Source organism: Microcoleus sp. EPA2 (genome assembly GCA_020882975.1).
Lineage (GTDB): Bacteria > Cyanobacteriota > Cyanobacteriia > Cyanobacteriales > Microcoleaceae > Microcoleus.
In genome coordinates, this window is the sequence record JAHRFD010000025.1 from 32,764 (window position 1) to 90,434 (window position 57,671).

At 44.0% G+C, this 57,671-nt stretch carries 53 protein-coding genes and 1 tRNA gene (1 of these 54 running past the window's edge); 18 read left to right on the top strand and 36 right to left on the bottom strand.

The window, feature by feature from the left end; translation table 11 throughout:
* Both AAFP14_RS19885 and AAFP14_RS19890 read left to right on the top strand, forming a co-directional pair.
* A partial coding sequence (locus AAFP14_RS19885; protein WP_341733939.1) for a hypothetical protein occupies nt 1-284 on the top strand: 284 nt, incomplete at its 5' end.
* Between the two features lie 73 nt (nt 285-357).
* Complete coding sequence (locus AAFP14_RS19890; protein WP_341733940.1) at nt 358-540, top strand: hypothetical protein; 183 nt, start codon at nt 358-360, stop codon at nt 538-540.
* 110 nt (nt 541-650) lie between these two features.
* Here AAFP14_RS19890 and AAFP14_RS19895 read toward each other — a convergent pair whose 3' ends face one another.
* The 3 genes from AAFP14_RS19895 to AAFP14_RS19905 form a co-directional block, all read right to left on the bottom strand.
* Nucleotides 651-1,436 carry a photosystem II S4 domain protein gene (locus tag AAFP14_RS19895; RefSeq protein WP_341733941.1) on the bottom strand — a complete coding sequence of 262 codons (786 nt, stop codon included), beginning with the start codon at nt 1,434-1,436 and terminating at the stop codon, nt 651-653.
* A 13-nt stretch (nt 1,437-1,449) separates the two neighbouring features.
* The gene (locus tag AAFP14_RS19900; RefSeq protein ID WP_341733942.1) at nt 1,450-2,040 is read right to left on the bottom strand and encodes a Uma2 family endonuclease; all 591 of its coding nucleotides are present in this window, start codon (nt 2,038-2,040) and stop codon (nt 1,450-1,452) included.
* 242 nt (nt 2,041-2,282) lie between these two features.
* Nucleotides 2,283-2,789: a hypothetical protein gene (locus tag AAFP14_RS19905; RefSeq protein ID WP_341733943.1), complete on the bottom strand. Its 507-nt coding sequence runs from the start codon at nt 2,787-2,789 to the stop codon at nt 2,283-2,285.
* Nucleotides 2,790-3,071: 282 nt separating this feature from the next.
* Between AAFP14_RS19905 and serA the strand changes: the two genes are divergently transcribed.
* The 3 genes from serA (at nt 3,072) to AAFP14_RS19920 (ending at nt 6,733) form a co-directional block, all read left to right on the top strand.
* Nucleotides 3,072-4,655: a phosphoglycerate dehydrogenase gene (gene serA / locus AAFP14_RS19910; RefSeq protein ID WP_341733944.1), complete on the top strand. Its 1,584-nt coding sequence runs from the start codon at nt 3,072-3,074 to the stop codon at nt 4,653-4,655.
* 337 nt (nt 4,656-4,992) lie between these two features.
* On the top strand, nt 4,993-5,883 hold the full coding sequence (gene prmA, locus AAFP14_RS19915) for a 50S ribosomal protein L11 methyltransferase (RefSeq protein WP_341733945.1): 891 nt from the start codon (nt 4,993-4,995) through the stop codon (nt 5,881-5,883).
* 169 nt (nt 5,884-6,052) lie between these two features.
* Entirely contained in the window at nt 6,053-6,733 is a 681-nt protein-coding gene (locus AAFP14_RS19920; RefSeq protein ID WP_341733946.1) for a pentapeptide repeat-containing protein, read from the top strand.
* Between the two features lie 265 nt (nt 6,734-6,998).
* On the opposite strand, the gene AAFP14_RS19925 is transcribed toward AAFP14_RS19920, so the two are convergent.
* The gene (locus AAFP14_RS19925) at nt 6,999-7,505 is read right to left on the bottom strand and encodes a hypothetical protein (protein WP_341733947.1); all 507 of its coding nucleotides are present in this window, start codon (nt 7,503-7,505) and stop codon (nt 6,999-7,001) included.
* 76 nt (nt 7,506-7,581) lie between these two features.
* Here AAFP14_RS19925 and AAFP14_RS19930 point away from each other — a divergent pair, with 76 nt between their 5' ends.
* Nucleotides 7,582-8,238 (top strand): pentapeptide repeat-containing protein, encoded by a 657-nt coding sequence (locus tag AAFP14_RS19930; protein WP_341733948.1) that lies wholly within the window; start codon nt 7,582-7,584, stop codon nt 8,236-8,238.
* Nucleotides 8,239-8,340: 102 nt separating this feature from the next.
* Here the strand turns inward: AAFP14_RS19930 and AAFP14_RS19935 are convergent, their stop codons facing one another.
* The 4 genes from AAFP14_RS19935 to trxA all read right to left on the bottom strand — a co-directional run bounded on the left by AAFP14_RS19935 (nt 8,341) and on the right by trxA (nt 16,014).
* Nucleotides 8,341-8,907 (bottom strand): pentapeptide repeat-containing protein, encoded by a 567-nt coding sequence (locus tag AAFP14_RS19935; RefSeq protein WP_341733949.1) that lies wholly within the window; start codon nt 8,905-8,907, stop codon nt 8,341-8,343.
* A 109-nt stretch (nt 8,908-9,016) separates the two neighbouring features.
* Nucleotides 9,017-14,221 carry a DNA/RNA non-specific endonuclease gene (locus AAFP14_RS19940; protein WP_341733950.1) on the bottom strand — a complete coding sequence of 1,735 codons (5,205 nt, stop codon included), beginning with the start codon at nt 14,219-14,221 and terminating at the stop codon, nt 9,017-9,019.
* Nucleotides 14,222-14,885: 664 nt separating this feature from the next.
* Nucleotides 14,886-15,470 (bottom strand): hypothetical protein, encoded by a 585-nt coding sequence (locus AAFP14_RS19945; RefSeq protein ID WP_341733951.1) that lies wholly within the window; start codon nt 15,468-15,470, stop codon nt 14,886-14,888.
* 226 nt (nt 15,471-15,696) lie between these two features.
* Entirely contained in the window at nt 15,697-16,014 is a 318-nt protein-coding gene (trxA, locus tag AAFP14_RS19950) for a thioredoxin (protein WP_341733952.1), read from the bottom strand.
* Nucleotides 16,015-16,087: 73 nt separating this feature from the next.
* On the opposite strand from trxA, the gene fabG reads away from it, so the two are divergent.
* On the top strand, nt 16,088-16,852 hold the full coding sequence (gene fabG, locus AAFP14_RS19955) for a 3-oxoacyl-[acyl-carrier-protein] reductase (protein WP_341733953.1): 765 nt from the start codon (nt 16,088-16,090) through the stop codon (nt 16,850-16,852).
* Between the two features lie 99 nt (nt 16,853-16,951).
* Here fabG and AAFP14_RS19960 read toward each other — a convergent pair whose 3' ends face one another.
* Nucleotides 16,952-17,407, bottom strand: coding sequence for a GTP pyrophosphokinase (locus tag AAFP14_RS19960; RefSeq protein WP_341733954.1), 456 nt, complete (start codon nt 17,405-17,407; stop codon nt 16,952-16,954).
* 303 nt (nt 17,408-17,710) lie between these two features.
* A complete protein-coding gene (locus tag AAFP14_RS19965; protein ID WP_341733955.1) occupies nt 17,711-18,010 on the bottom strand; it encodes an RNA recognition motif domain-containing protein in 300 nt (99 codons plus the stop codon).
* Between the two features lie 820 nt (nt 18,011-18,830).
* Between AAFP14_RS19965 and AAFP14_RS19970 the strand changes: the two genes are divergently transcribed.
* Nucleotides 18,831-19,964, top strand: a complete 1,134-nt coding sequence (locus AAFP14_RS19970) for an SAM-dependent methyltransferase (protein WP_341733956.1) — start codon at nt 18,831-18,833, stop codon at nt 19,962-19,964.
* A 340-nt stretch (nt 19,965-20,304) separates the two neighbouring features.
* Here AAFP14_RS19970 and AAFP14_RS19975 read toward each other — a convergent pair whose 3' ends face one another.
* From AAFP14_RS19975 to AAFP14_RS19990, 4 genes are all read right to left on the bottom strand, one after another.
* Nucleotides 20,305-21,444, bottom strand: a complete 1,140-nt coding sequence (locus AAFP14_RS19975; protein ID WP_341733957.1) for a fatty acid desaturase family protein — start codon at nt 21,442-21,444, stop codon at nt 20,305-20,307.
* A 473-nt stretch (nt 21,445-21,917) separates the two neighbouring features.
* Entirely contained in the window at nt 21,918-23,183 is a 1,266-nt protein-coding gene (locus tag AAFP14_RS19980) for a glutamate-5-semialdehyde dehydrogenase (protein WP_341733958.1), read from the bottom strand.
* Nucleotides 23,184-23,187: 4 nt separating this feature from the next.
* Nucleotides 23,188-23,592, bottom strand: coding sequence for a hypothetical protein (locus AAFP14_RS19985; RefSeq protein ID WP_341733959.1), 405 nt, complete (start codon nt 23,590-23,592; stop codon nt 23,188-23,190).
* A gap of 334 nt (nt 23,593-23,926) precedes the next feature.
* A tRNA-Gly gene (locus tag AAFP14_RS19990) sits at nt 23,927-23,998 on the bottom strand.
* Nucleotides 23,999-24,232: 234 nt separating this feature from the next.
* Here AAFP14_RS19990 and AAFP14_RS19995 point away from each other — a divergent pair.
* Nucleotides 24,233-24,373: a hypothetical protein gene (locus AAFP14_RS19995; RefSeq protein ID WP_340519337.1), complete on the top strand. Its 141-nt coding sequence runs from the start codon at nt 24,233-24,235 to the stop codon at nt 24,371-24,373.
* A gap of 265 nt (nt 24,374-24,638) precedes the next feature.
* On the top strand, nt 24,639-25,283 hold the full coding sequence (locus tag AAFP14_RS20000; protein WP_341733960.1) for a Uma2 family endonuclease: 645 nt from the start codon (nt 24,639-24,641) through the stop codon (nt 25,281-25,283).
* 76 nt (nt 25,284-25,359) lie between these two features.
* Here AAFP14_RS20000 and AAFP14_RS20005 read toward each other — a convergent pair whose 3' ends face one another.
* The 4 genes from AAFP14_RS20005 to AAFP14_RS20020 all read right to left on the bottom strand — a co-directional run bounded on the left by AAFP14_RS20005 (nt 25,360) and on the right by AAFP14_RS20020 (nt 28,772).
* Nucleotides 25,360-26,307 (bottom strand): hypothetical protein, encoded by a 948-nt coding sequence (locus tag AAFP14_RS20005; protein ID WP_341733961.1) that lies wholly within the window; start codon nt 26,305-26,307, stop codon nt 25,360-25,362.
* A gap of 4 nt (nt 26,308-26,311) precedes the next feature.
* Nucleotides 26,312-27,133 (bottom strand): hypothetical protein, encoded by an 822-nt coding sequence (locus tag AAFP14_RS20010; protein ID WP_341733962.1) that lies wholly within the window; start codon nt 27,131-27,133, stop codon nt 26,312-26,314.
* Nucleotides 27,134-27,229: 96 nt separating this feature from the next.
* Nucleotides 27,230-27,949, bottom strand: a complete 720-nt coding sequence (rph, locus tag AAFP14_RS20015; protein WP_341733963.1) for a ribonuclease PH — start codon at nt 27,947-27,949, stop codon at nt 27,230-27,232.
* 268 nt (nt 27,950-28,217) lie between these two features.
* Nucleotides 28,218-28,772, bottom strand: coding sequence for an adenylate kinase family protein (locus AAFP14_RS20020; protein ID WP_341733964.1), 555 nt, complete (start codon nt 28,770-28,772; stop codon nt 28,218-28,220).
* Nucleotides 28,773-28,997: 225 nt separating this feature from the next.
* Between AAFP14_RS20020 and AAFP14_RS20025 the strand changes: the two genes are divergently transcribed.
* The 5 genes from AAFP14_RS20025 to AAFP14_RS20045 all read left to right on the top strand — a co-directional run bounded on the left by AAFP14_RS20025 (nt 28,998) and on the right by AAFP14_RS20045 (nt 32,367).
* Nucleotides 28,998-29,534 carry a P-loop NTPase family protein gene (locus AAFP14_RS20025; RefSeq protein WP_341733965.1) on the top strand — a complete coding sequence of 179 codons (537 nt, stop codon included), beginning with the start codon at nt 28,998-29,000 and terminating at the stop codon, nt 29,532-29,534.
* Between the two features lie 207 nt (nt 29,535-29,741).
* On the top strand, nt 29,742-30,650 hold the full coding sequence (locus tag AAFP14_RS20030; RefSeq protein WP_341733966.1) for a DMT family transporter: 909 nt from the start codon (nt 29,742-29,744) through the stop codon (nt 30,648-30,650).
* 302 nt (nt 30,651-30,952) lie between these two features.
* Nucleotides 30,953-31,159: a hypothetical protein gene (locus AAFP14_RS20035; RefSeq protein WP_341733967.1), complete on the top strand. Its 207-nt coding sequence runs from the start codon at nt 30,953-30,955 to the stop codon at nt 31,157-31,159.
* A gap of 2 nt (nt 31,160-31,161) precedes the next feature.
* Nucleotides 31,162-31,428: a type II toxin-antitoxin system RelE/ParE family toxin gene (locus tag AAFP14_RS20040; RefSeq protein ID WP_340519328.1), complete on the top strand. Its 267-nt coding sequence runs from the start codon at nt 31,162-31,164 to the stop codon at nt 31,426-31,428.
* 45 nt (nt 31,429-31,473) lie between these two features.
* Nucleotides 31,474-32,367 (top strand): DNA cytosine methyltransferase, encoded by an 894-nt coding sequence (locus tag AAFP14_RS20045; RefSeq protein ID WP_341733968.1) that lies wholly within the window; start codon nt 31,474-31,476, stop codon nt 32,365-32,367.
* A gap of 51 nt (nt 32,368-32,418) precedes the next feature.
* On the opposite strand, the gene AAFP14_RS20050 is transcribed toward AAFP14_RS20045, so the two are convergent.
* The 9 genes from AAFP14_RS20050 to AAFP14_RS20090 all read right to left on the bottom strand — a co-directional run bounded on the left by AAFP14_RS20050 (nt 32,419) and on the right by AAFP14_RS20090 (nt 40,902).
* Nucleotides 32,419-32,772, bottom strand: a complete 354-nt coding sequence (locus AAFP14_RS20050) for a XisI protein (protein ID WP_341733969.1) — start codon at nt 32,770-32,772, stop codon at nt 32,419-32,421.
* Entirely contained in the window at nt 32,760-33,176 is a 417-nt protein-coding gene (locus AAFP14_RS20055; protein WP_341733970.1) for a XisH family protein, read from the bottom strand. The genes AAFP14_RS20050 and AAFP14_RS20055 overlap by 13 nt, the downstream gene beginning before the upstream one ends.
* A 103-nt stretch (nt 33,177-33,279) precedes the next feature.
* Complete coding sequence (locus tag AAFP14_RS20060) at nt 33,280-34,548, bottom strand: WcaI family glycosyltransferase (RefSeq protein ID WP_341733971.1); 1,269 nt, start codon at nt 34,546-34,548, stop codon at nt 33,280-33,282.
* A gap of 160 nt (nt 34,549-34,708) precedes the next feature.
* Nucleotides 34,709-35,146, bottom strand: a complete 438-nt coding sequence (locus AAFP14_RS20065) for an ATP-binding protein (RefSeq protein ID WP_341733972.1) — start codon at nt 35,144-35,146, stop codon at nt 34,709-34,711.
* Between the two features lie 496 nt (nt 35,147-35,642).
* Nucleotides 35,643-36,641 carry a sugar transferase gene (locus tag AAFP14_RS20070; RefSeq protein WP_341733973.1) on the bottom strand — a complete coding sequence of 333 codons (999 nt, stop codon included), beginning with the start codon at nt 36,639-36,641 and terminating at the stop codon, nt 35,643-35,645.
* Between the two features lie 196 nt (nt 36,642-36,837).
* Nucleotides 36,838-37,506: a DUF3318 domain-containing protein gene (locus AAFP14_RS20075; protein WP_340519320.1), complete on the bottom strand. Its 669-nt coding sequence runs from the start codon at nt 37,504-37,506 to the stop codon at nt 36,838-36,840.
* A gap of 200 nt (nt 37,507-37,706) precedes the next feature.
* Nucleotides 37,707-39,377: a DUF2079 domain-containing protein gene (locus tag AAFP14_RS20080; protein ID WP_341733974.1), complete on the bottom strand. Its 1,671-nt coding sequence runs from the start codon at nt 39,375-39,377 to the stop codon at nt 37,707-37,709.
* Between the two features lie 18 nt (nt 39,378-39,395).
* Nucleotides 39,396-40,181 carry a polysaccharide deacetylase family protein gene (locus AAFP14_RS20085; protein ID WP_341733975.1) on the bottom strand — a complete coding sequence of 262 codons (786 nt, stop codon included), beginning with the start codon at nt 40,179-40,181 and terminating at the stop codon, nt 39,396-39,398.
* Nucleotides 40,174-40,902 carry a glycosyltransferase gene (locus AAFP14_RS20090; protein ID WP_341733976.1) on the bottom strand — a complete coding sequence of 243 codons (729 nt, stop codon included), beginning with the start codon at nt 40,900-40,902 and terminating at the stop codon, nt 40,174-40,176. The genes AAFP14_RS20085 and AAFP14_RS20090 overlap by 8 nt, the downstream gene beginning before the upstream one ends.
* Before the next feature lie 492 nt (nt 40,903-41,394).
* On the opposite strand from AAFP14_RS20090, the gene AAFP14_RS20095 reads away from it, so the two are divergent.
* Nucleotides 41,395-42,318, top strand: a complete 924-nt coding sequence (locus AAFP14_RS20095; RefSeq protein ID WP_341733977.1) for a polysaccharide deacetylase family protein — start codon at nt 41,395-41,397, stop codon at nt 42,316-42,318.
* 45 nt (nt 42,319-42,363) lie between these two features.
* Entirely contained in the window at nt 42,364-43,842 is a 1,479-nt protein-coding gene (locus tag AAFP14_RS20100; RefSeq protein WP_341733978.1) for a DUF5009 domain-containing protein, read from the top strand.
* A 131-nt stretch (nt 43,843-43,973) separates the two neighbouring features.
* Here AAFP14_RS20100 and AAFP14_RS20105 read toward each other — a convergent pair whose 3' ends face one another.
* The 9 genes from AAFP14_RS20105 to AAFP14_RS20145 form a co-directional block, all read right to left on the bottom strand.
* Nucleotides 43,974-45,032 (bottom strand): hypothetical protein, encoded by a 1,059-nt coding sequence (locus AAFP14_RS20105; RefSeq protein WP_341733979.1) that lies wholly within the window; start codon nt 45,030-45,032, stop codon nt 43,974-43,976.
* A gap of 217 nt (nt 45,033-45,249) precedes the next feature.
* On the bottom strand, nt 45,250-45,798 hold the full coding sequence (locus AAFP14_RS20110; RefSeq protein WP_341733980.1) for a hypothetical protein: 549 nt from the start codon (nt 45,796-45,798) through the stop codon (nt 45,250-45,252).
* Between the two features lie 16 nt (nt 45,799-45,814).
* The gene (locus AAFP14_RS20115; RefSeq protein ID WP_341733981.1) at nt 45,815-47,014 is read right to left on the bottom strand and encodes an XRE family transcriptional regulator; all 1,200 of its coding nucleotides are present in this window, start codon (nt 47,012-47,014) and stop codon (nt 45,815-45,817) included.
* 16 nt (nt 47,015-47,030) lie between these two features.
* Nucleotides 47,031-48,485: a 7-cyano-7-deazaguanine synthase gene (locus tag AAFP14_RS20120; RefSeq protein ID WP_341733982.1), complete on the bottom strand. Its 1,455-nt coding sequence runs from the start codon at nt 48,483-48,485 to the stop codon at nt 47,031-47,033.
* Entirely contained in the window at nt 48,482-49,111 is a 630-nt protein-coding gene (locus AAFP14_RS20125) for a hypothetical protein (RefSeq protein ID WP_293183225.1), read from the bottom strand. The genes AAFP14_RS20120 and AAFP14_RS20125 overlap by 4 nt, the downstream gene beginning before the upstream one ends.
* Before the next feature lie 370 nt (nt 49,112-49,481).
* Nucleotides 49,482-50,888 (bottom strand): ferredoxin:protochlorophyllide reductase (ATP-dependent) subunit N, encoded by a 1,407-nt coding sequence (locus AAFP14_RS20130; RefSeq protein WP_341733983.1) that lies wholly within the window; start codon nt 50,886-50,888, stop codon nt 49,482-49,484.
* Between the two features lie 274 nt (nt 50,889-51,162).
* On the bottom strand, nt 51,163-52,629 hold the full coding sequence (locus AAFP14_RS20135) for a DUF5331 domain-containing protein (RefSeq protein WP_341733984.1): 1,467 nt from the start codon (nt 52,627-52,629) through the stop codon (nt 51,163-51,165).
* A gap of 34 nt (nt 52,630-52,663) precedes the next feature.
* Nucleotides 52,664-53,530, bottom strand: a complete 867-nt coding sequence (gene bchL, locus AAFP14_RS20140) for a ferredoxin:protochlorophyllide reductase (ATP-dependent) iron-sulfur ATP-binding protein (RefSeq protein WP_341733985.1) — start codon at nt 53,528-53,530, stop codon at nt 52,664-52,666.
* Between the two features lie 955 nt (nt 53,531-54,485).
* Nucleotides 54,486-56,675 (bottom strand): CBS domain-containing protein, encoded by a 2,190-nt coding sequence (locus tag AAFP14_RS20145; RefSeq protein ID WP_341733986.1) that lies wholly within the window; start codon nt 56,673-56,675, stop codon nt 54,486-54,488.
* A gap of 258 nt (nt 56,676-56,933) precedes the next feature.
* Here AAFP14_RS20145 and AAFP14_RS20150 point away from each other — a divergent pair, with 258 nt between their 5' ends.
* On the top strand, nt 56,934-57,671 hold the beginning of the coding sequence (locus AAFP14_RS20150; RefSeq protein WP_341733987.1) for an alkaline phosphatase D family protein. 1,887 nt of this gene lie beyond the right edge of the window; the window shows 738 of its 2,625 coding nt (coding positions 1-738); its start codon is at nt 56,934-56,936; its stop codon lies off the right edge, out of view.

The following is a 57,671-nucleotide window of genomic DNA, read 5'->3' on the forward strand; positions in this document are numbered from 1 at the left end:
AAATCTCAGAAACCGGGTTTTTGCCCAAATCACCGACTGTAATCAACGATTCTGGAAAAAACCCGGTTTCTCGCCACCCCGCACATCCAAGACTAGGACATAAACCAAAGAAACCGGGTTTTTCGCAGTTTTTCGGCTGTATCAATATCCTCGAAAAAAACCCGGTTTCTCGCCCAACCCCAAATCTCAGAAACCGGGTTTTTGCCCAAATCACCGACTGTAATCAACGATTCTGGAAAAAACCCGGTTTCTCGCCACCCCGCACATCCAAGACTAGGACATAAACCAAAGAAACCGGGTTTTTCGCATGATAATCCAACATAAATCCCGTAGGGGCGGGTTCACCAACAATCTTTAATGAGTACCGACAATCTCAATAAACCCGCCCTCGCCCCACCAATAACCCACATCAATGAAATTTGCATTAATTCCCAAATGCACATTGGGATTGTTGGTTGGGTTAGGGCGGGTTTTCGAGATGGTTTATTTCAGGCGATTATGGTTGGTGAACCCGCCCCTACAGGAATTCGGTTTATTTGACCGGATATAATATTAGTCTATCGTAAATTCATCTAAAGAAACCGGGTTTTTCGGAGTTTTTGGGTGGTGTAACAATACTCTCGGAAAAAACCCGGTTTCTGGCCTATAAATTACAAATACCGAGTTAATTGCACTCGATAGCGTTCCTTCTTGGTAACAGCAACTTCTCCAATTTCCAATCTTCCCTTGCCGCTAACAGCGATTAAATCTCCAGACTTGACATTATAACTAGCTTGAGTGATGTCTTTCCAATTAACTCGCACGTCGCCGCTGTCAATTAAATCCACCATTTTGCTGCGAGACATGGCGAATCCCGCCGAAGCCACAGCATCCAATCTCATGGAGGCTTCAACTGTGGTCATTTCTTTCTTTTTCGGTTCCCTAATTTTGAGTTCACTCAATTCAATGCGCCGAGTTTTGACCGGAACCGATCGCACTTGTTGCAAACTCATCTCCAAATACTCTACCATCTCTGGCATCACGATCGCCTGGGCGCCACGTTCCCCCAACACAATCACATCGCCGGTTTTCTCCCGCACAATTCCCGTACCCAACATCGCCCCCAAAAAGTCGCGGTGAGAAGCTGTATCGAACAGGAAATTGCCAGCGATTTCTACCGCAGCAATGTTAACACTACCAGAGTCGATCGCAATTTCCGATCGCGCGATCGCTATTCTTTGTCTTTCCGCCTGGGGATAGCCGCCCCAAGCCACCAACTCCACATCACTCAAACGATTAAATACAATCTTAGCTTCCGCCAATTCTGGAGGCGACATAAAATCAGTCTGAGTAACCTCCCAAGTTTTAATAGCTTGTTCCGCGCAGTCAATGACTCGCGCCACCGATTCGCGATTTTCAATCCCTTTTAACAGTTCTTCTCTTTGCAAACTTGCCATAATTTACATCACCCTACAAAATATCGCTTAAATCTAAAACTAAACCGGGCAATACATCCTCACCTGACAAAGTTGCAGGGGAACATATAATTTCCACATCTCTATCTGGACGGGAGATTTCAACTTGTCTATTTTGGCGATCGAGCAACCATCCCAACCTCGCTCCATTTTTGATGTACACTTTCATTTTAGCCCGCAATTTTTCTAATGAATCGCTAGCCGAGCGCAATTCCACTACAAAATCAGGACAAATCGGCGCAAATTTCTTTTTCTCTTCAGCAGTTAAAGCCTCCCACCTGTCGCGCCGCACCCAAGCAGCATCGGGAGAAATATCTGTACCGTCGGGCAGTTTAAATCCTGTTGAAGAGTCAAAAGCAATTCCCAAATGCTTATTTTGACGGCTCCAAGATTGAAGTTGATAAGATAAGTCAATGTTGCAATTACCAGTTTCGCTACCGGTAGGAGACATAATAATCAATCCTCCACTAGCAGTACGTTCAAATCTGAAATCGCGGTTTTCTTGACACAACATAAAAAACTGCTCGTCAGTTAATTCGAGCGTTAGTTCTAGTGGAGAATTCAGGGGGATAGTTGATGATTCCATAACTCTCTCCAAAGATTACACGATTCGGGCAAAATATCCTGGGGATGGTGAAGTAAGTCTGTCTAAAATTAAAGGCTTTTAACATTAATTGTCGCCGACTTGCTTCACCCCTACATTTCTGAAAAAGCTTGAGATTCTTTGTTATAGATGTCTAATGACTGCTGACTAATGACTGCTGACTAATGACTGCTGACTAATGACTGCTGACTAATGACTGCTGACTAATGACTAATGACTAATAACTAACTCTCGGTATAACCTTGCATATTTTCCGGTTCAAACTGCCGCAAAATATTAGCAGCCTTTCCAGTCAAATCATCAGTACCCTTCACCGCAATCAAAAACTTACCTGCATTCAAACGGTTGCGGTAGGGTAAAGCATCGCCGCTACCAAAAGCCATACCACCCGCGCCTCCCACAAACACACTACCCATCGCAGCAGCGATCGCACCTAATACCCCACCGATGACATGATCGCCTATTTCTCCCGCCCAGGCAAAAGTCTTCAACTCAGTAATTAGACTGAAAGTAAAGCCAGCAATAAACCCAAAAGGTATCAACCAAATAGCCATCAATTTAGCTTGTTTCTTTGCTTGCTGATTCGGGTCGATCAAACCAAATTCATCCGCAGTTTTGTAGCCGCGGCCCAAAATACTTACCTGTTTCATCGGTAAGCCTTCTTTTTCCAGAGCACAATAGGCAGCTTCGGCTTGCATTCGATCGGGGAGTACGGCAATAAGATAATTCATTAAACACAATTCCTGATAGTTCAGCTAAGATAGCTAAAATGTATTATAACCCGAAAAGACTTACTAGCTAAGCAGTTCGGGGATTTGAAGCCGGTTTGAGAGTGCGATCGACCACAAACCTAAAATATTTCAAGCAAAAACGACCCGTCTCGACCAAATACATATACAATTCAAACTGCACAAAGCCCAAATTAAGCTCAGCAGTAAGATACTGCTCCCAGTCTTAGCCTCTACTTTGAGCTCGCTGGACCTATTTTTACTGATTCCACTCAATTGCTTGCTATGCCTAAAGTTTTAGTATCCGATCCCATCGACCAAGCCGGAATTGATATCCTCTCTCAAGTCGCTCAAGTTGATGTCAACACAGGTTTGTCAGCAGCAGAACTGGTACGAATTATTCCAGAGTACGATGCTTTAATGATTCGTTCTGGCACCCAAGTTACCAAAGAAATCATCGAAGCCGGCAACTTACTCAAAATCATCGGGCGCGCTGGAGTCGGCGTAGACAACGTAGATGTACCCGCCGCCACTCGCAAAGGAATTGTAGTCGTCAATTCTCCCGAAGGTAACACGATCGCCGCCGCCGAACACGCGATCGCCATGATGCTGTCCATGTCCCGCCACATCCCAGAAGCCAACGCATCTGTCAAAAGTGGTAAATGGGAACGCAACCGCTTCATCGGCGTAGAAGTTTACAAAAAAACCCTCGGTATCGTCGGTTTGGGCAAAATCGGCTCCCACCTAGCCGCCGCCGCCAAAGCAATGGGCATGAAACTGCTCGCCTACGACCCCTTCATTTCCACCGAAAGAGCCGAACAGTTGGGCTGTCGCTTAGTAGAACTAGAACTGCTGATGCGCGAATCTGACTACATCACGCTACACATCCCCAAAACCCCCGAAACCCTGCACCTAATCAACGCCCAAGTGCTGTCGAAAATGAAGCCCACGGCCCGCATCATTAACTGCGCCAGAGGTGGCATCATCGACGAAGCAGCCCTCGCTGAAGCCATAAAAGAAGGGAAGATTGCCGGCGCTGCGATCGACGTTTACGAACACGAGCCCCTGGAAGCTGATTCTCCTCTGCGGAGTGTGGGCCAAAACATCGTGCTGACACCCCACTTGGGCGCATCGACAGCCGAAGCTCAGGTGAATGTGGCGATCGACGTTGCCGAACAAATCCGTGATGTACTGTTAGGATTGCCAGCGCGATCGGCTGTTAACATACCAGGAATTTTCCCAGATTCGATCGAAAAACTCAAACCCTACCTGCAACTCGCCGAAACCCTAGGCAACCTCGTCAGCCAGCTAGCCGGAGGCCGAGTCGATTACCTCAACGTCCAACTCCAAGGCGAATTAGCAAATAATCAAAGCCAGCCCGTAGTCGTCGCCGCCCTCAAAGGACTCCTCTCCCAAGCCCTCAGAGAGCGCGTTAACTACGTCAACGCCAGCATTGAAGCCAAAGAACGTGGCATTCGCGTCGTCGAAACCAGAGATGCTTCAATTCGCGACTACACAGGCTCTCTGCACCTGATGGCCAAGGGAACCCTGGGCGAACACACCGTCACTGGTGCTGTCCTCGGCGAAAACGAAATTCGGATTACCAGCGTGGACGATTTCCCCGTCAACGTTTCCCCGACTCACCATATGTTATTTACCTTGCACCGCGATATGCCGGGAATTATTGGCAAAATTGGTTCTCAGTTGGGCAGTTTTAATGTCAATATTGCCAGTATGCAGGTAGGGCGTAAAATCGTGCGCGGTGACGCGGTGATGGTTCTGAGCCTCGACGATCCTCTGCCAGAGGGAATATTGGCTGAAATCATCAAAGTTCCAGGAATTCGGGATGCTTACACAGTGAATCTTTGAAGTATTTGGGATTTTAGGTTTTGAAATTGGGGGACTGATCCCGCCCCATTGGTGTCAACTTAACGTCAAACCCAGTCAGAGACTGCTGTTTGACTATTAAGCCTAGATCCCCCCTAACCCCCCTTAAGAAGGGGGGGACAAGAGTCTTCTCAAAGTCCCCCTTCTTAAGGGGGATTTAGGGGGATCTAGACTCAGGTAAAAACCAGATTTCTCAGGGCTTTCAGGCTTAAGTTGACACCAATGATCCCGCCCTTGCTCCCAATCTAAAATCTAAAATCGCAAGTTCTCAGTCTCTCTCCCCCAATCTACAATCTCAAATCTCCAATCTAAAATCGTTATGGCACATAGCTGGTGGGAAATTCGAGTTCTTTGCGATCCGGCGTTGGAAGATATCATCTTCTGGCGCTTGGAAATGTTCGGCTGTCAGGGAAGTGTCAGCGAGATGAAAAGTAATTCTTGTCTGATGTCGGCTTACCTCCCGGAAGAAAAAGCGCGATTGCTGGATTTGGCAGCCTTGTCTCTGTGGTTGCGCCAAGACGCCCTGTGCGCGGGTTTGCCTTTACCAGCGATGCAGTGGGATTTGATTGAGGAAGAGGATTGGGGCAGCACTTGGAAGCAGCATTGGCAGCCTCAAGAAATTGGCGATCGCTTTTTAGTTTATCCCGCTTGGTTGCCAATACCAACTAATCCCGATCGCCTCATTTTACGTTTAGATCCCGGTGTCGCTTTCGGTACCGGTGCCCACGCCACCACTCAGCTTTGTCTGGAGTCGCTGGAAATGCGCCTCGGTTTTGATGACAAAGAGTGTATCATTGCCGATATTGGCTGCGGATCGGGTATTTTGTCGATCGGCGCGGTGTTATTAGGCGCTACAAAAGTTTATGCTTTGGATACCGATCCTTTGGCAGTGCGATCGACCATTAGCAACAGACAACTCAACCGAGTTAATTCTCAGCAGTTGGTTACAGAACTCGGTAGTATCGATCGGCTAAAAGAAATGGTAAATGAACCTTTAGATGGTTTCATGTGCAACATTTTAGCAGAAGTAATCATTGATTTAATCCCGCAATTCACTGAAATTAGCAAACCAACTACTTGGGGAGTTCTCAGCGGCATTTTACTCGACCAAGCTAAACCAATTGCTGATACTCTCGAACAACACGGCTGGATTGTCGCTACTCTGTGGAAGCGCCAAGATTGGTGTTGTTTTAATATTCGGCGAAGTTAGCAATCTGAGATTTTCGATACATATATTAGTAGTAGGGTGCGTCAGTTGCCATGATTTTCGATGCGTATCGAATTGCTAACAACTGACGCACCTTACAAGTTTTAGGACAGCATTCTGTCTGTAGAAGCGCTGCTACTATCAAAGCATAAACAACTTGTAAAAAAAAGCTATGGACGTTGAAGAACTATATAGACGTTACGCCGCCGGAGAGAGGGATTTCTCTGGAGTTGATTTAAGTAGTGCTAACTTAAACGTTGCTAACGTGGAAGACCTCGAAGAACTCCAACCAGGTCAGAATGAGTTGAGTGGTATCAATCTCAGGGGTGCTAACTTGACTAGAGCCAATCTGAGTTGTGTGAATCTGAGTGATGCTGATTTGAGTAGTGCCCAACTATCCGATGGCGATCTGAGTGAGGCGAACTTATCTGGTACCAACTTAAGCAATGCTAACCTGTTCTATACCAGTTTGATTAAAGCAGATCTGAGTGGAGCAGATTTGAGTGGAGCCAACTTGAACTGTACTCAATTAAACTGTGCTGATCTGAGTGGAGCTAACCTGAGTAAAACCAATTTAGCCGAAGCTGACCTAAGCGGAGCAGATTTAAGTCAAGCAGACCTGAGTGGAGCTAACCTGGAAGAAGCATCACTGGCGGAAGTCAACTTGACTGGGGCTTGTTTAACAGATACTTATCTAGGTGAACCCCTGCTCACAAGAGCTAATCTAACAGGAGTAAATTTAAGTGAAGCGATCATTGATTTAGAGTTGGCTAACATTAGTGGAATTGAAGGGGCAATCTTCTGCAATACAATCATGTCCGATGGCAGCACGAGGAATGACCATTGTGAGTGAGTCTTCCACTCTAAGCTGAAGTTCCCCCAGATGAGAACTTCAACTTAAACAGCGCAAACTGAGAACTGTGAAGACTTATGTAACCACAGATGGAAAATCATTTACGTTAGTAGGTCCAGAATAAATCCGGTTTTCAATTACATTTTCGATTTCATCTGGGAGATTTGACAAAAGATCTAGACCTGTAAGTTCTTCGACCTCTCTGACCGTAGTTATTTGATCTTGCCATCGCGGTGGAATTATATCTGGCGGATTAGCAATGCCATTAGGCATGGAAAGTTTCAAACCCGGTATTTCCGTAACCAATTCTGTTTGTATCTGCGTTGTTGTAGCCAGAATCGTAAGGACCATTGGCTTCTGATAAGCTAATAGTTTCCAGTGTGGTAACACCATTATCTCCTTCTAAAGAAACTCTAAGATTGCCACCACTGAGGCTAGGTACATGGAGATTGAACCGCAGAGTTCCAGACTCAGGCACGACAAAACGGTTGTGGGTAATACTTTTACCTGATTCTAGCTTCAGAGCATAATTTGGTTGAGTGCGATCGACTCCAATTCGATCCAGTTCCGCATCCAAAGCCGGAGCATCCGTTGCAGATAGCTGATTCACATCAACGAGATTGTTTGTAGTTACACTCGCTGACGTTTCACCATTATGAAAAGACCAACCAGGAATCGCATCAGAAAAAAGAGTCCGATTACCACCCTGCGGATTGAAAACAGCATCGAAATTGCCGTTAAACAGAGTGGGAACCGCAAAATCTCCCCGCATTCTGGCATCATAAGTATTGTCAAAATCAACCGGAAAGTGCTAATATAAAAGTATAAAAAACTTGAATAAGAAAGCTATGGACGTTGAAGAACTTTATAGGCGTTACGCGGCCGGAGAGAGGGATTTCTCTGGAGTTGATTTAAGTGGCGCTAATTTCAATGTTGCTAATGTGACATTCCTCGAAGAACTCGAACCAGGTCAAAATGAGTTGAGTAGTATCAATCTGTGCGGTGCTAATTTGACTAGAGCTAAGATGACTTTTGTTAATCTCAGCGGTGCTGACTTAAGAGGTACTCAACTATTTGATGCCACCCTCAAAGACGTTAACCTGAATGATGCCAACCTCAGTGGTGCTAATCTCTCTTTGATCAACACTGATGATTCTAGTTTCAAGCGAGCTAACCTTAAGGGGGCTATTCTGTCGGAAGCTGGTATGTACACCGTCGATCTTGAAGATGCCAACCTTAGTGATGCCAATCTCCAATGCGCCACCACAAGAGATTCTAGTCTCAAGCGAGTTAATCTTGAGGGGGCTATTCTGTGGGAATCTGGTATGTCCAACTGCGATCTAGAGGGTGCTAACCTCAAAAAAGTTCTTTTAGATGAAGCAGGTTTTTCCGACTGCAACCTGAGAGATGCGATTTTTGACGACGATAACTGGTGGCGTAGTTGTTATGTAAAAAACACTATCATGCCTGGAGGAACCGCTCTCACAAACGTGATTGAGGACTGAAGCGGAGACAGGACGTACCCCCGCTTCTAATATCAATTTTAAAAAATCTTGCTATTCTAAACAGTGCCCAATATGCTGTTGCATAATTTTTATTCAACTTGGTTAATCGTCAGATTCCATCTCAGCATATTTATCAGTCACAACTTGTCCATCTGGCATGATAGTATTTCGCTTGTAGCTGTCGCTTAAATCGCAACCTTCAACGAGTGCTCCTCTCAAATTAGCCTCATACAGATTAGGTTCACACATAATTGCATTTCTCAGGTCTGCTCCTTCCAGATTGGCTCCTTTCAAGCTAGCTTCAACTAAACAAGCATTTTGCAGGTTGGCATTTCGGAGATTAGTATACGCCAAACTACTACCGGTCCAGTTGGAATTACTTAGATTAGCTCTCTCCAAGGAAGCACTTCTTAGGTTGGCTTCTAAACTAGCATTAGACAAATCTGCTTCATCCAGCATAGCATGACTTAAGTCAGCATCTTCTAAGTTAGCGGACTTAAAAATAGTACGTCTGAGATTGGCTTCTTTCAGAATGGCACCTTTCAAGTTAGCTTCAGTGAAGTCAGCCTCACTCAAGTTTACGCCTCTTAGTTCGGCATCTTCTAGGTTAACCCGACGAAAATCTCTTTCACCCGCTGCGTATCTTTTGAGCAGTTCTTCTGCGTTCATAACTTGCCTATTTTATCTATTTACACTTTCATATCATACTGAAGTTCTGTCCTCTGGAGTAAGTCCTGACTGATGAAGTGTAAGTACCTTATCAGTCAGGAGGAATCATTTATAAAAGAGGGCTAGAACTATCTGTTTCGAGAATCTCTTGAATTTCTTCAGGCACATTTGACAAAAAGTCATATCCTGTAAGCTCTTCAAGATAATCAACATTAACTCGCCACTGTTGCCAGTTATTCCAGTTAGTTACACCATTGGGAAGAAATCCGTTAGGATATGATGGACTATCTGGCAATCTGTAGTTGGGAGCGGGAGTTTCTCTACTACGTCTGTTGGGTGTTATGACAGCAATGACCTGCGTATTAGCAGTGACATCAGCTATTCCTTGACCGGGTTCCAAGGGAACGATAATTTTCCAAGTGTAATTAGGAATCCCAATAGTTTTGGGATTAGGAGTCAAAGTCCCATTTGGATCGAGAACAACTCTACCCTCAGTATTTGTTGAAATCTTGTTGTGGATCTCTCTAAGGTCTGAATGACCAGGAGGTATTGCAGGACTGTAATCAAACCCGCCAGCAATGATGTAGAGTTCGCGATTATTTTTTTCAACGAGTTGTCGTCTGCTGTATCTTTCGAGAGCAGCCCACGCACTACCTTGCTCATTATTGCCTTCGTGCTGAGGCAGCATATTGGACGTGAGGAATGTAGAGTAAACATCCTTAGTGGTGCGATCGCGGTCTGCGACTGGAGTCATATGTCCTCTTTCCATCCCACGCTGGTTCCGTCGATAATCAGGCCCCTCTGTACGCACCCAGCTACTAGGCAGAGCGCTATCTCCAAGCCAGGGATAGTCTACTCGCCCCGCTGGATAAGTTCCATTTGGAAAACCTGCGGGAGGATAACCTGGTGGGGCAGTAGTTGGTCCTGGTCTTGTTGTATTACCTAACCAACTCTTGTTAAGTTGCCAACTCACCCAATTGGGGCCTTTGGTAGCATCATTGTATGAAAGCGTGTACTGTGGCTTCTCGATTAGGTAGTTTTCACGGTGAGTATTTTCAGAAGAGCGGGCAAAGCTGGGATTCCCAAGTTTTGTAGAAATGCTCTGAAAGAAAACATCATCTAGATAAACAGTGCCGTCAGTTAATTCAAACTTGAGAGTGGCTACCTCGCCTCGCAATTCTTCTGGTATGTCTACGTGGAATGTTTCAAATCCTCGGTCTCCATAACCAATCCTGTAAGTATCGGTGTCGGGATAGCCTAGGGGGTAAGCTATTTCAGGTGTAGAACCTGGATTGACGCGACCATCTGCTGCTCTCAAATCGATCGTACCATCATCAACTGTTTCTAATAGTTGATATTCATCACTAGGTGTATTGCCTTTGATAGAAACTTTGACTTTTCCATTAGTGGTAAGTTCAGGTACGTGAAGATTGAACCGCAAAGTTCCCCACTCAGGCACAACAAAACGGTTGTGAGTAATACTTTTACCAGATTCTAGCTTCAGAGCATAATTGGGTTGAGTGCGATCGACTCCAATTCGATCCAGTTCCGCATCCAAAGCCGGAGCATCCGTTGCAGATAGCTGATTCACATCAACGAGATTGTTTGTAGTTACACTCGCTGACGTTTCACCATTATGAAAAGACCAACCAGGAATCGCATCAGAAAAAAGAGTCCGATTCAGTCCCTGCGGATTGAAAACAGCATCGAAATTGCCGTTAAACAGAGTGGGAACCGCAAAATCTCCCCGCATCCTCGCATCATAAGTATTGTCAAAATCAACCGGGATACGCTCTACATTTGTTTGGGGACGCAACTCCGAACCGCCGCCCAAAACCGAATAAAACCACCCCGTACCAATTCCCTCCCAAGGAGCCGCATCAACACCATGCTCAAAACGCTCTTCCGGTGTATACCAAGGGCTAACGCGAGCGGAACTTGTCAAAACAGTACCGCCAAATGAAAAGTCCTTATCGAACAAAGGTTCGCGATATCCATCACCGCGCCGACGGAAAATAGGATTAACATCTAAGTCTTCATCAAAGGGGAAGTTAGTTGGAAAGAGGTCTGATGTTCCTCCATACCAGCCCAAAACACGTCCGTGTACAGCGCCCCTGCCAGCAATACCAACAGTAGGATCTGTTTCCTTCGTAAACCCAGCACGACTGCTATTGTAATCTGGGTTATTTTTATTAGTTCCCAGAAAAACCGACAAATCCGGTTCTCCCAACAGCGGAGCAGTAGCATCGGGATTTTCTGACCTCCAACCTTCTCGCGGAAACTGAAGTCCGGGAGCTGTTTTTCCATCTTCAGTAGACGGAAGATTGGGAATATCCCGACCCGCAGGCGAAACCGTACCGCTTAATAAATTCGGTACTGTCTGATAGTAATTATCCGCAAAAGTGACATTTTTCCACACCTGAACCTTCGGTTCGCGGAAATCCCCGAAATTATTTGTCACCACATTTAGCCCCGGTTGATCGAAATCGTGGGGGTCTAAAGTTGTCATCTGAAGGTCGCGAATATCAGAGTTTTCTTTTCCACCCGCTTCAGGAAAATGAGTCCCCAAACGCTGAATAATTTCGCTGTTAACAACTGTTCCCCGACTGAAACCAATAAAATGCAGCGGTGAATTAAAAATTGCCCCTTGTTTTGCCGTGCTATTTTCATCAATGAACAGTTGGTCTAACTGCACGATAGAAGTAAAGAAAGCATCTGCCACTGCTTCGCTAAAACCTGAATCAGGAGCGGCCGATTCATTATTGTTCGACCAGTCATTCAGCAGCACTAACGGTTGATTTTTGTCAAGGTATGGAGCTATATAACTCTTCAACTTGGTGAGATAGCCTGGGTCGTCTTTTGGACTCAAACCTGCTGGGAAGTCTCCGGCAACAGCTCCATATTTGGTAACAGGAACCCAATAACCAGTAGCGAGGTCGTACCTCATCATCAAACCGTTGTCCTCAGCCCCTGCATTGGCAATACTATTGCCCAGTTGGTAAAACTCTGAAGGAATTCCAGGGTTATTAAAAAAGGGAGGACTAAAGGGAGGTTTGAAGCCATGAGTCAGCACAGTTACGCTGGGGAAGGTATCGTCATCATTGGGAGCGGTTAATGTCGTCCAGAAATCGCCAAACTCTATGTTTCGGCTGCCATTTTTATTCCAAGCTTCAACTGCCCAATTGTACTCCTGACCCGCTGTCAAAGTAAGGTTGTCAGGTAGCGTGAAACTGGTATTTGTACCTTCAATAAATGTTTTACCGCCATCCAAAGTCCACTTGCCAATGCCGTCATCACCTCTTTGCCAAGTTGCTGTCAAAATTCGGTTGGGGTTGAAGTCGTTCTCTTGGCTGTGGTAAAAAGAAGTATTCCAAGGTTTTGTCAGTAAATCCAACTGTTCTGGTTTGCTCAATCCTTGGTTGAAAAGAAATTCGTTACCATTCGGGTCTGGTAAATCGACAACTTTATCCCACGGCAGCAGTCCTTCACCTTCATCGAATACGCTGAGGAACAGGTTAACTTCTTCTACATTTTGATTGGGCAATTCGTCAAATTCCCATTCAAAAGTAGGAGTCAAGTCTTCTGTATCCTCACCTGGCCCAGTTAAATCCAACCAATCCAGCGGTGTCGCCACCAAACCCCGAGAGTTAGTCGCAGCAACGGGAGCTCGCTTGCTACCAGGTGGCACGCCGTAAGTATACTGGTTGTTCGCATCAATCAGAATCTGGAAGTCAGCCGCAACACTAACCGCTGGGTTAATATTATCAATGGGCACTGTGGAAAGGTCAGCAACCGTAGCATTTCGTGCTGTAGTGCTGTCAAACAAAGGCAGCCCGACACCCCGACCTTTAGCATCAATTTGAAATTGAGCGGGGTTTGTCACTGTTTTGACGAATTCTTCAGTGTCAAAAACATACACCTTGCCATTAGCACCGCTCAAATTGGGATAGGAAGCATAGAGGTACTTGCTGTCACTAGAAAGCACTAAATCAGTAGTCAATCCGTCGGGAATTGGTCTAGTTGCTGCTACTAATTGCGGATTCGTCAGCGGGTCTTTGATAATGCCGATATTGCTCCCTGCCCGCGGGTCTCCATCTATGCTGGGTATTTCCTGACCGAAAAATTTCGCGTCCGCATTCCGACCCACAACAAACGCATAACTCGCATCCGGTAAAACTGTTATCGAAACTCCCTCATTCACATCAAAGTAATCAAAAGTTGAACCTAGCCCTAAACTTGCATAACGAGTAGTAGCAGCAAAACTTACGGGGTCGTTATTGGTAATATCCAGTACCCCAAATCCTTTGCTATCTTTACCGCTGTTTGTAAATGTCATTTTCAACGGATTGACAGTAGCAGCTAATCCTTCTAACCCTTCATCGCCCGTGACAGTTCCGATTAATTGATTCCACTTTCGGGGGTTCTGATTTGGGTCGCTGGGTCGGTCTTTGGGGTCAATATTCACAACGTAAATCAGGCTGTTTATCCCATTGGGCGCGGTAACAAACAGCTTTTTGCCGTCGCTGCTAATTGCCATCTGTCGCAAACCGCTAGGCGCCGCACCAACTGTAATAGTTTGGGTGACTTGGTGATATTTGGACGAGAACGGGTTGATATCGAGAACGTAGATGGAATTGCCGCCAGCTTTGCCGTCAGCAATGTAAGCGTATTGGTCGCGGGAATCTATTACTATTGAACGTGGCGATGCACCGCTAGGCAAGTCGATCGGATTGATGCCCGCTATATCCGGTTTGGTGTCTATTTGCTGTCGAGTTATCGGATCGACCAAAGCCACTCTACCGGAGGCTTCCAGCGGTACGTACACGCGAGAACCGTCGCTAGTTACAGTCAAATCTCTGGCTCTATCTAGCCGATCGTCCGTACCTACAGTAATGTTACCAATTAGCAAGTCGCTGCTGCTCGTTGCCGCCACAACAGATTTGGGATTGGAAGCGTTGAGGACAGCGATTTTATCTGCCGTCCACTGCGCTGCAAACACCTTTTCTGTAGTGTTTTCAACCCGGTAGGAATTGCTGTTGTAGAGAACTTCTTTTGCTGGTTCTGCCGGATTTGAACTGACTTTTTCGTTTTGTTTGCGGCCCAGAACAATCCGGGAATCGCCCAAGGTTACGGTGTCGGGAACTCTGACGGCTACTTCAAATTGATTGTTTGCTAATTTGCGACTGAGGTTAGTTAATATTGTGCCTTCGTAGGTTTTGCCACCAAGATTAAATTTTACCACTAAATCGCTGAATTTGCTACCTTTAGTGTCGCCAAAGTTGTCGGCTAAAAAGTTGCTTCCGGTCAGGAACAAAACTGGTAGACTGTTCTCAAAAGGTTGATTGTTTGCGTCTTTGAATTTGATTTCGGCACTTTCAATCTGTGGAGAATTTTTGGGATTAGCCGCAGAAATTGGAGCGAGTTGAGATGCGCTTCTTTCCCCAAAAATAGGCTCTTTACTGAAGTTGTCGATTTGTCTTTCGCTTGCAGGTTCGCCAGTGAGAGAATCGAGTTCAGGCGATTTTTTTACGGGGGTGGGTAAAACTAAAATCCTGAAATTCGGGGTTAAAATTGATGAATTTGGACGAGATTGGGGTATCTTCGGGGTTATTGTTAAAACTGTCTGGAAGTTCGGGGAGTGCTGGTTCTGGAGTAGGGCTGCTAAGGGCTTGAGGATTAAGTGAGTTTGCGGTATTTAGGTCAAATTCTGGTATTAAGGTCGTTTCGCCAATAGGGAATGGCTCTTGACTGTTGAAGGGCGATTTATTGGAAAATTTCATAAGATGCGAACAAGCGATACAGTAACTTGTGATTTTTAGTATCTCACCATATTAAAATTGTTTCTGTCAAGCTGTTGAGGCAGAACAAGCTGAACTTGTTACATAACTTTACATTGTGTTAGAGATGCCCGGTACGATCGCCCTTAATGCCACAAATAAAATTTATCTAATTTGGCGATCGAACTTCCAGCAGCATAATTAAGAACGAGAAACCCAAGAACGAACGTAAAAAGACACAGATGCAATTAAATAAAAACAATTCACCAAAATCAACAATATCTTACCAACATAAGAGTGAACAAAACCAAAAAGTCGGAAAGTTGACAGCAGCACTAACAACATTTCAACAAAAGAAACAATTGAGCCGTAGTGATTTCTATCCCAATAAGAAAACGGACTGATAAAACGGTAATTGCTGAACGGAAAAAAGTGTCTGTGAGCGTCATCATTATGCACAGGCAAATCTCCTAGAGAGTGCAGAATCATGCTCAAAAACAGAATTTGGATGCTTTGCCAGCCAAAGTAATAAGCAATTAGCCAGCCGATCGCCGCGAGGGGGATAGAATGAAACAAAGCCACAATATTCTGGACAACAGGCTCATAATATGCTTTTGACCAGATTGTCGCGGACGGCAAGCGAGCAATGTATTTCGCCCAAAAGTAAAATAAAAATATCGGAATATCCGGCAAGATTCCGCCCGTAACGATGAGCAAATTCAACTCTGAATGCTGAGTTTTACCGAGAATTGCGAGATTGATAATTGCGTGACTTGGTGTTTTCATTTTCAAGGGGGAAACAGCTAGCAGCACAGGGTTTTAGGCCCGTGCTGTTTCATTCTCTCGCTCACCACAGTCCGACAGGGGTTAAAACCCCTGTCTCATAGCTAAAGTCCTCTTAAGAGGACTAAATTTATGAGTCCGCGAAGGCGGACTTTGTTTTTGTAGAAGCGATTTCAATCGCCGATCGACTGCGGTAAAACAGTAAAAAAATTAAGGTAAAATACCTTAACTACAAGTGAGGTTGCAGTCGATCGATCAACTGCGCCGGTTGCATCACTCCCTCAATGCGATCGACCTCAGCACCATTTTTGAACAACACCAAAGTCGGCAAAGCATAAATTTGATACTGCGAAGCCAACTGTTCGTACTTATCCGTGTCAATCTTGACCACCATCAGCTTATCCTTCGTTTGACCGCTGACTTGCTCCAAAATCGGCACCATCATCTGACAAGGGCCGCACCAAGTAGCATAAAAATCTACCAACACCGGCAAATCGGAGCTCGATAGCAACTCCTCAAAACTGCTGAACTGTTTTTGAACTGCCATAGGACAAAATAATTTTTTTGGTTCTGGCTCGATTTTAGTGCAAAATTCTCTGGTAGATTGCGAGGATAGAATTATGGAATTATTACCAGAGACATTTCAGAGATTGCAGGGTAAAGTTGCTGTCGTGACTGGTGCATCGCGGGGAATCGGCCGCGCCGTTGCTTTAAACCTAGCCGCAGAGGGTGCTAAAGTCGCCGTCAACTATGCCAGTTCCAGTGCTGCTGCGGATGAGGTGGTAGCCGAAATAGTCGCTGCTGGTGGCGAAGCTATCGCCCTTGCAGCAGATGTCTCGAAAACTGACCAAGTAGATGCACTCACCAGTAATGTCATGGAAAAATGGGGACGGATTGACATTTTGGTGAACAATGCAGGCATTACTCGCGATACTTTGCTGTTGCGGATGAAATTGGAAGATTGGCAAGCTGTGATTGATTTGAATCTAACTGGTGTATTTTTGTGTACGAAAGCTGCGAGTAAAATCATGCTGAAACAGCGCAGTGGCAGAATTATTAATATTGCTTCAGTGGCGGGACAAATGGGCAATCCGGGACAAGCTAATTACAGTGCGGCGAAGGCTGGGGTAATTGGGTTTACCAAAACTGTGGCGAAGGAGTTGTCTAGTCGTGGGATTACTGTGAATGCGGTTGCACCGGGTTTTATCACTACGGATATGACTAAGGATGTCAAGTCTGATGAGATTTTGAAGTATATTCCCCTGGGGAGATATGGGGAAGTTGAGGAAGTTGCGGGGATGGTGAAGTTTTTGGCGGCGGATGCGGCGGCTGCTTATATTACGGGGCAGGTTTTTAATGTGGATGGGGGGATGGTGATGGCTTAGGATTTGATTTTTTTTGTCGGAGATATCGCACAGGCTTTCGGGCCTGTGCCACGATGAAGGTGGATATCTGCGGTAGAATTTTAACGTTTTCAATAAGAATTACTTTAAAACCCCGCGCAACTGACTGAGGACTTTTTTGTATTTGGCAATGCGTTGAAAATCTGCCTCTGTCGGATTGGCGATGCGACGCAGATCGAGATTATGAGTAACATCTGCAATCTTGACTCGCAATGCGATGGGGTTGGCAATAACACGTTCTAAGTACGCTGCATAAGCTTCTCCTTCTATTTTGGTAATTGCGCCGATCGCGTTTACTATAAATTCAGGAAAACCTTCGCTTCTGAGTTGATCCAATGTCAGTTCGGAATCTTCCACCGCATCGTGTAACACCGCTACGATTTTCTCCTCTAGAGAATTGACATTTTTCATCACAAATAGCGGATGATCTATATAGGAATTGCCTGCCTTATCAACCTGCCCTTCATGAGCTTTGAGGGCGATCGCGATCGCTCGTTGTAGTAACCATTCGTAGTCTGAATTCGTATTTGACCACATAGCCAAGATTTTTTTTATAACTGGTTTTAAATACACGAAAATAAACGCAGATGACTTGATGGTTCTCTGCGTTTATTGGTGTAGGTTCGGTCTGTGAACAAAGGACGATCGCCAGTCAATAAACTAATAGCTATTGCAACTCAGTTAATAGACACAATTAAACATAAAATTATCATCGCGAGACTCGCTATGGCCGAAGGAAGCAACCGTTTAGTTTGAGATTGCCTGACTTCATTCAGTTTTGAAAGTTTATGTATCTCTGGCTACTTAGAGCGATCGCCAATCCTGTGACTCAGCCTAGGATTAGTAACGACGATTGAAGCCACCGCCGGAGCGACCGCCACCGCCAGGTCCACGATCTTCGCGGGGCTTGGCTTTGTTAACTTTCAGATCGCGGCCCATCCACTCAGCGCCATCAAGCGCTTCGATTGCGGCTGTTTCTTCTGCCTCACTTGCCATTTCCACAAAGGCGAAACCGCGCATTTTGCCAGTTTCACGGTCTGTCGGTAACTGAACTCTTTTAACGGTTCCGTACTCTGCAAATACGGTATTGAGGTCTTCTTGGGTAACTTGATAAGCAAGATTACCTACGTAAATCGACATGAAATATCTCCTAAATCAGATGTGGATGGAAGTTGAGATTTTCGATAGAGCCAGCCAAAGTCAAACGTGAAAGACTCATCAACAAGTGCTTTCTAGTTTACCATACCCAATCAGGTTGTGTGGAAGTTATTGCCAATTTTACCAAAATATTTTCCTAATTTTATAGATTAGCGCCGTAGCACACCCATCAATCTCTTGACCAAACCAGGCAAAATAGAACGGGATTTAGCAGATTTCAGCAGTCGAAGACCGGCCCCTACCGCTAGAGATAGGGGTGTGGGGCAGGGCGGTTTCATTCTCTGTAGGGGCCGTACCAAGAGTGCCGGCCCGGTCAGCCCCAAACGCGCATTGGATCGTTGGTGGCAGGGGTAGGCACTCTTGGCGCTACCCCTACAAAACCCTTTTTTTGGTGAGAATGAAACAGCCCTGGGGGTGTGGGGAATGCTCTCTCGGATGTTTGGGACAAAATGTAGCTAATGATACTAAATTTTTGCAGTCAGAAAGCTGAAACCCTTGATGTTGTTAGATTATAAGCATGAGCGATCGCCACAACGACGCGAGAACCCCCCCATCCAGCAATCCTCTGAGACCCATTTTTATCCATCCCTCCCAAAAAACTACATTATTCTTAATAGTTTAATTCTGCCTGAAAGCCTCATAAATTCGTTCTCTAATCCGATTACTGCGTGGTGGATTTTGAGATTTTTGCAAGCTCTGGCAGTGTAAACCTTACTTAGTAAGATCTTTAACTTTTTGTGTCTCTAAAAACCTGTTGATTTTCTTGAGATAGAATAGCACCATCTTTAAAAACAGTATAAACATGAGCTCATCAACAGTCTTACAAAACATCGAAAAGCATCTCCCCATCCTGGGAAATGTACATACCAAAAGTCCCCTTGCCTACCGAGCAACCCGCGTCGCAGTCAGTGCTGTTAATGCCGTACAAATGGCAGTAGCAGAAGCTTATATCAACGGATTAGAAGTACCCGATTCTGTCTTGCGATCGCTTTTTGATACCTGTATGCCAGTCTTTTTTAAGCATTTTCCGTCCCTGCTTGCACCCTACGAATGGGTACTAACAGAAACAGATCGGACTGCTGAAGGGCCGCGGGATTTAATGAAAATTCAGTACGATTTGCCTCAAGCCATGCTGAATCCAATGTTAGGCGAGGGAAAACTCATCTATCCCAAATACAGCATGGGATTATGGGAAAAAGGAGCCACCAACCTCGAACAATCCCAGATCCAAATGATTGATGATGTGATTGAAAAACTCGACATCAGAGATGGCGACAATATTTTAGACTTTGGCTGCGGTTGGGGCTGCGTTCCCAATTACATCCTCTCCAAATTCCCCAATGTCAAGTTTACGGGAATTAACTTGAGTCACCACCAATGCGAATATATGCGCCGGAAGATGCAAGATCCCGAAAGCTACCTCAGCTCAGGTCGATTCACTCTCTACGAAGGAGATTTGAACGATGCCCAATTTGAGACCAAGTTTGATAAGATTTTGTCGATCGGCGTTTTTTGTCATGTCGGTAATTTAACGAAAGCTTTCCAAAAGCTCGCCTCTTTCCTGAAAGATAACGGCCGAGTTTTCATTCACATCATCACAGTCCGTACCCCCAACAATATATCCAGCGTTTTCACCCACAAATACATTTTCCCCCACGGCCGTTACTGGAAATACGATGCAGTTCCCAGCTACAACAACGACCTCAAAACCATTAAAAGATGGTATTTGAATGGCTTCAATTACTCCACCACCTTTGCTAATTGGCTGAAAAACTTTGACGATTCTCAGCCGACAGTCAAAGATTTAGACTATGGCATTGACTATGCCAAATTTCGCCGAATATGGCGGTTTTATTTGATGTGGTTTGTGGCTAATTTCGCAAGTTGCAACGGCGAATACAATGGTAATGGTCAATATTTAATGGTTCGTGCCTAATTATCGATTGATTAGGGCAACGGAGGACACGGCAATGCCGTTTCCCTACTCCAAAATAATGTTGTAGGGACACGGCACTGCCCATTAGTGTCAACTTAAGGTCAAACCCTGTCAGAGACTGTTGTTTGACGATTAGGCCCCGATCCCCCCTAGCCCCCCTTAAGAAGGGGGGGACAGGAGTCTTCTCAAAGTCCCCCTTCCCCCCTTGGGGGGGGCTAGGGGGGGGTGGGGATTTAGGGGGATCTGGACTCGGATATAAACGAGATTTCTCAAGGGTTTCAGGCTTAAGTTGACACGCTTTGGGCACTGCCGTCTCCTCCCTTAAGCCTTCCTAATTTCTTTAAACTTGATCTGCTTGAGACTTACCACAATCTACAGACATTTCACCTGAAGAATCAGTAAAAGTCAGTTCATCTTTGTAATGTCGCGGGGTTTCCATCAGCAACCCCCATGCTTCCCCAGCATCTATTAAATTCATGCGGCCGGGATAATGAATTTGTAACAACTCTTGCACCATCGGGTAATAGTTGGAGTTGATGCTGGGAAAAATGTGATGTTCTGTGTGGTAAGAAAAATTAAAGTGCAGTACATCGAATATTTTAGGAACTCGGAGTGAAGCACTATTAATCAGCGGGTCATTGATGCTGGTCATCCGACAACCCATATGATTAGTGTAGATGTAAAACATTGCGCCGGCATGACCAAGTGCGATGGGCAAAATGTAGGCTAGAGCAATTTTGAGGGGATTAAATTCTAGGTAGAATAAGATGCTCAAATGAATTCCTAAGATTCCCAAGCACTCAAGGGCAATTGTCAATCTATCTTTAGGGCTAACTGTAAAGGCCGCGGGTACGTAATCTACAGATTTATCATTGAATAACAATACCGAGGAGACATTGCGGAAATTATGTACAAACCATGAGCCCGCCATCCCGATAATCAACCACAGCGGATTGACTTCTACTGAGGGTACAAACAGATTTTGAATCCATTTTCCCCAGGTATCTGGCTGCTGGTATAGGTAGTTGCGATCGGGATCTGCTAGGGAATTTGTGTTGTTGTGGTGTACGAGGTTATGCAGATTTTTCCACTGGGTAGGTGGCATGAATAGCATACTTAATCCCAAAAAGGCGATGGGATAAGTCAGCCAAGACTTTTTTTGAACGCTACCGTGCATGAGGTCGTGGGAGCTAAATAGCAAAACTATGATACTATTGCCCATGATTATGGCTAAAGGTAGATAGAGCCATAAAAGATAGACTGGCCATTGGTCTAGATGACTAGCAATTCCCCATCCTAGCACTACAATTCCTAGGTTGACTAAGAGTATTACTAATTTGTGGCGATCGGGTTCAAAGGCTTCTGATGGCAGAAGAGGACGCAATTTTTTAACGTATACTGAGTGGTGAATTAGGGTTTCTTTGCCTAAAGTCGGCTTTGCAGTATTGTCTAGAGTATTCAGTATTTTTTCGGATTTCATGCGATCGCTAGGAGTTTTTTTGGAGAAAGCTCAATAATTTTCTCAATTTAATTATATCTGAAATATTACAGCATTTTCACCAACAGGCTTTCCGGTCTCTTCCACAAACAATAAATGTTTTTATGGAATGGGTCTGAAAGCATGTTGCTAAACAGTTTATTAAAAATAATTCAAGATACCAGTTATCCGAACTTGAACCAATAACCAATAACCAATAAGCAATAACCAATAATATCAAATCCGGTAACATCGGAATTATTCATCTCTCTTATCTCCCTCTGTGTTCTCTGCGTTCTAGTAAGGTTAAATCATTCCGATGCAGCCGGAAACGATATAACTAATAACTATAGCAATCCTAAATGAGTCGCAAGTTTTTTACCCCACCCCAACCCTCCCCTTACTAAGGGGAGGGAGCAAGAAATTCACAAATGATTTAGGATTGCTATAATAACCCATAACCAATAACTAATAGATTAAAATTGTCCGTTACCCTGAACTATTTCTTTAATTGTAGTCAACGTATCCAAACCGATTAATCCGCGACGATAACCTTTCTGATTTGACATTCCCAAAAATATCGCATCTCCGCGATTTTGATAGCGCCAAAACCGGGGCGAGGCATTAATAAAAGTAGATGCACTGTTGACATCCAGGGCAAATTGGCGACTTTCTAGATAAGATTCGGTGGCGATACAGTCGGCGTGGCCGCTGCTGTATCGGTTGATCCACCCGATCGCACTTTCTAAACTATCGACAACTTTAAATGCTATGGTTTTGTTCAAATAGGGTTGATTCCACTCCGATATTTCGGCTAACTTTAAGTCGGGGAAATCTCCAAGGAGTTCGGCGTCTCCCCTAATCTGAAAGCCTTTTTCTTTTAAACTGTTCCACAGTCTGACTAAGGAAGAAGGCTTTTGGTGGCGATCGATCAAAACTTTCTCGATCGCATTTACCGGATCTGGGACACTTTGATGGCTGTCCAAAATCATCCACCTTGCCATCTCCAAACTACCTGTAGGCGACCAATAAAGGTAACAATTGCCCATTGCCGATCGCAACACAGGTGCTGTACACTGCCTTACCACTTGTTGCACCAAACTCGGTCTACCGTAGGGAATAATTAAGTTTAGATATTGGTCTTGAGTCACTAAGTCCCGGATCGAGACACCTCCATCGGGCGGCAATACCTGCAAACATCCTGATGGCAAACCGACTTCATCTATTGCCGACTGCAAAGCTTCCCCGATGACTGCATTAGTGTGCCCGGTTTCGCTACCGCCTTTGAGAATCAAGCTGTTAGCACTTTTGAGACACAAACCGGCCGCGATCGCCCCCAACTCTGGAAACGCCTCGTAAATTAGCGCGATCGCCCCTAGTGGCAGAGATTGACAATATACTTGACATCGATCGACCTGATAAGAAGCATTGATCACTCTGCCGATGGGATCTGGCATTTCTCCCAGTCGCTGAAGAATTTGGACTGTTGTCTTAATTCTTTCGGGTGTCAACTTCAGCCACTCCACAATCAATTCGGGAATTGCCATATCCCGACTCGCTTCTAGATCCAGAGTATTGGCTTCTAAAATTTCATTTTGGCGGAGTTTCAGCGCCTGTGCCATCGCCTGCAATGCAGCGGCGCGATCTGTACTTTTTGTCCCCGCCAACTCCAAAGAAGCTTGGTAAGCACAACGGGCCACATTTGCCGAATCGGATAAAGGTTTAGAATCGTCAATTATCATTTAGCTAACGCCTGTAAGCCAGCCAAACCATCAGCGCCGGCACCATTGCTAGTAGCACAGCAACCACTGCCCACAGAATTATATTCCTCCCTGGGGAATACAACGCCAGTGGCAACCAAATCATTAGAAGTACCAAAATCATGCCCAGGGCTAAGGGCAAGTAATGCTCTCTGAAACCCCGATGAGCTCTGTTCCATTGTTGACCTGTCCACCGCCAAGTTTGTTTGTAAGGATAGTTTGTTGATAATTGCTCGATGACGTAGCCACTTTCATCCAATACAAATATTTGCTGACAGCGGTTGCAACCAAAAGCCTCTGTCAGTATTATTGGCACTAGACGACCCCGGCGCCGACAAGGGCAGGGATAATCACCATTTAAGTCAATTTTTGGAGCTTTTTGAGATGACACGAGCTATCGGATAACAAGAGAGTTTGTGCAAAAACAATCGTTAAGATATTAATTCCATCAAACTTTTGAATTTTGGTCGATCGAGGATTTCAACTCTTTGTTGTTGGGCCTAGTTCGATCGGCAATTTTCAGTTACAAGTTCCCAACTGAATTTTACCACTTACTTAGATATTTTGAACAAATATTTCTCTTTTTCCCAAACTTCCCTCAGTTGTGCCAAATTTTTGGTCGATCGCCTTAGTGATTTTTGCTCTCCAACAAAAGCCCCTTTACAACGAATGAGCTTTTCACCAAAGTTTTTGGCAACATCGGGATTTTCTATTTAAACTTTAAAAGCGGGTGACGCGATTCGAACGCGCGACATTCACCTTGGCAAGGTGACGCTCTACCACTGAGCTACACCCGCATTTTTTGCGGAACCGCATTTCCTGCGGTATTAAACATAGTGCCTTAACTCCCTGAGTTTGTCAAGTATTTTTCATAAGTTTTTTTTGACAAAGCCAGTATGGAGGCCCCAGGCCCCCTAGCCGCCTCAAATTTCAGCAGCCAGAATATTAACTAAATCAGTAATTGCGCGGTTTTGGGAGCCAGCCGTCAATAGCAAGGCTAAAATCAAGCTGGAATTTGGGAGAACACTGCTATGTCAGACTTAAATCGCGGAATCATGAAGTTCAAGGGAGCTGACAGCCCCATCGCGATCGCCCTTTCAGCGATCGTCATTGCTGGCGGCATCGGCTTTCTAATCTGGTGGGCCATGCAATCGGCTTACACATTTAGCTAACTTTGGCCAACCAAGTGCGGTGAGGGTGGGCTTAGCCTGGGAGTTCGAGGTCAAAAAGGGCTAGACGCTATCGTCTAAATGTACCTCCTAAAAAGATACTCAAGAACAGGCTGGCGGTTCACCCACAGTCTTAAAGGCTGCAAACAGGTTAAATAAACCCGCCCCCACCCACAAAAAAAGCCCTTATTGATATTGCTGCAACATCTCAGATTAAACCAAGTTTTGCTAAGATGTAATAAATAAGCTAAAAAGCAAGCAGGTAGCCATGACAGCCACCTTCATTCAAAGTCAAACTTCTGGAGTTTTGCTGAAAAATATTAGTTGGCAAACTTACGAATCCCTGGTAAATGAGCTAGCAGAACAGCGGGGGATTCGTTTGACTTACGATCGCGGAACCTTAGAAATTATGACTCCATCAGATCCACATGAGGGGAACAAACAAATCTTAGGACGTTTTGTAGAAACTGTCACCGAAGAATTGAATGTAGAAATTCGCAGCCTGGGTTCTCTGACTTGCAGGCGCGAGGATTTAGAACGCGGATTAGAACCAGATCAGTGCTACTACATTGACAATGAGGAAAATGTCCGCAGCCTCAACCAAATCAATTTAAATCAAGATCCGCCGCCCGATTTAGTAATCGAAATTGACATGACTAGCAGTTCGATTAACCGCATGGAACTGTATGCAAGTTTGGGCGTGCCAGAACTTTGGCGTTATGACGGTTCCCGTTTAATATTCTATCAGTTAGAAGGTCAGGAATATGTAGAGCGGGATGTTTCTCCTCACTTTCCTTTTTTGTCACCTTCTGAGATTATGGGATTTGTGGAAAGGCAAAAAGAGGTGGGAGAAACGTCGATGATTCGAGGGTTTAGGCAGTGGGTGAGGAGTCGGATTGAGTCTGGGGAATGAAAGGTTGATCGATCTTAAGTATCAGTATCATCAACACTACATTTAGATTTTTTGTCCTTGATTTTTGCCACTCAACTTAATGCTTAATCCAAATTATAGGTTGATAAGCATTATTGGTTCTTTGCTGGAAAATTTGATACTCTTTTATATTGATTTTAATTAAAAAATTATAATGATTTTTGAGATTGTCAATACAACTGTGGCAGTACAATTTATACAACTTAATAATCTGTTCGATCTCTGCCTCAGTTAAGATTTTTAGAGAATTAAATAAACATTCTTCATAAATAAAATAGAGAATCGATTGAGATGATAAAATATTACTGAGTTCTTCAGCCTCTTTAATTCTAGCTTCCTGTCTCCTTAAATTTTGCTGTTTTAAGTAAATAGCTGTAAGATAGGCTTTTAATAAATTTACATAGGCTGAGTAGATAATATGAATCTGATCTAACGATAAACTAATTTGAGATCGGTTCTTATGAAGACAAACTAATTCTCGTAAATTATTTTCCTGTTTGTCTAATAAGAGTTCTATACTTAAAGCAGCAGTTTCATTAAGCCCATGGTCTTCTAAAAGTAGCGTTAAGGTCAATGAATTTTTGATTAAAAGTTGACTTATGGATAAAAGTTTTCGCTGTTCATTCTTGATTAAATTTTCTATTTTATTTTGAACAATATACAACTGATTGTCAAGTTTTTTAAGCTTGGAATTGAGCAGGTAATAACCTAATAAATTTACTCCTAAATTCACCCCAGATCCTGCAATATTAATCCAAGATAAATTATGAATTTGGTTGACAATATTTAAAATCTTTTTGATATCAATAGAGTTGACAATTACAGTTCCTGTAGAAGATAATAAAATTTCGGCATAGGGTGCAATATCAATGAAAGGTAATATTGGCTCTAAATGGGCGATAATTTGCTGATTGCTAGGATTGCTAGCGATGCCACTTATCAAATTAATCGATACCTCTCTTAAATCTTGAAATTGAGGAAATTGTTTTAAAAGCTGCTCATACATATTATTATTTTCCTGTTAACATGGATGATCGATTTTGATATATACAAGTATAAATAGCAAGTATTGTCATCATCAATAATATTTCATCTCTCTGTTTGACAAAATTATAACTTGCTAATGATGTCGCTACCAAACCAACACCTCCAGCAATTCCCCATCCAATAGGCCCTGATATAGCTGCTAAAATCCCTGTAAATCCAGCCAAGTTTATACCTAAAACACCTAAAACTGCGGGTAATACAACAGTGAATAGGAAACCGTGTGATAAATAATTAAATAGTAGACCAGTTATTATCGGCAGTGAAGCGCCTAAAGCAGCCGGAGTAAAACCATTTAAAATGGCTTCTATCAAGGCTTTATTTAAGATATCATCCGTTAGCTTAAAATGATATTTAACAGAAGTTTCTTCCTGAATCTTTTTAATTAATTGCTGTTTTTCTTTCTCTCCTAATGATTGGAACACAAACAGTAAAATATTACGTGCGATGGCTGCTAATTGATCGCTGACTTCAGTGACTGCATGAATCTTATAAATTTCTGATAGAATCAGCTTTTTTTGCCTATTTAAACTATCGTCTTTCACCTTTGTCTTATTTAAAAGAGAGGTCATGTAGTCCTGCCAACAATCTATAATGTCTCCATCATCAATCTTTTTAAGGCTTTTTGCTGACTGAGTATGATTTTTCAGAAAACTGTAAATCTGATCTATCATTTTTTCCGTATCAGGTAAAAAAATATCGACATTGACCAGATTGATATTTTTAAATGTTCGTTTTATTTGTTCAGGATTTAGAGATTTTAAATCAGCTTCGATAAATTGCGTCATAATCTAAAATTTACTGAATCATCAATGGTAGTTATTTTCCAGTTTATCTATAATCTATGCTACAGTCAACTAGATTTTAGATTTAATTAGATTTACCTACTCACCCAAAGCCTGCCGCTGAGCCTCCAACAATTCCTGAATCCCGATTTCTGCCACATCCAAAATTTGATTCAACTGACTCCGACTAAAACTTCCCTCTTCCGCAGTTCCCTGAATTTCAATGATATTCAAATCTTCATTCATTACCACATTACAATCAATTTCCGCCGCCACATCTTCAAGATAATTCAAATCTAAAAACAATTCGCCTTCCAAAAGTCCCACAGACACCGCCGCCACTTGGCGAATTAAGGGCGATCGCACTAAATCACCTTTTTGCACCAACTTATTCAAAGCATCAGCCACAGCGACAAACGCGCCATTGATAGAAGTCGTGCGAGTCCCCGCATCTGCCTGCAACACATCAGCATCCACCAGAATTGTCCGCTCTCCCAACAGTTGCATATCCAAGCACGATCGCAAACTCCGCCCGATCAACCGCTGAATTTCTTGAGTGCGCCCTGATAACTTCATAAATTCCCGCTCTTGTCGCTGCGGTGTAGCCCCCGGTAACATCCGGTACTCCGCAGTCAGCCAACCTTTGCCAGTATTCTCCAGAAACCTCGGCACTCCCGGCTTGATGGTAACGCTGCACAGTACCTGAGTATCGCCACTTTTTGCTAGCACTGAACCGCTGGCAAATTTGTTGAATTCGCGATCGAAACTAATGGGACGAAGTTGATTTGGCTGTCTGCCGTCGGCACGTTTTATAGACATAATTTATTTGTTATTCGTTATTTGTTATTTGTTATTCGTTATTTGTTATTCGTTATTTGCGTCGCCCTGAGCGTAGCCGAAGGGTTATTCGTAATAACTGATATCTTGCACCATTCTCAACTAGCCTTTCACGGACGGGCAGGATGCCCATCCCACAAGAAAATTTAATTTTTGTGGAACAGGCAAGATGCCTGTTCTTGAGAATGCTGCAAGCTGTGAGTAATAATCAACAAATAACGGCTAATGACTAATGACTGCTGACTAATGACTAATGACTATTAACAATTTTAAGAATATCCTGCTGCACTTGTTCGGGAGATCGATCGCCGTTGATAATTAACAGTTTGTTCCGATGTTCGTAATAATCTAAAATCGGGAGGGTTTGCTCCTCGAATAAATCGAGCCGACGCTGTAAAATTTCTGGACTATCATCCGATCGCGATCGCTCGCTCGATCGACTCAACAACACCTCCGTCGGCACCTTCAACCAAATTGCCCAATCTAGCTCTTGTGCCAAATCCGAGAGCAAAAAATCTAACTCCTCAGCTTGAAAAGCCGTGCGCGGATACCCCTCCAACACCCAGCCATTAAAGACATCCCACAGCAGCAGTCTCTGGCGAAAGAATTGAATCATCGTGGCGTCGGGAACTAATTCCCCTCTTTCGACATAAGACACGGCCAACTTGCCCAAATCTGTGTCTTCTGCGATCGCCTCCCGCAGAATATCCCCCACAGCCAGTAAAGGAATGCTCAAATTGTTGCACAGTTGTTGTGCCTGAGTTCCCTTGCCTGCTCCTGGCCCTCCCAAAATTACTAATCTCACTGTACTCTGCTCCTACCGCCGCGACATTCAAAGTTTACCTGTTGTGGAGATATCTGGCGCAAAATGGCTGCGATCGCCACTGTCGCTAGCTTTCGATAACTGGTATATCTAGTGTGCGATCGGATGCGCGATCGGCCAAGTACACTATATATTGTTACGAAGGCTTCCGCCTCATCAAGGTCGAAGCCACCCTCAAGACTTAGTTGTTGATTAGATTATTGCCCTATGGTTGCCCAGCTAAAAACTCCTAACCTCAATTTAACCCACAGCTTGCCCTACACTGTTGAAGGGCTGGTGCAAGTCTTTACAGGCCCGCACCGCTGCTTTTTTACAACTGTGATGGCTCAGGCACTCAGAATTGCAGGACAGGGGACTGCGGTGCTGGCGGTACAATTCCTCAAAGGGGGAATTAATCAAGGACACCAGTATCCGATGCGGCTGGGGCAGAATTTAGATTGGGTGCGGTGCGATGTGCGACGCTGTATTGAAAAGGCTGATTTAGATGAGCTAGAAACGCGATCGATCGCCCAATTATGGCAATACGTTCAAGAAGTTGTCCGCGAAGGCCGTTATGCCCTAGTCATTCTCGACGAATTAAGTTTAGCAATTAATTTGGGTTTAATTCCCGAAGCAGAAGTGCTGACATTAATTGACAATAAGCCCCATCATTTAGATTTGATTTTTACCGGCCCATCCATGCCCCAAAGAATCTTGGATATTGCCGACCAAATTACTGAAATTCGCCGCACTCAAGGACAATAATTTAAGTGGCGATCGCGCCTCAAAAAAATTGTCCTCAAACCCCATCTCTCCCCGAACTTTAAAAAAAAGTCGGGGAGACACCGTTCAAAGCCCCCCCTTAGTAAGGGGGGGTTGGGGGGGGTAGTTATCTCGCACTACTTTATGAAAATTCTAAAATAGAGTCAACACTCAAAAATAAACCATCATTTCGGTACAACCGGAATTGATATGAATCTCCCCAAACAAATACCAAATTGGTCGATCGCCCCCATCATCATTATCGGCGTTTTAGCCGTCTCAACATCCTCAATTTTCATTAGACTAGCCAACTCTTCAGCTAACAGTAGCGGCCTTGGTTTCAGCTTGGTACTAGCCGCCTCGCGGCTTAGTTTATCAGCCTTAATTCTGCTTCCTGCGTGGTCAAAAATTCAGTGGCATCGCCTGCAACCGGGAGCTCGGCGCTACGGGGCCGCTGCTGGTTTGTGCCTCGCCCTGCACTTTGCCCTGTGGATTACCTCACTTTCTTATACTTCCATCGCCGCCTCCACCGCCCTAGTCACCACAAATCCAGTCTGGGTAGCGCTGTTGTCGCGGTTCTGGTTTGGCGAAAAACTCAGCAAATTGTCGGTAGCGGGCATTGCAGTGGCTCTGGGAGGGACGATCGCGATCGCCCTAGGTAGTGCAGGTGGCGGCGGTGATGGTAGCAGCATCATGTTGGGCAACTTCCTTGCCCTGGCTGGTTCCTGGGCTGTCAGCCTGTATTTGCTTTGTGGTAGGGAGGCCCAGCGGCGGGGATTGGGAATCGGTGGCTATATTGCGATCGCCTATACTGTAGCGGCGATCGCCCTTTTGCCTCTGCCCCTAGTCTTCCAAACCACTTATACAGGATATCCGCACATTGTATATGTTTACATTTTATTAACCGCAGCCTTGCCTCAATTAGTCGGCCACACAATTTTGAATTGGGCCGTGGTACGGGTATCTCCAACTTTGGTAAGTCTGGCTATTTTGTTTGAACCTGTCGGCGCTAGTTGTTTGGGTTATTTGATATTTGGGGAAGTGCCGGGGCTGTCGGTATTGATTGGTGCTGGGATATTGTTGTTCGGAGTGGCGATCGCCATTTTTGGAGCAAAATAGTTAATATAGGACTTACCCATAAATATCCAAGGGGCGGGTTCGCGAGTAGCCGATCGGGTTACAGACAGGTTCAATCAACCCGCCCTCTCATCCTCAGTTTCTACCGACCAGACTATAATATAGCAAGCCTAAATCATTTTTGAAATTTCTCTCTTACCCCCTCCCCTTAGTAAGGTCCGGGTTGGGGTGGGGTAAAAACTTTACGACTCCTGCAAGGATTGCTATATGAACAGCTTATGGACAGTAACTTTCCGTATCCACCTGGTTTAAAAATAGATAATTAAAACGAGGTCTTGCAAACAATGACTTTTAATGATGTAGTTGAAGTAGTCAAAGGTCTTTCCACGGATGAAAAGCAGGAAATTCAACAGTTGTTGAACCAATATATCCGTGAAGAACGCCGGGATCAGATATATAACAACTTCAAGTTAGCGCAGGTAGAACACCAAAAAGATGAACTGAATTTTTCCTCTAATATTAACGAACTCAGACAACTGATAGAGGAATAATCGTGGAAGTTAGTTTTAGTTCGGCTTTCAAACGGGCCTTCAAAAAGCGCATCCAAGGCAACACAGATTTAGAGGAAAAGTTTTGGCAAAAATTGGAACTGTTTACTATATATCCTTACGATCCGATATTGAAAACACATAAGCTATCCGGCAAGCTTAAGGAATTCTGGAGTTTTAGTGTAGATTATGATGAAAGGGTATTGTTCTACTTTACAGAAGATGACAAGGCTGTGTTTGTAGATATTGGTAGTCATGATGAGGTGTATTAACTATTCGACTAACATATCATGGCCTCTAAGAGTAACTTGCGCAAAATGAGAACAGTAGATTTATTTGCAGGCTGTGGAGGCCTATCACTGGGATTTCAAAATGCTGGATTCAATATAGTAGCAGCTTTTGACTGCTGGCATCCAGCTATTCAAGTATATAAAGACAACTTCCCACATCCAATATTTGAAAAAGACCTATCACAACCCGATATCTGTTCATTTATCAGTGATTTCAATCCAGATCTGATTATTGGTGGCCCTCCATGCCAAGATTTTTCCAGTGCCGGTAAAAGAGATGAGAATCTTGGGAGAGCAGATTTATCCTTAGCCTTTGCCAAGATTATTACTAACATTAAGCCTAGATGGTTTGTCATGGAAAATGTTGCCAGAATTCAAAAAAGCCAAATTTTAGAAGAAGTTTTAAAAACCTTTAAAAATAGCGGCTATGGCTTAAGTTCTTCCGTTTTGAATGCCAGTTATTGTGGGGTTCCCCAAGCTAGGAAACGCTATTTTTTAATTGGTCAATTGGATGGAGAAGATGGTATTTTTAGTTCTTATTTAACCAAAAATCAGTCTAAAACTCCTATGAATGTTTTTGAATATTTAGGTGATGATTTAGGAATTGAGTATTTTTATCGGCATCCGAGAAGCTATAAGAGAAGGGCAGTTTTCAGCATCCACGAACCTAGCCCGACAGTTCGAGGTGTGAATCGTCCAATTCCCAAGACTTATAAGAAGCATGAAGGAGATTTGTGCGATATTGATGAGAGGTTACGCCCTTTGACGACTATTGAACGGAGTTATATTCAAACATTTCCCAAAACGTTTAAGTTTCAGGGTAATAAGTCTGATTTAGAACAAATGATTGGTAATGCTGTTCCTGTGAAGCTGGCTGAGTATGTGGCTAGTTGTATCCTTGAATATATTCAACAGGACTAAGGCAAAAGAAACCAGGTTTCTATCAAAAATCGTTGCTTTTTTTGTCTCTCGTCAAACAGTAGCAAATTCCGTCAAAGGTCTCTTGCTAGGATGATGAAACCCCAAAACAATATCGCCCTTAGAAATTCCGGCTGCTAGTAAATCGTCTACTACACACAAATTAGTCATATCTTCTTCCACCCAAATTTTACCATCTTTAATCCGAAGATACATCGTCATGTAGCGCAGCCGTTCTTTGCCATTCCAGCCAGAACGAAACCAGAGATATTGATCTCGTTCTTCATCAAATGCCAGACGATCATCTGGATCTAATTCATCTAGTGCGATCGCCCCCTGGACTGCCATTTTATAATATTCAGTCAATATTTTTTTAATTGTATCGCGATAGTATTCTAATTTATCCATTGTATGATTTCCTCATTTTTCATTTCAACTGTCATTAATAGCAGCCGATTTTCCTTGGCAATTAATTGTATCGACTTGCGTTGAAAAAAATCTTGATATACGGCATCATCAATTCCCAAATAAAGCGTGTATTCTGGAGCCGTGAGTTGAATGAGATTTCGGTAGACAATGTATTGACCGAGTGCGACGTGAAAATCATACATTAGCGATCGCCCAATAAAGCTCTTAATTTCAACAACTATCTTTTGTCCTTGGCGTTCTGCGGCGATCGGCTTTTCTGCCGCTAGATCGGCATATAACTCAGCATCCTCATATTTGATGAAGTACGGGTCAGCCGTAATTATCCAACCATCTTTGATTAAGGCATTTTTAACTGCATTGTGGTAGGTATCTTTGGCAGGCATAGCAAAAACAGTTAAATATTACTTGCTCTTTAAATACAGTATAATCCTTCGGAGTCGGTTTCACCAAAAAACAGATAATCATCAGCGATCGCTAACCTACAGATCACTTTGGCAAAGGCTCCAATATTTCCTCACCATCCCTAGCCGTAACCATCGTAAATAAAGCCTCATATTGATTCAAAGCTTCCTCAAATCCATAATTCTCAACAGCATAACTTCTGCCTTGCACACCCAGCGCATCCACTTTAGCCGGATTCAGATACAAATCTTCAACCCCACCCGCTAGAGCTTGCGGATCTTCCGGTGGTACTACCACCCCGCCACCACTTTGCTGCACTGCTTTATGAGCAGTTCCAGTTTCTGGCACCGAAGCCAAAATAGCCCTGCCACTGGCCAACAGCACTTGAATTTTTGAGGGCATATTAAAATTAGTCACCCGCCGCTTTTGTACCACCAAACTAACATCAGCGGCCGCTAACATTTCTGGCAATTTTTCTCGCGGTTCAAAGGGCAGTAACGTCACATTCGTCGCTTTGTAAGTTTCACAATCTCTTTGCAAACGTGACAGTGCGGTGGACTCTCCCACAATTACAAAAGCGATTTCTGGTATGTGTTTCAAACGAGCCGCTGCTTTGACTACAGTTTGCAAACCTTGAGTCAGGGCAATATTGCCTGCGTAGAGAACGACAAATTTCCCCTGGAGATTGTGAGCTTGGCGAAAGGAGTTATTTTCTTTAGGTAAGGGACGGATGAAATTGACATCAACCCAATTGGGAACACAAACTATCTTTTCTGGGGGTACTCCTTGAGAGTGCAATTTTTTGACAAAACCGCTGTCGATGACGCTGACTTTGCTCGCAGTGCTGTAGGCAAATTTTTCTAAGGCGTCAGCAATCTTAATTAACATTCCATTCTTTTTTACCAAACCGACGCGCACGGCTGCTTCTGAGACGATATCTTGAACGTTGAGGACGATCGGGCAACTGCGAATCCACCCATAAAGAGCCACTGGGACGCAAATTGGCAATGGGGGCATTGTGGAGAAAATCACATCTGGTCGATCGCCCCTAAATGCTTGAACAGCACTAGAGATTACAAAACTACCATCTAACAGCAGTCGGTCTAGCAAACTGGGGTGAGGGCCGTTAACCCGCAGGTAGCTGCGCTGTATTGTCACACCGTTGTGTTCTTCGGTAACATAGAATTTCCCCCGATATTGTTCATAAATCTGGCGCTGGGGATAGTTGGGCATTCCTGTAACTACTCTGACTTGATGACCACGCTGAACTAGGCCCTGGGCTAGTTCTGTCATCAGGGGAGCAATGCCGATCGGCTCTGGATAGTAGTTATAGGAATAAATCAGAATACGCATAATATTTCGTTTGAAGCAAATTTTCCGGCAGCCGCTAGTGGCGAGCTAGTACCCACTTAATTCCCCTGGATTAGGTCTAGTTCCGCGTCATAAAGCAGAGGGCGCTGCCTGGAATTTTCTAGGCTCAAAAGCAGTCGCCCTTTGTGGTTTTGAGTCATCATCAGGTAATGTTTTTTCGCATTACCAGACAGTTGCGGCGATCGTCTGTACGGATATAACGAAGCTGCTCTGTCAGCTTGTGCATAAATAGCAGTCCCCTTTCTCCTTCTTTTTCCAAGGGATCGCGCTTGTCTTGGATAATAGCGTCGAGCTTTGCTTCTAGGTCAAAGGGTTGACCCCTATCCCAAATCCTGATTTCTAAGTAATCGGAAAACACTGCGACTTCAAGGTCGATCGGTGTCGTGGAGTGCAAGTTTTTGTGAGCATGGCGAACAGCATTTGTAAACCCTTCATTCACAATCAGGCTACACTGCCACCCCAAATCCTCTGGTAGCAGGGGCAGGACAATATTTTCCAACCACTCCAAAACTTGTTTCAGAGCCTCCATGTCGGTTTCCACTTGAAGATGCAACTCGGCCTTTGGTTGCTGATCTTTCATTTTTTTTCCCCCTGGTCGCCCCCCAGCACAACTTCAGCTACGATCGGTACCAACTCAGTACAAGTAAATGTACTCAGCTTGGCTGCGACGCGAGTGTTCAGCGTAGCGGTGGCGGGAGAATAAGGGGGGCAAGGTCTTGGCAACATATTAGTTAAGTCAAGCTTGAGTTGAAGAAGCCCGTTTTGCCTCAAGGTGAGCATTCCTTTCGCACCATTTACTCCTACTGGAAATGAGAGACTTTTGATACTTTAACCCGCCTGGGTAGGGCGTTTAAATAATTTTCAGTTTTGATTTGGGAGTTTTGATTTTCAACTGCTTTAGAAAACTTAGCAAAACCTATCCAAAGTTATCTTTAGATGGTAAGTGTTTACTTCCGTTGTTTATTGACGTGATTAGTTAAAATTTTATTGATTTCTTTCATCACTTATGATAAAACCTCTGAATTTTAGCAACCCCCCCTGTACCTAAAAGGTCAGGGGAGGGTTGTTCAGGCATCCTATACAGCGCCACTATTTTTGTTGAACAGAACAGCTATGGTTTTCACAATTAGTTTCAGGTCATACATCAGGCTCCAGTTTTCTTGGTACTTTAAATCCAAGCGGATCACATCTTCAAAATTACGCACTTGAGAACGACCGTTAACTTGCCATTCTCCAGTCATTCCTGGTTTGACATCAAAACGCTGCCACTGAGGTACTTCATAGCGGTCAACTTCATCGGGAGTAGGGGGTCGAGTACCCACTAGACTCATTTCGCCTTTGAGTACGTTCCAAAATTGTGGCAGTTCATCAAGGCTGGTTTTTCGCAATATCCGCCCGACTTTGGTAATGCGAGGGTCATTATCATTTTTGAAAAAAGCGCCGGAGGCTTGGTTTTTGATTTGAGATTTAAGGGCTTCGGCGTTGGTACACATCGAGCGAAACTTCCAAATCTGAAATCTTTTTCCCATCCAGCCACAGCGGGTTTGACCAAAAAAGATCGGGCCTGGATCGTTAATTTTGATGGCGACGACTATGGGTATAAACAATATTCCTGTAATTATCAAACCTACTATGGCCCCAACGATGTCGATCAGCCGTTTTACCAACGATCGCACAGAGGGGTGCGTAACTGGTAACTGACTGTCTGCACGGTTGTTTTCAGCGGGGGCTGTGCTAACTGGCGACGGCTCGATAGTCAGCACTTGATCTAGGCTGGTGAGAGCAAATACTGCCATCACCTGTGGCTTGAGACTCCGCAATACTAAGTCACACTGCCGCTGTTTGGCAAATTTTAGATTGCTGACTAAGGCACCAATCCCGCTACTGTCGATGAATGTCGTCTCACTGAAGTCTAGGACAATTTTGCTGGGAACGGTGTTTTCGGAGAAAAGTTGCTGGCAGGTTGTCTTAAAGTTTACGGCTTCAAGTACGCTTAAGCGCACAGGTATGTGAACGGAAGGAATTTCGTCCAAGTAAGTTACCCGAAAATCTGCCTCTGGGTTTTGGGTGACCATGAAGTCCTAGTTTCAAATTTCAAGCTGATGTCTTTAGCCTATTGTGTCCTAGGCCATCCATTTTTACCAATTATTATTGTTAATAACAGCCTAGATTTACACAAACTTTACATTTTAACCACTAACCAGACCGGCCAAGAACTGCTTCTGGCAAGCCCACACCCTACCCGTCAAGGGGGTTGGTGTGTGCCGGAGGTCAGGAATTGTAAACGTTTTCTGACTGGGAGGTTTCGCGGCCGACTGGTTTAACCTTGGCTTTAGCTTTAGCTGCGTTGCGTTTCAGGGCTTGGAGACGGGCTTCGTATTTAGCGCGCTGCTGCTTTTTGGAAGTTTGCTCGATGAGGGTTTTTAAGGCACTACCCAGACTTTTGTATGCGTTGGGTAGAGTATAGCCGAAGCGAGTCGCCAGGGCCAGGGCTTTTTCGTCCGCGTCTATGGCTTCTTTTAAGCTTTTCTCTCCGTTGTTTTTCTGGTACAGCCTCCAGCCAGAGACTCCACACAGGGAAAGGGCTAGTACCAACAGCAAGCCATCTTGTACCCAAAGTTCGCCGACTGCGCCACCTAAACCAATAGCGAGGGCCGCCATTTCCCAGCCATCTCTGGGGATGGTGTCGTTTTGGATTCTGGCGACTTCGTGCCAAAATAGGAGGTTGCGCTGATCCATTGCTAGCTGTTCCCAGCGGATCAGGTCTATTTGTATTTCTACCTGATCTTTGCCTATTTCTTCGCTACGGATCAAGGCGGGATTAATTTCTATGGTTTTTTCTACTGTTACCCAACTTTGTAGTTCTGGGGGGAGTATATTTTTCAAGCGCCGGATCTCACTCATCTCGGCTCTTGCTGTGGAGGTTGCATAGGATGTCATAGCTCCGGCCTTAAATTTTTCAAAGGGTTAATATGCTTCTATATTTTGGAGTATAGCAAACCTTTTCGACCTTATCTTCTAGCTTTCTGGCAAATGTTCGTCAGTCTAGTTGGACTGTCTGATGCTGAAAGCAGAATTACCGTAGAGGGTCGATCGACCCTCTCTACCAAATTTACTCGCTCCCAGGCGATCGACACTAACTACTCAACTGTTTTCTGCTTATTTTGCCTCTTATTGTTCATAAACGGTTCAATTTCTTGTCGCAATTTCAGCCAAGCCGACAAAACCTCCGGTGCTGAAGTTATCCCTTTCTGCACCAAAACCACCCCATCTAATACCTTAGCAATACCATAGCTTCCGTTCCGCAGAGCCTCGTCTGTAAAACGCACTCCCGCCCTAACTCTACCTCGATCGAGCGGCACCTTTAAATTATTCTGCTGCAACTGCCACAAATCTAATAGAGCATAATCCACATCCACCGCGTTTCCGGCTTCATCCCGCAACTTCATCACCTCTAAACGAATGATGTTCCGACGCCCAGATAGGTGAGAAACTATGTAACCACTCGTGGAAACGCTAGCATCTGGAGGAATTAACTCCATCACAGTTTTCAAATCAGCACCATGGGCTAATTGCTCAGTCAATGATTGATAAACCACAGGATTGAAACCATAGGGAGAAAGGAAATACAAAGCTCGATTAGGATTAGAAGTCAAAGTAAACAATAGGGACAATCCGATACATCCCATCCAAAAGCGGTGTAACCTTGGTTTAAATTTTTCGGGATGCTCCGACCACCACAATATTGCAGCATAAATCAAAATAGGAACTAAACTCAAAGTATAACGAGTATTCATAGAAGTCGCTGCTTTATTTTCTACTTGCAACAGCAGCACTAGCAAAGGAAAGCTAGACATCACCCAAGCTGGCCAGGAAAAAATAGGTATAAAAGCCAGTGGCAGCCACAAACCTAACAAAAATCTAATCCGCCTTTCTAAACTTTCTAAATCCGCAAAAAATACTTGAATTATAATTTGAGGTTGGCTGACTATTGCCCACAGTAACTGTAGCGTCGAAGGATTTTCTATGTTGACAAACTTCTTAAAATACAGAGCTAAATAAAGTCGGGAGTTGTCATTGGAAAACAGAGGCATCACCACATTAGTGATCGACGAAACATAGCTAAAACTGAGGACACACAAAGCTATACCCGTCCGTGGATAGCGACGGCTGAAAAATAAATAGGCTCCAATCCCAAACAGAGTAATGCCGGTGTCTTCACGAGTTCCTAATGCTAAGGCTGCAAAAATCCAAAACACCAACCACCTTTGCTTTTCTAACGCTAATAATAAACTAAATAAAAACAAAGGAATTTGGCAGTGTTCGTAAAAATTTCCCAGCGTTGGGCCAATTACCGCATTGGCTCCATAATAGCTAGCTACAACCATTATTGACAGAGGAATAGACAAATAATGTCTCGCCAAAAAATACAAAACTATGCCAGCAGTGGCAATTAAAGCTACTTGCAAAACTATCAGAGTAACGGAAGAGGGAAACAAGGCATAAAGTGGCATCCACAGCAAAAAATCGATCACAAAATGTTGCCCTAAATGGATGTAAGATGGATAGGATAGTTCCCGATCGATCAGAGATGCACTGGAGGCCGCGGAGGAAAGGGAACTTTGAAATAGTTTGCCATGTACGCTATTCCAAAATACTTGATTAAATAAACCGTGATCGTAGGTAGCCAAAAAGCTATCATAGCGAATGATACTAAAAGTTAATACCGAGATAAAAAAAATTACTGCAATGATTATTGCTTGACGCAATCCCGTTTGACTTTGCCAGTAGTAGAGAGGTTTAAATTTCATATTCTTTTGCTAAATTTACTAATATTTATTAAGTTTATTGAAGTGGTTTTGGAATTGAGAAATAGAAATAAATTTACCTTGACTTTTCAGCCAAATCAGATATTTTTCTAATTTTTTAATCATTTTACTACCGGAATCTTTTTTGACATAACTAGGGAGTTTAAACTGGGAAATATCAGTGAATTCCCAGGGATGAAAGTAGATGTTTAGATAGGAGTCTGTTTCTAACGTGAGCTTGGCTGCTAATTTTATCACTGAAAGCGGCAAGTTCTTAAAACTCAACCAAAATAGGGGAAATCGGATCGCGGGAGTAACTGAAATGGGCAAGTTGAGTAATTTATTCCTATAATATGCAGTTCTAGGTTTTAAGAGATTGTTGTATCTACCGGGGAGGTAGGTGGGATTCATGGATGAGTTGTATTCATAGCCTGCTTGTTCTATTTCGGCGTCGTCAACAGGCTGGAGTCTTGCCATCCTGAAGCCGATGACTTTAGTATTAGTTATGGATTCTAAGGTTTGCTTAGATTTTTGTAAATCATCTACGGAAAATTGGGAGTGGTAAAACCCGTGGGAAGCAATTTCATGTTGTTGTGAAAGTTGCTTGATTATTTCTTGGTTGTGGAGTGCGAAGTTAGCAGTTACAAAAAATGTGGCTGCGATATCTAATTTTTCCAAAAGTGAAATAACATTGCATAACCCGGTTTTAGAAACTGCAAATTTGATATCTTCAGTGAGGGGTTGACCGTATTCTTCAGGAATGTCAAATTCTTCTATGTCAAAGCTCAATAAAATATATTTAGTCATAATTGCCAACCCGATTATTATAGCGAATTTTTAACAAACAAAAGAACATCTTGAGAGAATCTTTAACTATATTTACTTTGGAAGTTTTGGATAAATGTTGTTCGGCAATTCTTGCGGGAATTTCACCGATTGTATATCCTTTTTTGTGTGCTAAAAACAGTAGTTCTGCATCAAAAGAAAATCCAGCTATTGTCTGTTGATTGAAGAGTTTTTGGGCGGCATCTTTTTTAAATCCTTTGAGTCCAGCCTGCATATCTCTATAGGGCAGATTGAGGATTTTTCGGGAAATAAAGTTAAATATTTGACCAGATATCTTTCTCAGTAAGGTGAGATTGCGGAAGTTATCTTTGTCGAGGTTTCTGCAACCAATTACCACATCAAATTTTTCTAATTTTTCTATTAAGGGTTCTAGATGCTCCAGGGAGTAGGCTAAGTCCCCATCCATAAAGCAAATGCAGTCAGATTTTAGAGATTCGCTACCTTTTTTTACTGCATAGCCTTTTCCTTGACGAGGGTTGTAAGAAATTATTTGGATATGATTTGTGGGGAATATTTTTAGTTTATTTTCGAGGATTGTGAGTGTATCATCTGTTGACCCGTCATTGACAATGATAAAATTATAAGGGTGATTTGTTTGAGAAAAATCGAAAATTCTGTCAAAGGTTTGTGCTATGCAATTTTCTTCGTTATAAACAGGCAGAATTACCGTAATTTTCATCATTATTATGGACTCAATCTTTCGCAGAAGTATCGTATCACCTTAGTAAAAAAATCACAAGTAAAAAATATATAGCCTTTGGAGTGAAAGAAGAGGTCCGATCGAGAATTGGTAATGGGTAATAGGTAATTGGTAATAGGTAATTAGGCATTGGGGCAGCCCCTACAAGAGAATGAAACAGCCCTGGGGCTAGGGGGGGTTCCCCCATTACTCATTACCTAGTACCCACCTAACTGAGAAAGGCTATGTATGCTGACGATCGCCCAATAGCTGCAAATATATCTCACGTCATGACTTTTTGACAATACAACTCCCGCATTCAGTCAATTTTCGGCTATGGTTGTGGCCTAGGTGCGATCTGCTTAAACTTTACTATAGTATTGGAATTGACCTAGCTCATCTTTGGAAAAAACCGCAGCAATCCTATACAATCTAAATGCAGACCCAGCTCTACCAAACCACCTAAACCATTACCTCATGAGGTCGTCATTGTCAATGGTCAATTTTTTAGTTGATAAATTGCCTGAGTATGTTCAACAGATTACCATCCGTAAAAAACCCATGATTCACTTTTTTCTAGCATTTTTACTCAGCTTAATTAGTTATCAAGTAATCTTAGAATTAATTACAGTAGAAATTCCTATTTTCGGCTTTCACGATATTGTTGATTTCCAAAATCCTCAAGAAATACCTCCCCAGCGCCGGGACTTTCCCGGCGACTACAGCCAGCAAAAATTAGAACCTTTTTTAGAGTCTTTAGTAGTCAATAACTATTGGTTTTTGTCAACCCAAGAACTGTATGATTATTTTTTAGCAATTCCCCAAAAAATAGTACCTGTTGAATATCGCGATCGCAAAAAAGTCATCATTTCATTTGACGATGGAAACAAAAGCATTTATACACACTTACTACCTATCTTAGAAAAACTAGAAAATAAATACGCTAAAAAAATTAAAGTAGTAGTATTTATTAACTCCGGTTTTTTAGGAACTCATAATTCACTAATCAAAAAAGTCAATTGTCAAGACTTGAGAGATGGATTTAAAAAAGGATTTTATGATATTCAATCTCACGGACTCAATCACGAAAATTTAACCAAAATTTCCCTTCAAGCTTTAAACAGAGAACTGTCACAAGACCAAATCCGATTGAGAAAATGCACCCAAGACTTAGACCCAAATCAAACAGTCGCATCTCACATCGCCTACCCCTTTGGTGCTATCAACAAAAAAATTGAGAAAAATGTTGCCAAATACTACACATCAGGATATTTATACGACAGTTTAAAATTAAAACTCCGCTTTTTCCCCCACAACCCCTATCGAATTTCCCGCTTGACTATCAACAACAAACACTCGACAAAAAAACTTATGAAAATGGCTTCAGGAAATTGGCTACACCGAACAATTGGCAAGTGAATTTGCTGAACTATATAGTTATTAAAAATACCAGAGGATAGTGCATTGGAATACACAAAATCAGAGCCAAAAGACATAGTAAAAAACGAAAAAGTATTTCCTATAGCTGCGGTTGCGAAACGCGCGGATGCCCTAGATGCACTGCGAGGCATCGCAGTTTTAGCAATGGTTTTATCAGGGACAATCGCCCGCAAAACATTACCGGCATGGATGTATCACGCCCAAGAACCGCCACCCATCCATACCTTCAATCCTCAACTAGCTGGACTAACTTGGGTAGATTTAGTTTTCCCCTTTTTTCTGTTTGCAATGGGGGCCGCTATACCACTTGCTTTATCTCACCGCCTTGCCAAAGGAGGGAGTATAAATAAAGTGATTAGTTCTCTTTTACAAAGAGGATTTTTACTAGGTTCATTTGCGATATTCCTGCAACATATTCGACCCACTGTCATCGACCCCAACGAACCCGGTCCACAAAAATGGTGGTTAGGTATGTGTGGATTTTTAATCCTATTTTTCATGTTTCTTCGCTGGCCAACTAAGAAGTTTTCCTGGTTGCAAAAAGTGATAACCATTGCTGCTTGGATGGCTGGATTTTTATTTGTATCTCGCATCGAATATCCCAACGGAATTGGGTTTGATTTCAACCGTAGCGATATTATCTTAGTTGTGCTGGCAAATATGGCAGTTTTTGGATCTGTAATTTGGCTGTTTACTCGTTCAAATACCTGGTTGCGAGTGGGATTATTAGGATTGCTGTTTGCCCTACGAATATCTGCCCAAACTAATGGTTGGATTAAGTCAATTTTGCTGTATTCTCCTGCACCTTGGATTTTTCAATTTGATTATTTGAAGTATTTGTTTGTTGTAATTCCCGGTACTATTGTCGGGGATTTGCTGTGTCGCTGGATAGAATATCATTCGCCAGAAGATGCTAGCTATTCTCACTGGAAAAATGGGCGATATTTCTGCATCATGGTTTTGATGTTTACGATTAATTTAGTGTTGCTTGTGGGATTACAAGCTAGATTGGTGTGGCAGACTACTTTATTAGTTTTTGTGCTGTGTTTGTGTGGTTTAGTTTTTTTCCAAAAACCAGGAAATGTTACGGAAAATTTATTAAATCGTCTTTACGAATGGGGTTTTTATTGGCTAGTTTTGGGTTTACTATTTGAGCCTTATCAAGGTGGTATCAAGAAAGATTCAGCGACAATGAGTTACTTTTTTGTAACGACTGGAATGGCAATTTTTATGTTGATTAGCTTGACAATAATTATCGATGTGTTTCACCATAAACGCTGGTTGCAGCTATTTATTGACAATGGGGTGAATCCGATGATTGGTTATGTGGGATTTGCGAATATTGTGTGGCCAATTCTGGTGTTAAATAACTGGGAACCTGTGATTGTTAAGATGACGGCAACCGCTCCATTTATGGGTTTTTTGAGGGGATTTGGGTATACGGCAATTGTGGCGGTAATAGTGATGGTGTTTACGAGGTTTAAATTGTTTTTGAGAACGTGAGTTAATTAAAGGGCAAGTTTATCTTCAGGTATTGTATGGGAATTATTTAACCTTACTAGGACACAGAGGAAGAGAATAAATCGGGCGCACGGGGTTCATAAACCTGGTTTTTGGTCCCCCATGCGTAAGTCCTAGGAAAGTGACTTTAAAATGCCACTTTCTAATTGATAAATTGCTGCCATGATTCCGGTTTCGGGATTTTTGAGTAGGGACTTTTTGAAATCGTTCAAGTAACTTACCAGGTGTTCGCGCAAAATCGGTCTTTCGACTTTGACTGTGCGATCGTAATCCCATAAATCCCACATGATAATCCCGACACCGACAATCGGATCGATTAAACCTACTCCCAATTGACTCGCCACCGTACCGCCTGTTTTGGTTGCCATTTTGGCGGCGGCTTTGGTAGCTACTTTTGCGGTTACTTTGCTGCCAATTTTTGTAGCCATTCCTAATATTAATGGCTTGGTAATTAAGTAGCCACTGCCACCAATTAATGCTTTTAATGATAAATTTGAGATGTTTCCTTTGTCGCTAATTGTGGTAGCAATATCATTGAGATGTTTGTCCCATTTTGTTTGAGGTATGTTATAATTATTTTGAACGACTTTCACATTTTTGCTAACTTCCGCTATGTACAAGTTGGCGGTATCTTGGGTGATTAATTGAAACCGTATTTGAGCATTTTTTGGCAACAATACGCGGTGGGCAAATTCTCTTTGAAAGTCTTGGGTTAATTTTTCGGAAACAGCTTGAGAGGCTGCATTCATATCAAATCTGTTGATTACGGCTGATTTGAGGAAGTTGAAAGGTACGGTAAACTCCATCTTTTTTTGGTTGAAGTAATCGAAGTACCAATCTAGGAAGCTGTTGTCTAGGCGCGCGATGACTTCGGTTTCCCATTTATCTAATTCTTTGGTAGCGAATGTTTCGGCAGTTGTATGGGCGGTTTGGATGGCGTTTTTAATGTCTTGGTTGACTTTGCTAAAATCGTGGGGCGGGGAAACTATGACTGCTGTGGTTGCAGTATTTGTTAACGACTTGGAAATGATAAAATTACCTAACAGGGGAATAATTACTACCAGAATGACGATCGTCCAAATCATCGGCGTTACAGTTTTGATAAACTGAGCGATCGCCTTGAGGCGTTCTGTTTTCTGTGAATAGGTGATTTTTTCCTTATCCTGATTCATGGTGATTCTGCAAGTGAGGAGAACTACTGGCTTGTTTCAATTATAGGTGGCGCTTCCTGAATTGTGTTACGGGGTGTGGGCTGGTATTCTGGAAGGGTTTGGGGAAAAGGGCGATCAACAATTTTATCTAGGTTTATTTCCAGACAAAAAAATCTAGCCCTCACATTAATTCTTTAATATTTGCCATTCAACAACTGCTCAGGTTTAACTTTCAGCCTCACTTCCTCGATGCTTCCCACCAACTTAGCAAAGGGTGGCTTTTAGGTGGCATATATTTTCCTTTAACTCGAATTAGATTGAGTGCATCGCGTAGTGTTTGTGAATCAACACCTGCTTCCTCTGACCAATGCTTAACTATCTCTAGGGTTGATAGAATCTGAAGCTGTGGTGTCTCTTTCCGAAAAAACGATATCGCCTTTTTATCATCCGTCGCTATTGCCCATTTTCGGTGAACTGCGATCGCGCCAGTAGCTGATTCCCCGTCATCTAAAATAGCCGCGTAATTCACAAACAATTCTGCCTCTTCGTCCGACTCAAAATCCACTATTGTAAGTAAACCTTGCGAGATCGCAGCCTCGAATTGAGTTGCACCATCATTTTCCTCGCCCTCAAGACGCTGGAGAGTTGTTAACTCCTGCTCTCGAACAACTTGGGTAACTGTAACTTGAACAGGAATAGACTTCAAAATTGGCAGTAATTGACCCGAGGCATAAAAATTTAGCACGCAACAGGCATCAAGAACCAGGTGGGATGGAACAATATGCATAAACTGACTTCTCCCATTACTCCTGCACATTAATCAAGTCGAAATGAGCAGATTCCTCCATCATTCCGCTTGAATGTTCTCGCAATGCTTCTGCGATACGACGGGCTTCTAAGCGATCGACCTTTAGAAAATCTGAAAAGCGACTCTCTGTAATCAGTCCTTGATCCAACGCCTCAATCGCGAGATGCTGATAGTGGAGAGGGATCGTATCAGTGCGCTGTGGGATGTCCTCTAAGCCAAGCTCCTGTTGTACCTTTCTGACTTTCAACCCACGATCGCGCAATCGCTCCCAAGTTCCAGTCCGCACAAGCTCCATTTCTTCTAACCGATAAGCAAGCGCTTCTATGGAAACACCGTAGTAATGCGCTAGTGTGAATAGATGAGTCGGAGTAAACTTGCCATGCGTCCGGCACATATCGTTGAATCGCCTGAACAAGCCGCTGGTGGGCATCAGGAAATATTTTGGGAAAGTGTCGGCCAGTCGCTCGCTCTCTGGAACTCGCTGATACTGACCTTCAAATTCCAACACAGCTTTTCGCCGATGTGCGAGAAAGTGAAGGTATTCGTGAGCCAGCGACCAACGCCGCCGCTCCTCTGGATGATTAGCATTGATTGCTATGCAACCGCCAAGTCGTTCATCGTAGCTGTAAATCCCCGAGTATTTTGGTGGCATTTTTAGATAAAAGATGCGAAGTCCCACATCCTGCTCTAAAATGTCCCGCAGACGTAAAATAGGCCCATCTCCAAGCCCAAGGCGCTGGCGCTCTGCAACTGCTATGCTCTCGGCACTAGCCTTGAGTGGCATATTAGTCACCTCGCACTCAGGAGGATAGTTCTGGGGAAGTGGTGCGGACATAATTTCTTCAAGCTCTAGGTAATTCCGACACAACTCCTCTAGCTGCAGAATTGCTGGTTCAATCTGTACCTCTTCTCCCTCACTGCGCTGGTAGGCAGCTCGGAATTGCATCTCAAAAGGTTGGATTACGGGACGAGATCGAACAAAGTCACTAACGGATCGCCCGTAGGCGCGGGCGAGTTTAATCAGTTCGGTTGCCTTAATGCGACGCTCTCCTTTCTCGATCGCGACCATAGTGGTACGCGCAACATCAATAATGTTAGCTGCGTCAGACTGAGTCATACTGCACTGTTTACGTGCTTGTTGAAGGAGTTCCCCAAGTGTTCGCAGATCGATGTTGTCAAGGATATTGGTAGTCATACTTTTTTCCTCAACTTTACTGGACTGTGACTGCGTTTCTATTCGATACCTGTTGTTTGCCACATTGATTTAATGGGCGAACCGAGATTCTGGATTTTACTGTATCCCATTCTGAAACATAGTTTTGATAAAGCTGAATTAGGCGGTTTCGCATATCGATAGCTAGTAGGTTTTCTACCTCAGCACAGCGATCGACGATATCATTTAGGTCTGAAAACTCTCGGGTTAAAGCTTCCCACTGAAGATCCCTTTCATCTGATACATTGAGCAAGCTGCGGAGGGTGTTAACCTGCACAAGCATATGAGCCAGATGCAAACTGGATTCCTTGGGCGGGCGCTTTCCGTGGAACACTACGTAACGGGTTAGATCTTCTAGATCGTTAGCCGCAAGCGACTGTCGTCTTAACAAACAAGAGGAGCAGTAACCACACTGAATCGGCTGCTGGCGATGTGGGCTGTCGCATGACATAGTTAGCGACGGTAAGTCGTTTCTCCCTTCTTCAGCCAATGTTTTGCACATTTTGGCTTTAGTCCAGAACAGAAATGGGTTTTGCACACGGAATTCTTCTCCCAAAAGTTCTGAGACGACATCGCTCACCATAAGTAAAGTCAGTGGGTGAACAGAGCGAGAGTGATCCAGTCCTACAGCAGATGCACGGTAAGGAAGGTTGATCGCCCCAATCCCATTCTCATAAACACAGAGAACCCGCTGACCCATGAGATATGCACACGCGGCACCCAGGAGCGTGAATACAACACCTCGCGCACGCGAACGCTTGTTCTTGTGCTGCATATCGCTATCGTGGAAGCGGATCGGGACGCGGAAAAGATGACAACGACCGGGGAATATAGACTCAACCTTTTTTCCTACTCGTCCCTGGCGGGCATAGACACTATTGTTACTACCACTTCCAAACAGCACGAACGACTTTTCTGGATACATCCGAAGACGAGTGTACAAACCCGCCAGAGCATCAAGTCCACCACTCCAAAGCGCGACTTCACAGCATTGAGGTACTATTGACAAAAAAACTAATTGTTGCTCAACAAAACGTTCCGGTGCGACTCTTGCTTGAAAGTCGAAAACCCATTCGCTCCAAGTCGCCCATTCCAGCAAGTCTTCCAGTTTTGTTCTGAATGGTTCGGCACTTAACAATTCTGGATGACGGACAGGAAGCACCACAAAAAGACGACGCTTCTTCTCTCTGAGATTTTGGGGCGCAAGGCGATCGGAAGCATGGATTGCAACAGCGAGATCAACAATGTCAGCAATGATGGCCGGAAACTCTGCCTGAACCCGATACCCGAATGCTTTATCATCCAGATTGATACCAACAGTTAGCTCTTTGCCCTGAGAGTGATCTATGAATCGCACACGCCCATTACTGTTCAATATAGGTTCAAAGTGCAAGGTGTAATCGCTGTAATCAGTGTTGTGAAGCTTCTGCTCAATCGAAGGTTCGTAGTTCATCGCAGATCATCCTCATCCCTATTTATTTCTATCACCTTTTTGCGTGGAGACCTTCGCAGGTTTTTCACATCTCCATCCGCAGTAGCTTTGCTTGCCCATTTGCTGATTTCGGCCAACATATCTGGACGGAGAGACTCAACACGCTCTGTAATGGTCGCGTTATCAACATCAGCATGGTGATTAGGCGTCAGGGGAATGCGTTGCTCAAATTTTGCCTTGTACACTTCCTGGAAGAATCGCTCTACAACAGCTTCCGGCAAATTGCTAGTTTCTGCTGCATGGTGATAGCGAAATTCATGTAGGATTCCCTTACCAGCACGACGCAGTAGTTCTTGAACATGATGCTTAACTTTCGCTTGTCCTACCTGTCGATCGATCTCCATGCTTAAAGCAGCCCAATTCACAGAGCTATTCTGGTCTGCATTTTCCATCGCCTGTCTGAACATCTCCCCGATTTGCTTGGCGTATGCGATCCCAATACCGTAGTTTTTCTTGATGTCCCGTATCACAGCACCCTTCACAACCCAAGCATATTCACTGTTGTTATCTTTTCCTTCACAAAGCAACTTATACGGATTCTGGTAAAACCACGAAAGCTGACTGTGAACGATATCTCCGTCGGGCATGGTGGAACCTCCAAGGCTCGGAGTTTGCTTGTATGATGAAGTTAGCTCATTTTTCTGACAATGTCAAGTATTACTGCGCCCAAAAGTAGTAAATGTCAGAATGGAGGTTCCCAAGATTGGGTATAGCCCACACTCGGAGATGAGGAGGAGCGTCAGTGGCAATTCGATCGCGCACCCAATCCCCCACCTCGCAGCAACAGACGGGCGATCGTACAATTTAACGGGCGAGTCGAGAAAATTGGCTTGACTCGAAAAAAAAAAGACCTATGGCTGTTGCAGTAATTGTTGTTGATTAAATGTCCAGTAATTTTCTACTAAAAAAACCCGGTTTCTCCAAGAAACCGGGTTTCTAATTCAACGCTAAAAACGATTAAACCTTAGCTTCTTTCTTCACCAAATCACCCCAACCCAAATCCTTCAGCGAATTATTCCGGCGCAGCGGGCGAGTCACCAACTCCAAAATATCCCGCGCATTTCCAAATCCGTGAATTTGAGCAAAAGTAAACTCAACAGACCACTTAGTATTGATTCCCCGCGCTTCCAAAGGATTAGCGTGGGCCATACCGGTAATCACCAAGTCGATATTTTGCTCGTAAATCCGCTGTAGCTGATTGTAATTGTCTGGTTTTTCGACAATCCGAGGAGTCGGAACTCCCATCTCGTGACAAGTCTTTTCTAACAAGGCTAATTCGGCGGCTTGATAGCGTTTGTCCATGTAAGGAATGCCGATTTCTGGACAAGTCATGCCGCAGCGAATCAAGAAACGTGCTAAGGAAATTTCTAGCAAATTGTCGCCCATGAAGAAGACTGATTTGCCGCGAATTATTTGCAGGTAATCTTCTAAACCGGCCCAGATTTGCGCTTCTCTTTCGTCTAAACCTTTGGGTTCAATTCCTAACACTGAGCAAATTTTTTCAATCCAGGCGCGGGTTCCGTCAGGTCCGATCGGGAATGGAGCACCAATTAGCTTGCACTTACGACGGCGCATCAAAGTAGAAGCGGTACGGGACAAGAATGGATTCATGCCAGATACATAATAGCCTTCTTCCAATACTGGCAATTCAGTGTAGCGCTTGGAAGGAAGCCAACCGGAAACTTTGATTCCTTGCTTCTTCAATTCTAAGGTTAGCTGAGTGACAACTGGATCGGGTAAAGAACCGAAAAGTACCAGCGGTGTGTGCTTGACATATTCCGATTCATCTGCTGCAACTTCCTCTTTTTTCTTGCCGAAATTCAGCAGTTGAGAGATAGCATTGCGTTCTACTTTCTGAGATTCCATGACAGGTGCTTTTTCAGGGCACTTAGCAGCCATGGCGGCTAATACTGTATCTTCCCCTTGGGTAAAGGCGTAGTCTAAGCCATTGGCGCGGGCTGTGACGATGGGAATGCCTATTTCGGCTTCCAACCTTGGTGCTAAGCCTTCCAAGTCCATTTTGATGATTTCGGTGGTGCAAGTGCCGATCCAGACAATTACACTGGGGTTACGATCGCGCTTAATTTGCAAACACAGCCGCTTTAACTCTTCATAATCATTCAATTGAGCGGAAATATCACCCTCTTCCAACTCAGCCATCGCATAGCGAGGTTCAGCAAAAATCATCACACCCATGGCATTTTGCAAGAAATAGCCACAAGTTTTAGTACCGATGACCAAGAAAAAGCTATCTTCAATTTTTTGATAAAGCCAAGCTACGCAGCTAATCGGACAAAATGTGTGATAGTTACCAGTTTCGCATTCAAAATTTAAAGCTTCCGGTTCAGTAGTAATAGCAGTCATAGCCTAAATCTTCTCCGTTTAAATTAATTGTTTTTTGTGGGGAACTGGAACTTACGCAAGAGAATACAAAATTTGAGCAAATAAGATCTGTGTGAGGGGAAAACTGCCCTCACAGCAGGCATTTAGTTTATCTAAACCCGTGAACCCAAAATACCTTTTGGTAGTTGTGAGTTTGAGCTGATTAATAATTAATAACTCGCAACTCACAACTTACAACTGGTAACTAGAGCGAAAACCCTGAAGATTAGGAGAGACTTTGGCGATCGCCAAAACCTTACTTAAAATCCGACAAAAAGCCCGAAATTTCTTCATCCTCATCGTCGGAATCCAAATCGCCGAGACCTAAAGCATCTAAATCATCTTCATCAGGGTCTCCGGTGGTCGCTTCCCCCAAATCATCAAGTCCCAGATCGTCGAGATCGTCGTCATCCGATACAGAGAATTCGTCAATTCCATCTTCATCCAAGTCACCTAGATCGAGTTCCAGGTCATTGGAGGCCGCGTCTCCAAAAGGGTCGGGTATCACTTCCGCCACAAAATCTTCATCTTCTTCTCCAAAGGGATCGGATATCTCTGTTTCGATATCCCCTGAAGTCAAAGTCCCAAATTTTGAGGCTTCATCTTCGTCGTCATCACCTAGGTCAAAAGCACCCAAAGCCGAAGCTTCTTCATCTTCATCGTCATCACCTAAGTCCAGATCGCCCAAAGTCGAAGCTGCTTCTTCGTCATCATCCATGTCAAAGTCGGATACAGAGGCTGCTGCTTCTTCGTCCTCATCCATGTCGAAGTCGGATACAGAGTCTGCTTCTTCGTCATCATCCATGTCGAAGTCGGATACAGAGTCTGCTTCTTCGTCCTCATCCATGTCGAAGTCAGAGACAGCCTCTTCCTCGTCATCTTCATCATCCATATCGAAGTCGGAGACAGCCTCTTCCTCGTCATCATCCATATCGAAGTCGGAGACAGCCTCTTCTTCCTCGTCATCATCCATGTCGAAGTCAGAGATTGCCTCTGCTTCATCATCATCATCCATGTCGAAGTCAGAGATTGCCTCTGCTTCATCGTCATCATCCATGTCGAAGTCAGAGATTGCCTCTGCTTCATCATCGTCATCATCCATGTCGAAGTCGGAGACAGCCTCTTCTTCCTCATCCTCAAACCCCTCCAAAGATTCCTCATCAGAGGAACTAAGTGCTGAGGCTACGGCGGCAGCACCGGCGACTCCGGCGACTAATCCTGCTCCTGCTAAAACCGCAGCGCCTAATGGATTAGATTTGGTGGCTGCGGGGGCTGCTGGCTCAGGGGTGGCTGCCGGAGCAGCGGTGAGAGTTGCAGCGGCTGGGGTCGGAACGGCGGTCGGTGCTGTGACAGTTAGAGATTGACCAGCAGTAGGTGGAGCCGTAGGTGGAGCCGTAGGTGGAGCCGTAGGTGGAGCCGTAGGTTGAGCAATATCTGAGGACATACCCAGGGCTAAGTCTGGGTCAAAATTTAGCCCCAGCACTTCGATGAGGCTGTCTGCATCCGGCTTGAGTTTTGAGAACGGCAGCATTAATTGCTGGAGTTCCGGCTCCAGAGCAGCCGCAATTCCCAGGATGAGGTAAGAAACAGGCCTTTTCCCGCCGTCGGGTGTGGCGACCGTGTTGTCAGCCGTCATGTGCAGGAGCAGCCAAGCTCGATTTGCCTGGTAGTAGTCCAACCACTTCTGTTTGAGAGCAACTGAAAAAGTATCAAAAAAAGCCATAACCTCTTTATCCTCATCCTGATCGCTAGACCTATTAAACCATCATCAGGTTTAGCTCATCTTCCTCTTTCTTGACCACAGGTTGAACTGGATTTAGATAAAAATCTGACAGCAAGGAGAATAATTCACGATCTGGCGTGTCATTGGGCACTACTCCTTCAGGTCTTGCCAAGATTTGATCGGCGATGTTGAGGTAGTAGTCGCAGACGTAGTTGAGGGATGGATCGTTCTCGGCCATTTCAAACAATGTTTTGCCTTTGACACGAGAAACGCGAATGTCTTCAATTAGGGGCAACACTTCCAGCACTGGCATGGGTACTGAGTCTATGTACTTGTCAATCAAGTCACGCTTGGAGGTGCGGTTGCCAATTAAACCAGCGAGTCGCAGGGGGTGAGTGCGGGCTTTTTCGCGGACTGAGGCGGCGATGCGGTTGGCGGCAAATAGGGCATCGAATCCGTTGTCGGTAACAATCATGCAGTAGTCAGCGTAGTTCAATGGAGCGGCAAAACCACCACATACGACGTCGCCGAGGACATCAAACAGGATGATGTCGTATTCGTCAAAGGCATTGAGTTCTTTGAGCAGTTTGACGGTTTCGCCGACGACGTAGCCGCCACAACCAGCTCCTGCGGGGGGGCCGCCTGCTTCTACGCAGTCAACACCGCCGTAGCCTTTGTAGATGACATCTTCAGGCCAAACGTCTTCGTAGTGGTAGTCCTTTTCCTGAAGGGTGTCAATAATTGTTGGGATCAGGAAGCCCGTCAGGGTAAATGTGCTGTCGTGCTTTGGATCGCAACCGATTTGCAAAACTTTTTTGCCACGCTTGGCTAAGGCAACGGAGATGTTGCAGCTTGTTGTTGATTTGCCAATTCCACCTTTTCCGTAAACTGCGAGTTTCACTCTTTTTTCTCCTATAGGTTTCTGTGAAAACGATCGGGGTCTGGGGTTTCACGCTTTCCTGTGGCGATCGCCCGGTGCGGCCATACCCAACTCCTGTGTCCTTACTGCAATGCCCCACTGCAATACTTTTTTTGTCTATTTCGGAGTCGGCTTTGTTATCTCTTTGAAAGCATTATTAGCTAACTTGCTGGGAAAAGAAAGGGGGCACAAAAATGAAAACGCTAGTAAATTACTTTATTTTGCATCTTTAGGAATCTTAGCTGGTTTTTCAATTTCACAGTCTATTTTTAGCTTTTTTTTAGATTTAAAATCAGTTTTATACTATTACTTTTTAATAAATAGGTACAAAAATAAAACAAAAATTTACTTATTAAACAATCTGGACTTTGAACTTTGAGTCTAGGATGTAGGCAGTTGGGGACTTTGGTGGGAAATTACTCTGGGTAAACCAGCGCTGACGGATGGGGCGAACTCGGAGTGAGTTCGACTAATTGGCTCTGGGGAGGTCAAAGTCAAGTTAGGAGAAAGGGATTGCAGGTGATTTTGATGCGCTTTCTGCTAGTTTGTAAAATATTGTGAATTTTCAGGAATACTTGGCTGATGACGGTTGACAGTCGTGGATGCAATCCGACTAAAGAAACTGGGTTTTTACTGAGATCTTGCAGCAATGTCAATAAGGGGATTTTCGGTGGGGGAGGGCGGGTTTATTTAACCTATCTACAACCAGAGAGGCTGTCGGTGAACCCGCCCCTACAGCTAATTGAGAATGGTGCAAGATCTCAGTTTTTACCGACTGTACGGGATGCAACCTGTGTATTTTTTGTAAAAAACCCGGTTTCTCAGTCCCCATGCGTCCAGAACTATGTTGACTAATGTTATGGGTTATTAGCAGCCCCAAGGGAGTAACAAATAACCAATAACCAATAACCAATAACCAATAACCAATAACCCATAACTAATGACAACTGACGATCGGAATTTCGATCGCAAACTCAGTACCTACTCCAGTTTCAGAAACGCATTTCAGCCGCCCCCCATGTTGTTCCACAATTAAGTGGTAAGAAATAGACAATCCCAACCCGGTACCCTTACCCACAGGTTTTGTCGTAAAAAATGGGTCAAATAATTTAGAAAGAATACTATCCGGTATGCCACCACCGTTGTCGGAAATTCGGATCGCCACAAAACCCGTGTCAATCACTTCCGTGCGAATAGTAATAGCGGGAAGACTCAAGGGAGAACTAACACTTGACGAGGGTGGATTTGTGTTATTTCCCATGAACCATTTACCCTTCTTGATTTCTTCATCTACAGCATCTATAGCATTACTGATAATATTCATTAGCACTTGATTTATCTGACCTGCACAACACTCGACGCGGGGCAAATCGCCGTATTCTTTAATGATTTGAATAGCTGGATGTCCGCCTTGAGCTTTGAGTCGGTGCTGCAAAATCAGCAAAGTGCTGTCAATGCCTTCGTGAATGTCCACTAGCTTGATGTTAGCTTGATCCGATCGCGAAAAATTACGCATTGACAAAACTATTTGGCGGATGCGATCGGTTCCTACCTGCATGGAAGACAGAATTTTAGATAAGTCTTCTACTAAAAAATCGACTTCAATATCTGCTGCTGCTTCTCTAATTTCCGACACTGGTTCCGGGTAGTGATGCTGGTAAAGTGCCAAGAGTTGAATTAATTCTTTGACGTAATGACTGGTGTGAGAAAGATTGCCATAGATAAAATTAACTGGATTATTAATTTCATGGGCGATACCAGCAATCATTTGTCCCAAAGAAGACATTTTTTCGGTTTGGACAAGTTGACTTTGAGTTTGCTGTAACTTGCGCACAGTTTTCTCTAATTCCTGGGCTTGGAGCTTCAAGGAATTTTGCTTGCGTCGCAGCACTTCTTCAACTCGCTGACGTTTAATAATATCTCGTCTCAACAATTCATTAGATTCTAAAAGTTGAGCAGTGCGTTCTTCAACTTGTTGTTTCAATTCGTCATGAGCTTGGCGTAGAGCTTCTTCTGCCCGTTGTCGCTCTAAAATTTCTTGCTGCAATTGCTGATTTGCCTGTTGAAGTTGGGAGGCTCTATCATCCACTGCTTGTTGCAAAATTTCGATGGTGCCGTACATTTCAGATGGATTAAAAACGGGTGGCAAACTTGACTGAGAAACTACACCCAAAAGCTCTCCCTGAGTGCCAATTACGACCAAGCGGCGGACACAATGCCGCTGCATTTCCTGGTGAGCTTTCCACAGGGAATCGGTGGGAGATACACAAAATAGGGGGAAACTCATGGCCTGGGCCACGGAGATTTGGGAGAAATTTAATTCGAGGGCGTGAAACTGCACGATATCGCGCTCGGTGACTATACCTACAGGAATTACTGGTGCGGAATTGGTGGTGAGAAATGGACTATTTTCGGTTGGTGCGATCGCGGGTGGTGTAGGGTCAATTTGGGTGTCAACGATCGCGATGTAATTGACTTGATGCTTGACCATGAGCTGCGCTAAATCGAGGGCTGAGGCAGTTTTTGGGGCACAAATGACTTCTTTGGTCATCACATCTGCTACACAGCGTAAATTGCTCTGTAGGTTAACTGGTTGCAGAGCTTCATAAATTGCTTCGCGGGTGATGATTCCCAAAAGTCGATCGTCGGCGTCCACTACGGGTAAATGCCGGATCTGGTGTTGTCGCAACAGGAAGATGGCGGTGAAAATATCTGGAGCATCGGATTGTTTGAGAGTAATGGGCGATGAAGTCATCACCTCAGCAATTGTCAGACCGATCGAACAAGCGGATGCCGTGGTTAACTTGATGATATCCCGCTCGGTGAAAATACCGATGAGTCGCGATTCTTTGACTACTAACACGCAACTGTGTTTGGTAGAGTTGGAAACTGGGTGTGGTCGATCGCCTGAAATGTGACAGGATATCCGCATCGGGTTCATCAGAGCCAATACCTTGGCGATGGGAGTTTCTGGACTAACTATGAGAGGATGGCGATCTATGGCGCTATCTAAAGGTGACGAATATAGCGGGCGAGTTTTTTGTCTGGTGGTTGATGAACAGGATTTAATTGGCAATGGCTGTGGGTCACAATTTCGGAAATGCTGCAATTTCTGTTCCTGGAGCATAGTTTTTTATTAATTTTTCTTAATGAATTGTTACAATTTTGAAGAGTTTTCTGGTCAGACGCCAGTATTAAGTACAGAACTTATGCAAAAGCTAAGAAAAAAAGGGTTTTTGAGTTAAGCGTTGGGCTTAAATCACACCAGGTTTGTTGAGAAACCCAGTTTCTGAATCCTTCGTGAAGTAGTAGATGAAAGATGTTCGATCGCCTTAAATCTCATTTTTGGCTAAACCCCTTGTTTAATTTTTAATTTTTAATTTTTATGTCATGGACACCCTTAAGTCACCGGATTCATCATTTGCCCCTGATTTTAGCTGGTCCAATTTTACGTCGGACAGAAAGTCAGGCTGTGACTGTTTGGCTAGCTCTGAAAGCACCTCGCCAAGTCGAACTCCAGGTTTACTCGACGGAGAGCGGAACTGGCGAAAAGATCGATCGACCTTTGCTCCAAGGTACTGCTTCTACCGTACCACTGGGCCAATACCTGCACGTAGTGGCCGTGACTGCCAAGCCGATCGACAGCAATTGCTTGACATCTGGGCAAATATATGCTTATAATATCGAGTTTGCTGGTTGCGAGTCGTCGGCAGTTCCAGGAGTAGAAAATGAGACAGAAAATCTCCTTTCTTGCCTGTGGCCTATCGCCGAGGATTTGTCGTGTTTGGGACCTGGGACGATCGGTTATTTCGAGCACCAGTTGCCGACTTTTGCCCTACCACCGCAGGATTTAAACTATTTGCGGATTGTTCACGGTTCTTGTCGCAAGCCCCACGGAGGCGGACGAGATGCACTGCCAATCTTGGATAGTTCCATCGAACAGTTCGCAGGAATGGCAAATTCCAGACCTCACCAACTGTTTCTAACGGGTGACCAAATTTACGGGGACGATGTTGCCGATCCGATGTTGTGGGCTTTAACCGATGCTGGTGATGCACTATTGGGCTGGAAAGAGAATTTGCCCCTGACGAATGTTCAAATTCAAGATAATTTGTGTACCAGT

Bases quoted from the DNA above. Each gene is read 5' to 3' on its own strand.
- AAFP14_RS20000 (WP_341733960.1), top strand. From the start codon at position 24,639: ATGACAGCCACCTTCATTCAAAGTCAAACTTCTGGAGTTTTGCTGAAA.
- AAFP14_RS19890 (WP_341733940.1), top strand. From the start codon at position 358: ATGAGTACCGACAATCTCAATAAACCCGCCCTCGCCCCACCAATAACC.
- AAFP14_RS20060 (WP_341733971.1), bottom strand. From the start codon at position 34,548: ATGCGTATTCTGATTTATTCCTATAACTACTATCCAGAGCCGATCGGC.
- AAFP14_RS20095 (WP_341733977.1), top strand. From the start codon at position 41,395: ATGGTCAATTTTTTAGTTGATAAATTGCCTGAGTATGTTCAACAGATT.
- AAFP14_RS20005 (WP_341733961.1), bottom strand. From the start codon at position 26,307: ATGTATGAGCAGCTTTTAAAACAATTTCCTCAATTTCAAGATTTAAGA.
- trxA (WP_341733952.1), bottom strand. From the start codon at position 16,014: ATGGCAGTTCAAAAACAGTTCAGCAGTTTTGAGGAGTTGCTATCGAGC.
- AAFP14_RS20010 (WP_341733962.1), bottom strand. From the start codon at position 27,133: ATGACGCAATTTATCGAAGCTGATTTAAAATCTCTAAATCCTGAACAA.
- AAFP14_RS20050 (WP_341733969.1), bottom strand. From the start codon at position 32,772: ATGGATAAATTAGAATACTATCGCGATACAATTAAAAAAATATTGACT.
- AAFP14_RS20115 (WP_341733981.1), bottom strand. From the start codon at position 47,014: ATGACTACCAATATCCTTGACAACATCGATCTGCGAACACTTGGGGAA.
- AAFP14_RS20125 (WP_293183225.1), bottom strand. From the start codon at position 49,111: ATGCCCGACGGAGATATCGTTCACAGTCAGCTTTCGTGGTTTTACCAG.
- AAFP14_RS20130 (WP_341733983.1), bottom strand. From the start codon at position 50,888: ATGACTGCTATTACTACTGAACCGGAAGCTTTAAATTTTGAATGCGAA.
- AAFP14_RS20065 (WP_341733972.1), bottom strand. From the start codon at position 35,146: ATGAAAGATCAGCAACCAAAGGCCGAGTTGCATCTTCAAGTGGAAACC.
- AAFP14_RS20030 (WP_341733966.1), top strand. From the start codon at position 29,742: ATGAATCTCCCCAAACAAATACCAAATTGGTCGATCGCCCCCATCATC.
- AAFP14_RS20025 (WP_341733965.1), top strand. From the start codon at position 28,998: ATGGTTGCCCAGCTAAAAACTCCTAACCTCAATTTAACCCACAGCTTG.
- AAFP14_RS20045 (WP_341733968.1), top strand. From the start codon at position 31,474: ATGAGAACAGTAGATTTATTTGCAGGCTGTGGAGGCCTATCACTGGGA.
- AAFP14_RS20085 (WP_341733975.1), bottom strand. From the start codon at position 40,181: ATGACTAAATATATTTTATTGAGCTTTGACATAGAAGAATTTGACATT.
- AAFP14_RS20120 (WP_341733982.1), bottom strand. From the start codon at position 48,485: ATGAACTACGAACCTTCGATTGAGCAGAAGCTTCACAACACTGATTAC.
- AAFP14_RS19975 (WP_341733957.1), bottom strand. From the start codon at position 21,444: ATGAAATCCGAAAAAATACTGAATACTCTAGACAATACTGCAAAGCCG.
- AAFP14_RS19900 (WP_341733942.1), bottom strand. From the start codon at position 2,040: ATGGAATCATCAACTATCCCCCTGAATTCTCCACTAGAACTAACGCTC.
- AAFP14_RS19935 (WP_341733949.1), bottom strand. From the start codon at position 8,907: ATGAACGCAGAAGAACTGCTCAAAAGATACGCAGCGGGTGAAAGAGAT.
- AAFP14_RS20080 (WP_341733974.1), bottom strand. From the start codon at position 39,377: ATGAAATTTAAACCTCTCTACTACTGGCAAAGTCAAACGGGATTGCGT.
- AAFP14_RS19895 (WP_341733941.1), bottom strand. From the start codon at position 1,436: ATGGCAAGTTTGCAAAGAGAAGAACTGTTAAAAGGGATTGAAAATCGC.
- AAFP14_RS20070 (WP_341733973.1), bottom strand. From the start codon at position 36,641: ATGGTCACCCAAAACCCAGAGGCAGATTTTCGGGTAACTTACTTGGAC.
- rph (WP_341733963.1), bottom strand. From the start codon at position 27,949: ATGTCTATAAAACGTGCCGACGGCAGACAGCCAAATCAACTTCGTCCC.
- AAFP14_RS19995 (WP_340519337.1), top strand. From the start codon at position 24,233: ATGTCAGACTTAAATCGCGGAATCATGAAGTTCAAGGGAGCTGACAGC.
- AAFP14_RS20055 (WP_341733970.1), bottom strand. From the start codon at position 33,176: ATGCCTGCCAAAGATACCTACCACAATGCAGTTAAAAATGCCTTAATC.
- AAFP14_RS19925 (WP_341733947.1), bottom strand. From the start codon at position 7,505: ATGCGGGGAGATTTTGCGGTTCCCACTCTGTTTAACGGCAATTTCGAT.
- AAFP14_RS19980 (WP_341733958.1), bottom strand. From the start codon at position 23,183: ATGATAATTGACGATTCTAAACCTTTATCCGATTCGGCAAATGTGGCC.
- AAFP14_RS20145 (WP_341733986.1), bottom strand. From the start codon at position 56,675: ATGCTCCAGGAACAGAAATTGCAGCATTTCCGAAATTGTGACCCACAG.
- AAFP14_RS20090 (WP_341733976.1), bottom strand. From the start codon at position 40,902: ATGATGAAAATTACGGTAATTCTGCCTGTTTATAACGAAGAAAATTGC.
- AAFP14_RS19930 (WP_341733948.1), top strand. From the start codon at position 7,582: ATGGACGTTGAAGAACTTTATAGGCGTTACGCGGCCGGAGAGAGGGAT.
- AAFP14_RS20135 (WP_341733984.1), bottom strand. From the start codon at position 52,629: ATGGCTTTTTTTGATACTTTTTCAGTTGCTCTCAAACAGAAGTGGTTG.
- fabG (WP_341733953.1), top strand. From the start codon at position 16,088: ATGGAATTATTACCAGAGACATTTCAGAGATTGCAGGGTAAAGTTGCT.
- AAFP14_RS20110 (WP_341733980.1), bottom strand. From the start codon at position 45,798: ATGCATATTGTTCCATCCCACCTGGTTCTTGATGCCTGTTGCGTGCTA.
- AAFP14_RS19960 (WP_341733954.1), bottom strand. From the start codon at position 17,407: ATGTGGTCAAATACGAATTCAGACTACGAATGGTTACTACAACGAGCG.
- prmA (WP_341733945.1), top strand. From the start codon at position 4,993: ATGGCACATAGCTGGTGGGAAATTCGAGTTCTTTGCGATCCGGCGTTG.
- AAFP14_RS20105 (WP_341733979.1), bottom strand. From the start codon at position 45,032: ATGAATCAGGATAAGGAAAAAATCACCTATTCACAGAAAACAGAACGC.
- serA (WP_341733944.1), top strand. From the start codon at position 3,072: ATGCCTAAAGTTTTAGTATCCGATCCCATCGACCAAGCCGGAATTGAT.
- AAFP14_RS19905 (WP_341733943.1), bottom strand. From the start codon at position 2,789: ATGAATTATCTTATTGCCGTACTCCCCGATCGAATGCAAGCCGAAGCT.
- AAFP14_RS20075 (WP_340519320.1), bottom strand. From the start codon at position 37,506: ATGACATCCTATGCAACCTCCACAGCAAGAGCCGAGATGAGTGAGATC.
- AAFP14_RS19965 (WP_341733955.1), bottom strand. From the start codon at position 18,010: ATGTCGATTTACGTAGGTAATCTTGCTTATCAAGTTACCCAAGAAGAC.
- AAFP14_RS20035 (WP_341733967.1), top strand. From the start codon at position 30,953: ATGACTTTTAATGATGTAGTTGAAGTAGTCAAAGGTCTTTCCACGGAT.
- AAFP14_RS19920 (WP_341733946.1), top strand. From the start codon at position 6,053: ATGGACGTTGAAGAACTATATAGACGTTACGCCGCCGGAGAGAGGGAT.
- AAFP14_RS19945 (WP_341733951.1), bottom strand. From the start codon at position 15,470: ATGAAAACACCAAGTCACGCAATTATCAATCTCGCAATTCTCGGTAAA.
- AAFP14_RS19970 (WP_341733956.1), top strand. From the start codon at position 18,831: ATGAGCTCATCAACAGTCTTACAAAACATCGAAAAGCATCTCCCCATC.